This is a genomic window from Paenibacillus vandeheii, assembly GCF_030433635.1.
Taxonomy (GTDB): domain Bacteria; phylum Bacillota; class Bacilli; order Paenibacillales; family Paenibacillaceae; genus Paenibacillus; species Paenibacillus vandeheii.
Map to the genome: position 1 here is coordinate 173,015 of NZ_JAROCD010000013.1, position 48,596 is coordinate 221,610.

General features: G+C 46.8%; 53 protein-coding genes (1 of these 53 cut by a window edge). 43 read left to right on the forward strand and 10 right to left on the reverse strand.

The window, feature by feature from the left end; genetic code table 11:
• From P5G61_RS24545 to P5G61_RS24570, 6 genes are all read left to right on the forward strand, one after another.
• Positions 1-403 carry the final stretch of an ATP-binding protein gene (locus P5G61_RS24545; RefSeq protein WP_301248836.1) on the forward strand. The gene continues 2,408 nt to the left of window position 1, outside the view, so the window shows 403 of its 2,811 coding nt (coding positions 2,409-2,811); its start codon lies beyond the left edge, outside the window; its stop codon occupies positions 401-403.
• Positions 404-733: 330 nt separating this feature from the next.
• On the forward strand, positions 734-2,080 hold the full coding sequence (locus P5G61_RS24550; protein ID WP_301248837.1) for a cytochrome ubiquinol oxidase subunit I: 1,347 nt from the start codon (positions 734-736) through the stop codon (positions 2,078-2,080).
• Positions 2,077-3,111, forward strand: a complete 1,035-nt coding sequence (locus P5G61_RS24555) for a cytochrome d ubiquinol oxidase subunit II (RefSeq protein ID WP_301248838.1) — start codon at positions 2,077-2,079, stop codon at positions 3,109-3,111. Before P5G61_RS24550 ends, P5G61_RS24555 begins: the two co-directional genes overlap by 4 nt.
• Before the next feature lie 95 nt (positions 3,112-3,206).
• Positions 3,207-3,317, forward strand: a complete 111-nt coding sequence (gene cydS, locus P5G61_RS32105; RefSeq protein WP_435874288.1) for a cytochrome bd oxidase small subunit CydS family protein — start codon at positions 3,207-3,209, stop codon at positions 3,315-3,317.
• A gap of 72 nt (positions 3,318-3,389) precedes the next feature.
• Positions 3,390-4,460 (forward strand): MBL fold metallo-hydrolase, encoded by a 1,071-nt coding sequence (locus P5G61_RS24565; protein WP_301248840.1) that lies wholly within the window; start codon positions 3,390-3,392, stop codon positions 4,458-4,460.
• A 214-nt stretch (positions 4,461-4,674) separates the two neighbouring features.
• On the forward strand, positions 4,675-6,300 hold the full coding sequence (locus P5G61_RS24570; RefSeq protein WP_079350066.1) for an ABC-F family ATP-binding cassette domain-containing protein: 1,626 nt from the start codon (positions 4,675-4,677) through the stop codon (positions 6,298-6,300).
• 139 nt (positions 6,301-6,439) lie between these two features.
• On the opposite strand, the gene P5G61_RS24575 is transcribed toward P5G61_RS24570, so the two are convergent.
• On the reverse strand, positions 6,440-6,628 hold the full coding sequence (locus P5G61_RS24575; RefSeq protein ID WP_024631370.1) for a hypothetical protein: 189 nt from the start codon (positions 6,626-6,628) through the stop codon (positions 6,440-6,442).
• Positions 6,629-6,919: 291 nt separating this feature from the next.
• On the opposite strand from P5G61_RS24575, the gene P5G61_RS24580 reads away from it, so the two are divergent.
• Positions 6,920-7,810 carry a cation diffusion facilitator family transporter gene (locus P5G61_RS24580; RefSeq protein ID WP_079350065.1) on the forward strand — a complete coding sequence of 297 codons (891 nt, stop codon included), beginning with the start codon at positions 6,920-6,922 and terminating at the stop codon, positions 7,808-7,810.
• Positions 7,811-7,924: 114 nt separating this feature from the next.
• On the opposite strand, the gene P5G61_RS24585 is transcribed toward P5G61_RS24580, so the two are convergent.
• Positions 7,925-8,428: a hypothetical protein gene (locus tag P5G61_RS24585; protein ID WP_024631368.1), complete on the reverse strand. Its 504-nt coding sequence runs from the start codon at positions 8,426-8,428 to the stop codon at positions 7,925-7,927.
• Between the two features lie 400 nt (positions 8,429-8,828).
• Entirely contained in the window at positions 8,829-8,993 is a 165-nt protein-coding gene (locus tag P5G61_RS24590; RefSeq protein WP_017692264.1) for a DUF1328 domain-containing protein, read from the reverse strand.
• 219 nt (positions 8,994-9,212) lie between these two features.
• Here P5G61_RS24590 and P5G61_RS24595 point away from each other — a divergent pair, with 219 nt between their 5' ends.
• The 11 genes from P5G61_RS24595 (at position 9,213) to P5G61_RS24645 (ending at position 21,494) form a co-directional block, all read left to right on the forward strand.
• The gene (locus P5G61_RS24595) at positions 9,213-9,725 is read left to right on the forward strand and encodes a DUF948 domain-containing protein (protein ID WP_301248845.1); all 513 of its coding nucleotides are present in this window, start codon (positions 9,213-9,215) and stop codon (positions 9,723-9,725) included.
• Positions 9,726-9,790: 65 nt separating this feature from the next.
• Positions 9,791-10,324, forward strand: coding sequence for a hypothetical protein (locus P5G61_RS24600; protein ID WP_301248847.1), 534 nt, complete (start codon positions 9,791-9,793; stop codon positions 10,322-10,324).
• Positions 10,325-10,417: 93 nt separating this feature from the next.
• The gene (locus P5G61_RS24605) at positions 10,418-10,762 is read left to right on the forward strand and encodes a YflT domain-containing protein (RefSeq protein WP_301248848.1); all 345 of its coding nucleotides are present in this window, start codon (positions 10,418-10,420) and stop codon (positions 10,760-10,762) included.
• A gap of 389 nt (positions 10,763-11,151) precedes the next feature.
• Entirely contained in the window at positions 11,152-12,321 is a 1,170-nt protein-coding gene (locus tag P5G61_RS24610) for a PP2C family protein-serine/threonine phosphatase (RefSeq protein WP_024631364.1), read from the forward strand.
• Entirely contained in the window at positions 12,318-16,037 is a 3,720-nt protein-coding gene (locus tag P5G61_RS24615; protein ID WP_301248850.1) for a response regulator, read from the forward strand. The genes P5G61_RS24610 and P5G61_RS24615 overlap by 4 nt, the downstream gene beginning before the upstream one ends.
• 71 nt (positions 16,038-16,108) lie before the next feature.
• Entirely contained in the window at positions 16,109-16,981 is an 873-nt protein-coding gene (locus tag P5G61_RS24620) for a CheR family methyltransferase (protein WP_301248852.1), read from the forward strand.
• A 16-nt stretch (positions 16,982-16,997) separates the two neighbouring features.
• On the forward strand, positions 16,998-18,671 hold the full coding sequence (locus tag P5G61_RS24625; RefSeq protein ID WP_079350059.1) for a response regulator: 1,674 nt from the start codon (positions 16,998-17,000) through the stop codon (positions 18,669-18,671).
• Between the two features lie 86 nt (positions 18,672-18,757).
• A complete protein-coding gene (locus tag P5G61_RS24630) occupies positions 18,758-19,096 on the forward strand; it encodes an STAS domain-containing protein (RefSeq protein ID WP_063566600.1) in 339 nt (112 codons plus the stop codon).
• A gap of 18 nt (positions 19,097-19,114) precedes the next feature.
• Entirely contained in the window at positions 19,115-19,567 is a 453-nt protein-coding gene (gene rsbW / locus P5G61_RS24635) for an anti-sigma B factor RsbW (protein ID WP_062325833.1), read from the forward strand.
• Positions 19,564-20,337 carry a sigma-70 family RNA polymerase sigma factor gene (locus P5G61_RS24640; RefSeq protein WP_024631358.1) on the forward strand — a complete coding sequence of 258 codons (774 nt, stop codon included), beginning with the start codon at positions 19,564-19,566 and terminating at the stop codon, positions 20,335-20,337. The genes rsbW and P5G61_RS24640 overlap by 4 nt, the downstream gene beginning before the upstream one ends.
• Positions 20,338-20,465: 128 nt before the next feature.
• The gene (locus tag P5G61_RS24645) at positions 20,466-21,494 is read left to right on the forward strand and encodes a magnesium transporter CorA family protein (protein ID WP_301248854.1); all 1,029 of its coding nucleotides are present in this window, start codon (positions 20,466-20,468) and stop codon (positions 21,492-21,494) included.
• Between the two features lie 24 nt (positions 21,495-21,518).
• Here the strand turns inward: P5G61_RS24645 and P5G61_RS24650 are convergent, their stop codons facing one another.
• The 4 genes from P5G61_RS24650 to P5G61_RS24665 form a co-directional block, all read right to left on the reverse strand.
• Positions 21,519-21,884, reverse strand: a complete 366-nt coding sequence (locus P5G61_RS24650; protein ID WP_024631356.1) for a DUF5665 domain-containing protein — start codon at positions 21,882-21,884, stop codon at positions 21,519-21,521.
• An 83-nt stretch (positions 21,885-21,967) separates the two neighbouring features.
• Complete coding sequence (locus P5G61_RS24655) at positions 21,968-22,375, reverse strand: YtxH domain-containing protein (protein WP_024631355.1); 408 nt, start codon at positions 22,373-22,375, stop codon at positions 21,968-21,970.
• A gap of 64 nt (positions 22,376-22,439) precedes the next feature.
• A complete protein-coding gene (locus P5G61_RS24660) occupies positions 22,440-22,697 on the reverse strand; it encodes a GlsB/YeaQ/YmgE family stress response membrane protein (RefSeq protein WP_024631354.1) in 258 nt (85 codons plus the stop codon).
• Between the two features lie 134 nt (positions 22,698-22,831).
• Positions 22,832-23,527, reverse strand: a complete 696-nt coding sequence (locus P5G61_RS24665; protein ID WP_301248855.1) for a phosphatase PAP2 family protein — start codon at positions 23,525-23,527, stop codon at positions 22,832-22,834.
• A 179-nt stretch (positions 23,528-23,706) separates the two neighbouring features.
• On the opposite strand from P5G61_RS24665, the gene P5G61_RS24670 reads away from it, so the two are divergent.
• Together P5G61_RS24670 and P5G61_RS24675 are read left to right on the forward strand one after the other, a co-directional pair.
• Positions 23,707-24,726, forward strand: a complete 1,020-nt coding sequence (locus tag P5G61_RS24670; protein WP_079350057.1) for an asparaginase — start codon at positions 23,707-23,709, stop codon at positions 24,724-24,726.
• 143 nt (positions 24,727-24,869) lie between these two features.
• Positions 24,870-25,595: a pirin family protein gene (locus tag P5G61_RS24675; RefSeq protein WP_301248856.1), complete on the forward strand. Its 726-nt coding sequence runs from the start codon at positions 24,870-24,872 to the stop codon at positions 25,593-25,595.
• A gap of 201 nt (positions 25,596-25,796) precedes the next feature.
• Here the strand turns inward: P5G61_RS24675 and P5G61_RS24680 are convergent, their stop codons facing one another.
• A complete protein-coding gene (locus tag P5G61_RS24680; RefSeq protein WP_024631350.1) occupies positions 25,797-26,021 on the reverse strand; it encodes a DUF1128 domain-containing protein in 225 nt (74 codons plus the stop codon).
• 167 nt (positions 26,022-26,188) lie between these two features.
• Here P5G61_RS24680 and yyaC point away from each other — a divergent pair, with 167 nt between their 5' ends.
• From yyaC to P5G61_RS24705, 5 genes are all read left to right on the forward strand, one after another.
• Positions 26,189-26,740 (forward strand): spore protease YyaC, encoded by a 552-nt coding sequence (yyaC, locus tag P5G61_RS24685; RefSeq protein WP_363325766.1) that lies wholly within the window; start codon positions 26,189-26,191, stop codon positions 26,738-26,740.
• Positions 26,741-26,802: 62 nt separating this feature from the next.
• A complete protein-coding gene (locus P5G61_RS24690; protein WP_301248858.1) occupies positions 26,803-27,594 on the forward strand; it encodes an alpha/beta fold hydrolase in 792 nt (263 codons plus the stop codon).
• 237 nt (positions 27,595-27,831) lie between these two features.
• Entirely contained in the window at positions 27,832-28,521 is a 690-nt protein-coding gene (locus P5G61_RS24695; RefSeq protein ID WP_024631347.1) for a DUF6483 family protein, read from the forward strand.
• Positions 28,522-28,613: 92 nt separating this feature from the next.
• Positions 28,614-29,891 (forward strand): class I SAM-dependent methyltransferase, encoded by a 1,278-nt coding sequence (locus tag P5G61_RS24700; protein WP_301248859.1) that lies wholly within the window; start codon positions 28,614-28,616, stop codon positions 29,889-29,891.
• A 185-nt stretch (positions 29,892-30,076) separates the two neighbouring features.
• Positions 30,077-32,329 carry an O-antigen ligase family protein gene (locus P5G61_RS24705; RefSeq protein ID WP_301248860.1) on the forward strand — a complete coding sequence of 751 codons (2,253 nt, stop codon included), beginning with the start codon at positions 30,077-30,079 and terminating at the stop codon, positions 32,327-32,329.
• A gap of 208 nt (positions 32,330-32,537) precedes the next feature.
• Here P5G61_RS24705 and P5G61_RS24710 read toward each other — a convergent pair whose 3' ends face one another.
• Positions 32,538-32,885, reverse strand: a complete 348-nt coding sequence (locus P5G61_RS24710; RefSeq protein WP_301248862.1) for a dehydrogenase — start codon at positions 32,883-32,885, stop codon at positions 32,538-32,540.
• Positions 32,886-33,044: 159 nt separating this feature from the next.
• On the opposite strand from P5G61_RS24710, the gene uptA reads away from it, so the two are divergent.
• The 17 genes from uptA to P5G61_RS24795 all read left to right on the forward strand — a co-directional run bounded on the left by uptA (position 33,045) and on the right by P5G61_RS24795 (position 46,692).
• Entirely contained in the window at positions 33,045-33,659 is a 615-nt protein-coding gene (uptA, locus tag P5G61_RS24715) for an undecaprenyl phosphate transporter UptA (protein WP_301248863.1), read from the forward strand.
• Positions 33,660-33,661: 2 nt separating this feature from the next.
• Positions 33,662-34,231 carry a thioredoxin family protein gene (locus P5G61_RS24720; protein ID WP_301248864.1) on the forward strand — a complete coding sequence of 190 codons (570 nt, stop codon included), beginning with the start codon at positions 33,662-33,664 and terminating at the stop codon, positions 34,229-34,231.
• Positions 34,232-34,237: 6 nt separating this feature from the next.
• Complete coding sequence (locus P5G61_RS24725) at positions 34,238-34,870, forward strand: MBL fold metallo-hydrolase (RefSeq protein WP_301248865.1); 633 nt, start codon at positions 34,238-34,240, stop codon at positions 34,868-34,870.
• A gap of 346 nt (positions 34,871-35,216) precedes the next feature.
• Complete coding sequence (locus tag P5G61_RS24730) at positions 35,217-35,468, forward strand: hypothetical protein (RefSeq protein WP_301248866.1); 252 nt, start codon at positions 35,217-35,219, stop codon at positions 35,466-35,468.
• Between the two features lie 109 nt (positions 35,469-35,577).
• Entirely contained in the window at positions 35,578-36,105 is a 528-nt protein-coding gene (gene sigY, locus P5G61_RS24735; RefSeq protein ID WP_024631339.1) for an RNA polymerase sigma factor SigY, read from the forward strand.
• Between the two features lie 2 nt (positions 36,106-36,107).
• Positions 36,108-36,446, forward strand: coding sequence for a YxlC family protein (locus P5G61_RS24740; RefSeq protein ID WP_301248867.1), 339 nt, complete (start codon positions 36,108-36,110; stop codon positions 36,444-36,446).
• Positions 36,439-36,675, forward strand: a complete 237-nt coding sequence (locus P5G61_RS24745; protein ID WP_301248868.1) for a sigmaY antisigma factor component — start codon at positions 36,439-36,441, stop codon at positions 36,673-36,675. Before P5G61_RS24740 ends, P5G61_RS24745 begins: the two co-directional genes overlap by 8 nt.
• Positions 36,676-36,802: 127 nt before the next feature.
• Positions 36,803-37,186 carry an ATPase gene (locus tag P5G61_RS24750; RefSeq protein WP_301248869.1) on the forward strand — a complete coding sequence of 128 codons (384 nt, stop codon included), beginning with the start codon at positions 36,803-36,805 and terminating at the stop codon, positions 37,184-37,186.
• 305 nt (positions 37,187-37,491) lie between these two features.
• Positions 37,492-37,779: an Asp-tRNA(Asn)/Glu-tRNA(Gln) amidotransferase subunit GatC gene (gene gatC / locus P5G61_RS24755; protein WP_053778962.1), complete on the forward strand. Its 288-nt coding sequence runs from the start codon at positions 37,492-37,494 to the stop codon at positions 37,777-37,779.
• A 27-nt stretch (positions 37,780-37,806) separates the two neighbouring features.
• Positions 37,807-39,264 (forward strand): Asp-tRNA(Asn)/Glu-tRNA(Gln) amidotransferase subunit GatA, encoded by a 1,458-nt coding sequence (gatA, locus tag P5G61_RS24760; protein ID WP_301248870.1) that lies wholly within the window; start codon positions 37,807-37,809, stop codon positions 39,262-39,264.
• Positions 39,265-39,290: 26 nt separating this feature from the next.
• Positions 39,291-40,730 carry an Asp-tRNA(Asn)/Glu-tRNA(Gln) amidotransferase subunit GatB gene (gene gatB / locus P5G61_RS24765; protein ID WP_094939147.1) on the forward strand — a complete coding sequence of 480 codons (1,440 nt, stop codon included), beginning with the start codon at positions 39,291-39,293 and terminating at the stop codon, positions 40,728-40,730.
• 121 nt (positions 40,731-40,851) lie between these two features.
• Positions 40,852-41,316, forward strand: coding sequence for a GNAT family N-acetyltransferase (locus tag P5G61_RS24770; RefSeq protein ID WP_301248871.1), 465 nt, complete (start codon positions 40,852-40,854; stop codon positions 41,314-41,316).
• 33 nt (positions 41,317-41,349) lie between these two features.
• The gene (locus P5G61_RS24775; RefSeq protein WP_024631331.1) at positions 41,350-42,060 is read left to right on the forward strand and encodes an MgtC/SapB family protein; all 711 of its coding nucleotides are present in this window, start codon (positions 41,350-41,352) and stop codon (positions 42,058-42,060) included.
• A 145-nt stretch (positions 42,061-42,205) separates the two neighbouring features.
• Positions 42,206-42,799: a hypothetical protein gene (locus P5G61_RS24780; protein ID WP_301248872.1), complete on the forward strand. Its 594-nt coding sequence runs from the start codon at positions 42,206-42,208 to the stop codon at positions 42,797-42,799.
• Between the two features lie 26 nt (positions 42,800-42,825).
• The gene (locus P5G61_RS24785) at positions 42,826-44,223 is read left to right on the forward strand and encodes a DUF4097 family beta strand repeat-containing protein (RefSeq protein WP_301248873.1); all 1,398 of its coding nucleotides are present in this window, start codon (positions 42,826-42,828) and stop codon (positions 44,221-44,223) included.
• 174 nt (positions 44,224-44,397) lie between these two features.
• Positions 44,398-44,820, forward strand: coding sequence for a peroxide-responsive transcriptional repressor PerR (gene perR, locus P5G61_RS24790; protein ID WP_024631328.1), 423 nt, complete (start codon positions 44,398-44,400; stop codon positions 44,818-44,820).
• A 141-nt stretch (positions 44,821-44,961) separates the two neighbouring features.
• The gene (locus tag P5G61_RS24795; RefSeq protein ID WP_301248875.1) at positions 44,962-46,692 is read left to right on the forward strand and encodes a glycosyl hydrolase family 18 protein; all 1,731 of its coding nucleotides are present in this window, start codon (positions 44,962-44,964) and stop codon (positions 46,690-46,692) included.
• 120 nt (positions 46,693-46,812) lie between these two features.
• On the opposite strand, the gene P5G61_RS24800 is transcribed toward P5G61_RS24795, so the two are convergent.
• The gene (locus tag P5G61_RS24800) at positions 46,813-47,217 is read right to left on the reverse strand and encodes a YgzB family protein (RefSeq protein ID WP_301248876.1); all 405 of its coding nucleotides are present in this window, start codon (positions 47,215-47,217) and stop codon (positions 46,813-46,815) included.
• 122 nt (positions 47,218-47,339) lie between these two features.
• On the opposite strand from P5G61_RS24800, the gene P5G61_RS24805 reads away from it, so the two are divergent.
• Positions 47,340-48,221 (forward strand): nucleotidyltransferase-like protein, encoded by an 882-nt coding sequence (locus P5G61_RS24805; RefSeq protein ID WP_301248878.1) that lies wholly within the window; start codon positions 47,340-47,342, stop codon positions 48,219-48,221.
• The last annotated feature ends 375 nt before the right edge of the window (positions 48,222-48,596 follow it).

Genomic DNA, 48,596 nt, shown 5'->3' on the forward strand with positions numbered 1-48,596 from the left:
ATCCATTCAGCGCATCTATGTGCATGCATTTAATGGAGATTTTTTTGCTTATGCCGACCAGAACCGTATGGTTCAGGTGCTCCATAATTTGATTGGTAACGCGGTCAAGTACTCGCCTGGAGCAGACCGAATTGATATTACGCTGTGGGAAGAAAAAGAATGGTTATGCATCGATGTACGTGATTATGGCATAGGTATTCCAGAGAACGTGCAGGACCTACTGTTTACGAAGTTTTATCGTGTGGACAATTCGGATCATCGCCAGATTGGCGGGACGGGACTGGGGCTTTACATTTCGCGCAAATTTGTAGAGGATCACCAGGGTACGCTAACCTTTATATCCGCGCCGCTCAAAGGAAGTACGTTCAAGGTTCGATTGCCCAAGCAAGACGAACTCGTGTAAGGCAAGAGAAAGTCTTTATCGGAAAGGATGCCTTCATCCTGAAATCGATAAGGGCTTTTTTGTTTTTCAAAATTTCCCGGATAAAAAAACAACTTCTTTTGCAAACTGTCTATAGAGCCAATAATTTGCATTCCATGCAAAAGGAGGACGGCAGGTCTATGTTCCGTAAACAAGAGAAAACCCTTATTATCGTCTGCTTGGTCGCAGCTGTGATTGTGCTATATGCCGTTGTCAAAAGTATTATCCGGATCATGAGTTATTGAGGCATATCGTCATCCAGACGGTATGAAGTCGTACATAATGATTATGTGAAAGAGGAGTGTAACCCCCATGTCATCCCTGGACCCTGTTCTGCTCAGCCGGATGCTTACCGGTCTTACCCTGTTTGTGCACATCATTTTTGCCTCCATCGGTGTAGGTGTTCCACTCATGATTGCCTTGGCTGAATGGCGCGGATTGCGCACCAATGATATCCATTACACCTTGCTGGCGCGCAGATGGGCGCGTGGTTTTGTCATTACCGTTGCCGTGGGTGTGGTTACAGGCACCTCCATCGGTTTGCAGCTCAGCCTGCTGTGGCCGATGTTTATGCGAGTAGCGGGGCAGGCGATTGCCTTGCCACTGTTTATGGAGACGTTCGCCTTTTTTGTGGAGGCGATCTTTCTGGGCATTTACCTTTACACATGGGACCGTTTCAAAAAGAAATATACGCATATGCTGCTGCTTATTCCGGTGGCGTTGGGTTCCTCCGCCTCTGCGATATTCATCACAACGGTAAATTCTTTTATGAACCAGCCTCAGGGGTTTACCCTGATTAATGGCATCATGAAGGATATCCATCCGATTGCCGCGATGCTGAATCCGGCTACCCCAACGAAGGTATCTCATGTGCTTGCCTCTTCGTATACCTTAAGTGCGGGGGTTCTCGCAGGTATCGCCGCGTTCAGTCTGCTGCGGGGTCGGAACCATGTCTATTATAAAAAAGCACTTAAACTCACAACGGTATGTGCGCTCGTATTTGCGGTCAGCACGGTCATGATCGGAGATTCTTCCGGTAAATTTCTGGCGAAATACCAACCGGAGAAGCTGGCCGCCGCGGAGTGGCATTTCAAAACAATGACGAAGGCGCCGCTGGTCTACGGGGGCATTCTTGACGAGAACAATGAAGTGAAATACGCCATTGAGATTCCCTATGCACTCAGCATATTGGCGGGAAACAGACCCGACACGGAAGTGAAAGGGCTGGAAGAATTCCCGGCCGATCTCAGGCCGCCGTTGTCCATTCACTATATGTTTGACCTGAAAGTGACGACCGGCGTGATCATTCTGCTGATCCCGGTGCTCTATGTAATCCGTCGCTGGCTGCCGGGGCGCAAGCCTTATCCCAAATGGCTGCTGCTCGGCATCGTCCTGCTTGGGCCGCTGGCCATGATTGCCATTGAACTGGGCTGGATGTTTGCCGAGGTCGGCAGGCAGCCCTGGATATTGCGCGGTTACATGAAGGTGTCGGAAGCCGCAACAACGTCAACCTCCGTGGGGTTGATGCTGATTCTGTTTATTCTGCTGTACCTGATCCTTTGCTTCTCCGCAATTCGGGTACTCAGCAAGCTGTTCCGTAACAAGGAAGCAGAGAAGGAACTGGAGTCTCTCGGCCTGGAAGGAGGGATCGTGCATTGAGTTTTGAAATTGCAGGCATCGCGATCTTGTGGACGTTTCTGTTTGGATATCTGATCGTGGCTTCAATTGATTTTGGAGCCGGATTTTTCAGCTTTTACAGCATATTAAGCGGACACGAGAACAAAATTCATAACATTATTCAGCGCTATCTCTCTCCCGTGTGGGAAGTGACGAATGTGTTTCTGATCTTTTTTGTTGTCGGTCTGGTCGGATTTTATCCGGATAGCGCCTTTTATTACGGGACAGCGCTGCTTGTTCCAGGTTCATTGGCGATTGTGCTGCTTGCCATCCGGGGCGTGTACTACGCCTATAATACCTACGGGAACCATGGGCAGAACAGCCGGATCTACATGGCATTGTACGGAGCAACGGGATTGCTGATTCCGGCGGTATTTTCCACTATTTTGGCGATTTCTGAAGGTGGAATTATTGAGCAGGTGGGTGATCAGGTATTTTTTCGCTGGCGTGAGTTTCTGACGAATCCGTATACCTGGTCTGTTGTATTGCTTGCTTTGGTAAGCGTGCTGTATATCTCTGCGATGTTTCTTTCCTACTACGCCAAGCGGGCGGAGGATGAGACTGCGTTTGAAGTCCTGCGGGAATATGCGCTCCTATGGAGTCTGCCTACGATCTTTGCCAGCTTTCTGGCATTTTTGCAGATTAACAAACAGAATCCCGCACACTTTGAGCAGATGTTGAATATCTCTTGGATGTTCATCGCATCTTTTATCTGTTTTGTGATCGCCGTCTCGCTGGTATGGAAACGTAAATATCTGGGCTGGTGCTTTATCGCCGTCATGCTGCAGTTTGCCTTTGCCTGGTACGGCTATGGGCGCTCACATCTTCCATACATTCTGTATCCGTACATTAATATTTACGACAGCTTTACGAACAAGACGATGGGTATTGCGCTTATTACGGCGTTCAGCCTTGGACTGCTGGTGCTCATTCCTTCACTCGTGCTCATTATGAAGCTGTTTCTGTTTGATGCCAATTATGTGCGCGGTAATGCTGGTAAAAAGAAAGGATGAGTCCGTTCATGCTTCCCAACATGCTGTTCATGATGCTTCCTAGGTTGCTTCTCAGCTCTGACGCGGGAGTGACGGGGATTCCCGGTATAACGGGGTTGAGTTTTTTTGAGACCTTTACGATTATGTACGCCCCACCACTGATCATTGTGGCTGCAATTGCGTTTTTGTTCATCTATTTGGCGAAATACAAAAATCCAAGGGATTGATCCGTTGGTACGTACTTTCCAATTCGGGGTAATCTTTTGTTAAGATACAGAGGAGGGGAGGAGGGCCCTTTCATGCCAAAAATCCGTTATAACAACATTGATAATGTAAGTACGGACAAAACGCTGAAGGAATTCAAGCAATGGAGGGAGCAGCGGCGCAGCAAAGTTAAGGATTATTCCTACACCGTGCCCAAGCACCCACCTGAACTGGATTATCTGCATGCCAACCAGGCTGAAACCACGATTACCTGGATTGGACATTCCACATTTTTTATTCAATATCATGGACTAAACATCGTGACAGACCCAGTCTGGGCCGAAAAAATGGGATTTCAGCGCAGACTCGGTGCTCCTGGCATTCCGATTCACGATATTCCGCCACTGGATATTATTTTGATCTCACATTCCCACTATGATCATTTGCATCTCGCATCGCTGCGGAAATTGGTCACGGCCAAGACGCTGCTCATCGTTCCTGATGGACTGAAGCGTAAAATGGTGCGCAAAGGATTCCATCGGTGTCATGAGATGAAATGGTGGGAACATATTACGCTTGGCGGAGTCAAAATAACCTTTGTACCTGCGCAGCACTGGACGCGCCGAACCTTATTTGATACCAACACGTCCCATTGGGGCGGTTATGTATTGGAACAGAATCATCCCGCAGTTGTCCCGTCTGAAGAGACTGCTGCGATGAGCCAAGACCGTGCTCATGAAAATTCCCGAGCAGTTGGAACGGATGATCCATCAGAAGCATCAGCATCAGCTGCTAATCCTCCCGGCGGCCCGCCTGTTATTTATTTTGTGGGGGATACAGGATACTTTCAGGGATTCAAAACCATTGGTGAACGCTTCGACATCGGTATCACCCTGATGCCAATCGGCGCATACGAACCAGAATGGTTCATGACATCCCAGCATGTGACGCCGGAAGAAGCGCTGCAGGGCTTTGTAGAAACAGGCTCCCAGCTTATGGTCCCCATGCATTATGGAACGTTTAAGCTGGCGGATGATACACCCAAGGAAGCAATCGATCGAATGGAAGCGGAACGAGAACGACTAGGAATCAACCCAGAGCGCATTCGGGTGCTGGGGCATGGCGAGACACTCCGCATCCGGCACGAAGAAAGTAAACAAGACTAACAAAAGTGAGCTAGATATGCTAATGTAAGGGTATACCCGCATGAACGGTACATTTACCAAATCTTTAGCGATTAAAAAGCGGCCAATTTTCGAATTTGCCGCTTTTTTGTGTTATAATATGGTGCCAGAATAGGCTACGGGATATTGAATCCATGATTGAATTAGTTGCTATTCATGCAGTATGCAGAATATTAAATAAAGGATGGTATGCTTAATGATTAGTACAAGCGGCATCACGCTCCGCTACGGAAAACGTGCACTTTTTGAAGATGTGAATATCAAGTTCACGCCAGGCAACTGTTACGGTTTGATCGGCGCCAACGGAGCCGGCAAATCAACATTCTTGAAAATTTTGTCCGGTGAAATTGAATCGAACTCGGGAGAGGTGCACATCACCCCGGGCGAACGCATGGCCGTTTTGAAGCAAAACCACTTTGAATATGATGAGTTTCCAGTGCTCGAAACGGTAATTATGGGCCACAGCCGTCTCTATTCCATCATGAAGGAGAAGGACGCATTGTATGCCAAAGCGGACTTTACAGAAGAAGATGGATTGCGCGCAGGTGAGCTTGAAGGTGAGTTTGCTGAGTTGAACGGCTGGGATGCTGAGCCGGATGCAGCGGCACTCCTGATCGGTCTGGGTATCGAACGTGACATGCATGAGAAGAAAATGGTTGATCTGAGCGGTAACGAAAAAGTTCGTGTCCTGCTGGCACAAGCATTGTTTGGTCGTCCAAACAACCTGCTGCTCGATGAGCCTACCAACCACTTGGATCTCGAATCCATTCAATGGCTGGAGAACTTCCTCATGGATTATGAAGGTACTGTTATTGTGGTATCCCATGACCGTCACTTCCTGAACAAAGTATGTACACACATTGCCGATATCGACTTTGGTAAAATTCAACTGTACGTAGGTAACTACGATTTCTGGTATGAATCCAGTCAATTGGCTCTTGCTTTGCAGCGTGATGCCAACAAGAAAAAAGAAGAGAAGATTAAAGAGCTGCAAGCCTTTATTCAACGTTTCTCTGCGAATGCTTCCAAATCGAAGCAAGCGACTTCACGGAAGAAACAGCTCGACAAAATCACGTTGGATGACCTTCGTCCATCGAACCGGAAATACCCGTTCATCAACTTCAAGCCGGAGCGTGAAGCGGGTAAACAATTGTTGACCGTTGACCGTATCAGCAAAACGATTGATGGTGTGAACATGCTGAATGATCTCAGCTTTGTCGTGAATAAAGGGGATAAAATCGCCTTTGTTGGCCCGAATGGTAATGCCAAATCGTTGTTGTTTGATATCCTTATGGGTGAAACAGAAGCGGATAGTGGCGAATACACTTGGGGGATTACGACTACCCAGGCTTATTTCCCGAAAGACAACTCCAAGTATTTTGACGGAGTAGATATGAGTCTCGTAGATTGGCTGCGTCAATATTCCAAGGATCAGGATGAAACGTACCTGCGTGGATTCTTGGGTCGTATGCTGTTCTCAGGCGAGGAATCCCTGAAGAAAGCAAGTGTACTCTCCGGGGGCGAGAAAGTCCGCTGTATGCTGGCAAAAATGATGCAAACGGGCGCCAATGCTCTGATTCTGGATGAGCCAACGAACCACTTGGATCTCGAATCCATTACGGCACTGAATAACGGTATGATTGATTTTGACGGCACCATGCTGTTTACATCGCATGACCATCAGTTCATTCAAACCATTGCTAACCGGATTATCGAAATCACGCCAAATGGCGTCATTGACCGTCAAATGAGCTATGATGAGTATCTGGAAAGTGACGAAATTAAAGAATTGCGTAACAAAATGTATCCAGTAGAAGCTTAAGATAAGCTAATCTGTTTACATTGTGTATAGTGAACTAAAAGAACCGCAAGCTCTCCAATGGAGGCTTGCGGTTCTTTTTTTGGTCATACAGGGAGATCCTGTAACCTTAGAAACATCTCATACAAGAGCTTCTTACGGTCTATGACCCGCCAGTACGGCGGCGTTGGTTGTTAGGCTTTTTGTTGTTCTGGCTCTTCATTGCTTTGGGGCCGCCTTCAAAATAGGCACTGGATTGGTTACCCGTGTTTGCCTGTTCTTTCTTCTGCGCCAGTTTTTGGCGTATGGCATCCTGCAAACTGACTTTTTTCGGTTCAGTATTATCGCTCATCGTTATTCCCTCCCGGTCTTACAGTAAGCCGTCCAAATTGGACGGGATGTACTCATTTTATACGTTTTACAAAAGCCCCACAAGGGCAACCTGATAAAATGCTGAAATCCTTCACTTTTTTGACTGGACCAACATTTTTTCTCTTCGTCTACAGCCCTGCGGTCTGGCAACTTTGTTTCGGCTCCCCTACAGCAATGCAGCTTGGCAACACTGTTTCTATAGACCCACACAGGATGCATTTGGTAACATGGAACAACCGTAATACGAAACGTTAAAGGAGTGTCGCCCGGTTTGAACGCCTATGAAGAAATACGCAAAGGAGAGCGCGGGGCTTGGGTCAGTATTGTGGCCTATCTGGTCTTGTCTGCTTTTAAGTTGATCTGCGGATATTTATTTGCTTCCAGTGCTTTGCTGGCAGATGGTTTCAATAACCTTACAGATATTGTTGCGTCTGTTGCTGTATTGATCGGACTTCGCATATCCCAGAAGCCGCCTGATTCCGATCATGCCTATGGTCACTTTAGAGCGGAAACGGTCGCTGCCCTAATTGCTTCATTTATTATGGCCATGGTTGGCCTGCAGGTATTGGTTGAAGCGGTTCGTTCCTGGTATGAAGGGAACTTTGTTGCACCGAACCTGTGGTCAGCAGCGGTTGCGGTTGCCTGTGCGCTGGTGATGCTGGGCGTATATCGTTACAATCATCGTCTTGCCAAACAAATTAACAGTCAGGCCCTGATGGCTGCAGCCAAAGATAATCGATCGGATGCTTGGGTTAGCATCGGGGCTGCAATCGGAATCATCGGTGCACAATTCGGTCTTCCTTGGTTGGACAAAGTAGCTGCAATTGCTGTAGGTCTGTTGATCTGTAAGACAGCATGGGAGATCTTCCGGGATTCAACACATCGTCTGACAGACGGATTTGATCAGAAAGACCTGACCGATCTAAGATCATCTGTGGCTCGGGTGCCTGGTGTAGAGATGATCAAGGACGTCAAGGCACGTGTGCATGGTAGTCATGTATTGGTGGATGTGGTTATTGAGGTGGATGGAGGACTGAGCCTGATCGAGGGTCATCAGATCTGTGACCGGGTCGAAGAGCGATTGAAACGTTCGCATAATATTATGCATGTACATGTACATGTGGAGCCTAAGATGAAAGAAGGAACCACGGGAAGCCCTTGAGACCGGGAGAGACAAACCCGAAATAAACGCTTTTAAAATGAAAAGAGGACAGCCGCTGCCTGAGCGCTGTCCTCTTTACTTATCTTTACTTATCGTTAGAACGATTATACGATACTATTGAATAGCAACGTGGATCCAAGCTTTGCCTTTCCACGTATATACTTGTACCCACTGACCGCCGTCGAATCCATCTACAACTTCACCTGTTGTATCGATGATTTGGGAACCCAGTGCACCGATCGGCTTGCCATTAGGTGTGTCATAGAACCATGTGCGCTCCAACAGGTTGAGCAGCATCGTAGGGACCAGAACCTCATCTCCTGCTTTCACAACAGGTTCATCAAACATTTTGTCGTCCGTTGTTGGAGTTGTAGTTTCAGTAGTGGTTGAAGTACCCTCTGTACCCGTTGTGTCCTCTGTTGTGCCAGTTACAGTCTCAGCTGTGCCTTCTACAGTGTCTACAGCAGGTTTGTTCACTTCAACCGCAGGCGTTGTTGTGGTTGCCTGTGTTCCTGTTTCTGGAGTTACCGTCCCGGTAACCGCTTCCTCAGCACCTGCGGCAGCAGCCATGGAACCCATCAAAGTCAGAGCAGCGGCAAAACTTACGATTTTTTTCATTTGTTTTTCCTCCTCGGTTAGGTATGTAGTTTGTTGTCCTGTGTTAAAAGTAACCAAGCGAGCTCACTTGTGAAACACAAATTATAACAATATTTTCTTGGTTTCTCCAGTGTCAACTGGAGCATAAGTGGGTATAAGGAGAGCCTGTATATATCATACCAGTGGGAGAAAACCGGGTTGACTACGTCATAATGGTTCTGTTTTTTTTATGATCTAATCGGGGAGACGGGGTGGAATAGACGAGAAGGGAGCGTAATACATAATAGAGATAAGTCGTAATTTGCTTTGGGCATCATTGTTGCTAAAAAGATGCTATGAACGCACAAAAGCCTACCGGCTTTTGCAAGCGCGATAGGCTTTTGTATGTATCGTGTGCTGTTCATAAGGGGGGAAGCCCCATTCATCGCATTCGGCTGCGTCCCGTAATCAGGGAGATGACGAACAGTACAACAAAGATGAAGAAGAGTACTTTGGCAATAGAAGCAGCTGCTTCAACAATACCGAAGAATCCGAAAATACCTGCAACAAGAGCAATAATTAGAAATAGTACCGACCATTTCAACATGGGTATCATCCTTTCGTTTATAGAACTTGGTAGCGAGAAGTGTTCGTCTCACTGCCGTGTGTAGTTGTTCTTTAACCGAGGCCTTTCGGGTTGAAACATTGTGATATTTTACCAGGTTGTGCTGATTTCACAGTTCATCTTCTATTTGTTTCGCCTCGGAATTGGTCGGGTAACTAAGCAATAACAAAACCGATTTATACTGGAAAGTGAGGTTCTTTTATGATCTATCAAATTAGTGTGGCTTTAATTGCAATTGCATTTGCAGTACTTGTATTCTTTTTAATTCGTACCTTGAAGTCCGCTCAGGGTTCACTCGACAATGTGTCACAGACACTTCAGGAAGTTCAAAAGACCATTGATGAGCTTAGTTATGAAGTAAAACAGACGGTAAGGCATGCCAATGATATTACAGTTGATGTGCAGCACAAAATGAAACAAATTGATCCTGTTATGGAATCTGTACAAAATTTGGGAGAAGTGCTGAACGAAGTGACGGAAGCTGCTAAGCAGGTATCATCCACGCTGATGGCCAAGTTTCAGACGAAACGCAGCAGCAGTGAACAGAGCAAACGATCAGAAGTAGCGAATGTAGTACAGACGCCGCCTGCTACACCAACAGATCGGACAATTCAATCCTATGAAGCTACATATCGTGATGATGCCAAGGGCGCAAAAAGCTGGCTGAAATATGTGGATGTAGCCGCTAATGTATGGCAACGTATGCGGAAATAGCATGACCGTTTTGTAATCAAAGAAGTCTTTAGAGCGGTGATGAACCTGAAGAAAGGGTGAGAATCATGATGAAACTACTGCTTGTTATGTTTAGCGTAATTTCTCCCTTTTCCGTTCAACCGGCAGCGGTACCCGCTGCTCATGATATGCAATGGACGGTAGCGAAAGAGGAGACACCAGAGATAGTTCTGGCTGCTGATCGTTCCGGACCTGTCCAGCATTTTCGGACTCTGAATGACATTTCTCTGGATGACAGCATCGATGATATTTTAGCCAGTAAAGGTCAACCGGTTCATAAGGAACATGATCCCTATCTGGGTTGTCCGGAGTATGAATTCAAAGATGTAACTGTTGGACTCTGCGAAGATACAGGAGTGGTCAATTATGTGCATATTGATGCTTCCGAGAAACGTCTGAAGCTTAATCAAGAGTGGATTGATATGGATATTGAGGACATTCGGGATGCTTTGGGCAAGCCGTATTATGTAGCAGAGGATGGAGAAGTATTCCTTCGTGGAAGCCAGGCGTTGAAAGTGTATATGAAGCCAGGCTCCAATCAGATTGAAGGAATAGATCTCTTTGATGAATCAGCTTCCTAGGATTAGTTAATCCAGAAACGTTTCAGCCCGATATCATATGGTTATATATTAAGTAGCTCGATAAAGAAGATCAATCAGAGGAGAGTGGAAACGATGAATTCAACCAATGCGCAAGCTTATGCAAAAGTGGTAGAAAACGGAGTCCAAGCGGTAGAAGCGGTGAAAGAATTGCAGATTACCGGATACCTTGCTGATCATATCTTCGTTCTGGCCCATGAAAAGGATCGTACAGATCGGATTGCCGATACGGCCGACGCCAATGAGATTGGTATTAAGGAAGAAGGCGTATTTGATTCCATGGCGAATCTGTTCCGCTCCCGTGGCGATGAACTCCGGGCCAAAATTGTTTCGATGGGCTTCACCGAAGCTGAGGCAGATTTTTATGAGAGTGAACTCGATAAAGGCAAAGTGCTTGTGATTGCCAAAAAGAAAGAATAGCATAGCCGATACAAACGTAAGCTGGAGCCTTCTGACAAGGGACAAGCTTCAGAATCGAGTATTTTGCTTGAATCAAAGGAGCTTTTCATTTGATGATGCAAAATGCTTAACCAAAAACATAGATAAGGAATGGGGATATCCCCATTCCTTATCTATGTTTTTGCAAGTTTGGAAGCGGGATCAGAACGCAGCAAAAACAGGGTGACAAGCGGGGGAATTCTCCTACGATGGTGCCATTTACTGATAGAAGTTTTTTGATAATACGATTATAGTTAGACTAGGAATTATTATGTCTACCGCTGTCTTGAACGCGAAATTTGTATAATTAAGGTTGTTAGCGGACCTGATAAGAATCGACAAACCCGGACGCCACAGATAAGGAGATAGAAATGAGAATACTTATTGTTGACGACAATCCGACGAATGTCATTATCATTCGAGAAATTCTGAAAAAAGAAAACTATCGTGACATTGTAACGGCAAGTTCTGCCATGGAGATGTTTGAAGTTCTAGGGATTGGGGAGGAAAACAATGAACTTCGTCCCAAACCGTCGGATATTGACCTGATTTTGCTAGATATGATGATGCCGGAGATGGATGGAATCGAAGCCTGCAGCATTGTGCAGAAATTTGAGAATCTCAAGGATATACCTATTATTATGGTTACTGCGATCGGAGATTCTAAGAAATTGGCCGAGGCGCTGGATGCAGGGGCCTCCGATTACGTGACCAAACCAATCAATAAAGTGGAACTGATGGCCAGAATCCGTCTTGCGCTTCGTCTGAAGCAAGAGAAGGACTGGCATAAAGAGCGGGATCAGCGAATTCAAGATGAGCTGAAACTTGCGGCGATGGTACAGAATGCCGTGTTAAGCCCTGCTATTGAAGATCCGCTATTTCACGTTAATGCCATTTATAAACCTTCGTTTGAACTCGCGGGTGATTTGTATTCTTGGTATCCGCTTGGTGAAGGCAGATATGGAGTTCTGCTGCTGGATATGATGGGGCATGGGATATCTTCATCACTATTTACGATGTTTATTGCTTCCGTGCTGAAAGACACCGTTACAACGTATGTAGACCCGGAGAAGGTCATTCAGGAGCTGAATCGTCGCTTTAATCAGCTGCATCTGGAAAAACAGCTGGTGCAGTACTATTTTACAGCGATCTATCTGGTCGTAGATACCCGAATGAAGCGGATTGACTACGTGAATGCAGGCCATCCACCAGCACTCTTTTTCCGTCATGATGGAAGTGTGACCACGTTTGACAGCGTCTGCTGTCCTGTCGGTTTGTTCGACAAGATGGACATTGAACCACAGACGATTCACTATGAAGGTGACGGGCACATTGCGCTGTATACGGATGGATTAACCGAAGCCGTTCAGGGCGACCAGGAAATGCAGCAAGCATTTCTGAAGGAACAACTGGCGGGCTCCCACCAATGGGATGAAGCGGCCATGCAGGCATTATTCTTCGATGATGAAATTCCGCAAGAGCGGGATGATGATAAATGTTTGGTCTGGATTACCTTAAATAAAGGGGGCGAAGCTGAATGAAAATCAGAAATAAACTGCTGATCGGCTTTACCGCTCTGATGGCCATCTTGATCGTGCTTACGTTTGTGAGCTACGAACGGCTGAACAGCAGCAATAAACAGGTTGACCAAATGTACCAGGAGCGATATTTAAAGGTCAGATACACCTCATCCGTACGTGGAGAGGTTAATGATATCGCGAAAGTGCTGGCTAACTTGTTGCTTAACCCGAATAACTCAACCGGCACTGCAGAAAATGAGCTTAAGGAAATGCAGGAACGGGGAGAAGGTTACCTTAAGGAAGTTCGTGAACGGGCTGACAGTGCGTCGGAGCATCAACTGGTTGACCGTGTGAATGTGGCTTGGAATTCTTATAATTCTTATGCTGACAGACAGGTCAGCTTGATGTCTCAAGGACGTGCGGAAGATGGTAACAACTACAGGAATTCAACGGGTCTTGCTGTGCAAAAGGAAGCTGTGGACAGTCTAAATGCACTTTCCCGTTTCCAGGATCAGGAGATTGATAGCGAAATTAAGGCTGCTAACGCAGCATATACACGGGCAGTTCAGATTACAGTAGGCATCATGATTGCGGGGCTACTGCTTGCTCTCGGGGTTATTATGTGGGTACTGCCTAGTATTACGCGTGGTCTGAATACGGTGTCGATGATGATTACCAGTTTTGGTAAAGGTCGCTATCGAACCATTCGTCGTATACAGGTGAAGTCCACCGACGAGATTGGGCAGATTGCCAGTGTGTTCAAGGATGTCTCCAATGATTTGGAGGAGAAATTGGAAGTAGAGAAAGCTTATTTACAAGCACAGCAAGATCAGAACTGGATGAGTTCCAACATAGCCAGAGTTCCGGAATTGCTGCGAGGTATTGGCTCCATTCGCCAGATCTCACAGATGTTTATCAGTGAATTTACGCCTGTACTTGGAGCTCAACTGGGCGTTGTATATCTGATCGATGAAGAGAAGCATCCGGACGAACTGAGACGTTATGGTGCTTATGCGTTTGAAGAGAATGAAGATGTTGGCAAAGAGGTTTACCGGATCGGAGAGGGATTAATTGGACAAGCCGCATTGGATATGACTCCAATAATCATGGAAAAAACTCCGGAGGATTATGTGAACATTGGATCAGCAACGGGATCATCGCGTGCTTCGGGAGTGATGATTTATCCTGTCGTATTTGAAGATGAACTGATTGGTGTGGTCGAACTAGCTTCGTTTGAAGGGTTCACGAACCTGCATACACAGCTGTTCTCGCAGCTGATTATGAATCTGGGCGTCATTCTTAACAACGTTCGCCGCCGTTTGCGGGTGGAGGAACTGCTGCGCGAATCCCAGGCGCTTACGGAGGAATTACAGGTTCAATCTGAAGAACTTCAGACCCAGCAAGAAGAACTGCGCCGTTCCAATGAAAATCTGGAAGAGCAGACGGGGGCCCTCAAACGTTCGGAAGAGCTTCTTCAACGTCAACAGGAAGAATTGGAGCACTTCAATACCGAACTGATTGCCAAGACACGAGCATTGGAAGAACAAGTTCGTGAAGTGGAAGAGAAGAACGACGAGATTGAGAAAACGAAAACACAGCTTGAACAGCAAGCCATGCAATTGTCGATGACGAGCAAGTATAAATCCGAATTTTTGGCAAATATGTCGCATGAACTTCGTACGCCACTTAACAGTCTTTTGATTCTGTCCCAATTGTTATCGGAGAACAAGGATGGAAATCTGAGTGTTAAACAGCAGGAATATGCCCAAACGATCTATATGTCGGGTGCAGATCTGCTGAAAATGATTGATGAAATTTTGGATCTGTCCAAGGTGGATGCGGGCAAAATGGACATCAACTATGAGACGGTTCGCATGGATGAACTGACCAGCTTTGTTCAACAGAATTTCGGCCCAATGGCGAACAAAAAAGAACTCAGCCTGAACATTGAGTTCGACAGCAATTTGCCGGAATGGGTATATACCGACAGCCATCGCGTGAAGCAGATTTTGCGGAATCTGTTGTCGAATGCGTTCAAATTTACCAACCGGGGATCGGTAAGCCTGATTGGACGGAAGATGAAAATGGAAGAGCTTCCTGGATACCTGAATACGAATCAGGAATATGTAGGCTTTACCGTGAAGGATACCGGAATCGGAATTCCTTCGGACAAAACCGATTTGATCTTTGAAGCATTCCAGCAGGTGGATGGTACAACGAGCCGCAAATATGGCGGAACGGGCCTTGGACTGTCCATCAGTCGCGAACTTGCTCGCCTGCTTGGTGGTGCCATTCAGGTCGAATCATCCGAAGGTGTGGGCAGCAGCTTTACTCTGTACCTGCCGGATAATCACGAAGAAGAGATTCAGGTGGACGAAGCTATGACAGAAGCTGCTGCTTCTTCTGAGATCGAACAGTCTGCAAGAGAGACGTGGACGATGCGTTCAGGCAGACAGATGGTCCATACATCGGATCCGGATAGTAATTCGTTTATGAAAATGCCTCAACCCGACTCACCTGTACTTGCCCAACTGGAAGATGATCAGAAGAACCTGATGGAAGGCGACAAGATTCTCCTTATCATTGAGGATGATGTGAATTTTGCGCATATTTTGATGGATATGGCGAGAGGCAGAGGATTTAAGGCTATTGTGGCGCTTCAGGGAGACAAAGGACTCGAAATGGCCCGTCAATATTTGCCGGATGCGATAATCCTTGATATTCAGTTGCCTGTCATGGATGGCTGGGCAATTCTGGGCGAACTGAAAAGCAGCTCCGCGACACGCCATATCCCGGTCCATGTGATTTCGGTAATCGATGATATGAAACAAGGTTTGATGATGGGAGCCATAGCTTATCTGAAAAAACCTTCCAGTAAAGATTCGCTGGATAAAGCTTTCTCGCATATCGAATCCTATACAGAGAATCAATTGAAACGTCTATTGATTGTGGAAGATGATGAAATTCAGCGGAAAGCAATCATTGAACTGATCGGTCACGATGATGTTGCAATCACGGCAGTGTCCACCGGCAGTGAGGCCTTGAATGAATTGCACAGTCAACGCTATGACTGTATGGTGCTGGACTTGATGCTGACAGATATGACCGGATTTGAATTGCTTGATCAGATTCGGGATGATCAATATTTGAATGATCTGCCGATCATTATTTATACAGGTAAAGAGCTGGACAGTAAAGAAGAGATGAAGCTTCGCAAATATGCGGAGTCCATTATCATCAAGGACGTGAAATCACCTGAACGTCTGCTCGATGAGACGACCTTGTTCCTGCACCGGGTAGAAGCCAACCTGCCGGAAGACAAACGTCGAATTCTGCAGAAACTGCATAACAAGGAAACCTTGTTTGAAGGTAAGAAAATATTGCTTGTGGATGATGACATCCGTAATGTATTTGCCCTTTCAAGTGTGCTCGAAGGTTATCGGATGGATGTGACATTTGCAGAGAACGGCCGTGAAGCTCTGGAGATTCTGGATAAGAACCCGGAAATCGATCTGGTGCTAATGGACATGATGATGCCGGAAATGGATGGTTATGAGGCCATGACGCGGATCAGACAAATACCGAGATTCGAAAAATTGCCAATTATCGCCTTAACCGCAAAAGCGATGAAAGATGATCGTGGCAAGTGTATTGAGGCTGGAGCATCCGATTATGTGAAAAAACCGATCCAAACGGATCAATTGTTATCCTTAATGCGGGTATGGCTGTATTCGTAACCCAATAGTTTGGGTAATGAAAGACAATACATCTAATACGCAAGTAACAAATGAAGAAGTGGAGAGAAAATATGACACCGTGGAAACCTACCGAGGCGGAGGCAGAATCGATCCGCATACCGCAAGATGAAGAGCGTGAGCTGATCGAGATCGAGTTGCTGTTGGAAGGTATGCACCGTTTATATGGATATGATTTTAGAAACTATGCGTTGCCTTCATTAAAGCGCAGAATCTGGCATTATGCACATGCCGAAGGCGTTAAGACCATTTCCGGGTTACAAGAACGGGTGCTGCATGACCGTTCTGCGTTTGATCGTTTTGTACAGAACTTGTCCATTCCCGTGACGGAAATGTTTCGTGATCCTACGCTTTTCCGAATGTTTCGCGAACAGATTATTCCGATCTTAAGAACATATCCGTATATCCGAATATGGCATGCCGGCTGTTCCACAGGAGAAGAAGTCTATTCCATGGCGATTATGCTGCACGAGGAAGGACTGTACGACAAGGCAAGAATATATGCGACAGATATGAATGATCGCTCTTTGCAGCAGGCCAAGGAAGGCGTATATGGCATCGAGAAAATGAAACTATATACTACAAATTACCTTGAAGCCGGGGGCACCCGTGCATTTTCAGAGTATTACACGGCCAAATATAATTCTGTTATTTTTCATCCTTATTTACGCAAAAATATTATTTTTGCCGAGCATAATTTGGCAACAGACCGTTCATTTAACGAGTTTAATGTAATCTTTTGCCGCAATGTCATGATTTATTTCAATGATGAACTGCGGAACCATGTGCACGGACTTTTTCATGAAAGTTTGAGCCACTTTGGCATCCTTGTTCTGGGTTCTAAAGAATCAATACATTTTACGGAATTCAGCGATGCCTACGAGCCGTTAGACCGGACGGAAAAAATATACCGGAAGATTAAATAGGGGGTTAGGCTTAGTCATGGGGCTCAATGAACCAATCCACATATTATTGGTAGATGACCGCCCCGAGAACCTGCTCGCTCTCGAAGCGGTTCTGGAATCGGAACAGTACAAGCTCGTCAAGGCAACCTCCGGGGAAGAGGCACTCCGCTGTTTGCTGAAAGACGAATTTGCGGTCATTGTGCTTGATGTGCAGATGCCTGGGATGGACGGAATTGAGACAGCAAAATTAATCAAGGCGCGTGACAAGTCCAAGGACGTGCCGATCATTTTCATTTCTGCCAATAGCAGAGAGGCAGAGCACTTATTTGCAGGTTATTCCGCGGGGGCCATTGATTATATGGTCAAACCGTTTATTCCTCAGATTTTGAAGTCCAAGATCGAGGGCTTTGTGGAAATGTTTATCACGAATAAACGTTTGAAAACACAGACCATGCTTCTGCACCAGAAGACGCAGGAACTGGAGAAGATGAATCAGCAGCTCATTCAGGCCAAAGAGGAAGCGGAAATCGCTGCAAACGCGAAGACCGAGTTCCTTGCCATGATGAGTCATGAGATTCGCACACCCATGAATGGCGTTATCGGTATGGTTGATCTGTTGATGGAAACGGAGCTGAAGGAAGATCAGAAGGAATACGTGGATATTGTACGTCGTAGTGCGGATGCACTTGTTACGGTGATTAACGATATTCTTGATTTTACCAAGATGGAATCCGGAAAAATGGAACTGGAAGAGCATCCGTTTGAACTTGTTTCCTGTATTCGTGAAGTACTGAAACTGTTTGCGGCAGAAGCCGGCAAAAAGAATATTGAGCTGGAATATTTCCTGGAAGATTCGGTACCTCAATTGATCTATGGAGATATGGCAAGGCTGCGTCAGGTTTTGTTGAATTTGATTGCGAATGCCATCAAGTTCACGGACCATGGCGGTGTGTATCTGATCGTATCCGTTAATGAAGAAAAGGACGGGCGAATGACGCTGGAGTTTGCTGTAAAAGATACCGGAATAGGTATAGCTCTAGACAAAGTCGACCGCCTGTTCCAGCCGTTTTCCCAACTGGATACATCCATGACGCGCAAGTATGGAGGAACCGGTCTGGGGTTGGCTATATGCAAAACGCTTGTTGAAATGATGGGTGGACAGATATATCTGGATACGACGGAGATGCGTGGAGCAACGTTTGTATTTACCATTCAGGCGCAGCGTTATGTCGAAACTGAGCTCACGAATGGTATGGGGGAAGATCAGCATACGGATATTAAAAATTATGAAATGCATCCAAGCGTATTAATCGTCGATGATCACCCCATTAATCAGAAACTAATGTCCATCATGCTGAGCAAGCTTGGACTCATTGCAGATATCGCCGAGGATGGCAAGAAGGCACTGGATATGGTGTTGGCGAATCGCAACTATGATTATATATTTATGGATTTACAAATGCCTGTGATGGATGGATTGGAGTGTACTCGCCGAATTCGTGAGAGCCTGCCTCAAGACCAGCAGCCGGTTATTGTAGCGATGACCGCTAATGTCATGGATGGTATTCAGCAGCGATGTTCCACTGTAGGTATGGACGATTACATCAGCAAACCTGTGAAAATGGGCAATGTGAAACAGAAGTTGTCCCGATTTCAGGAAGAAAGGCGATTGTTCAAATCCAAAACATCGGCCATAAATCAGGCCAATTGAAATATTTGCTAATTCGATTACTGTTTCATATGTGCTGTAGATGGGTTATTAGGTAAAGAAACCATTGATCAGGAGAGAGATGTCTAATGAATACAAACAAAAATGAAAAATTCAATGCAAGAACAGAAACACTTGATGGTGTGTGCACGGTGTATCTGACTGGCGAACTGGATTTGTCAGTTGCTCCTGAATTCCGTTTGGTGATGGAGCCACTCGTGGACAATAAGGAACAAGATTTGATTATTAACATGCAGGATCTGAAGTACATCGATAGTACAGGGATTGGTATCCTGTTATCTGTTCTGAAAGCACGGCATGGAATGGAAGCTCGCTTTGAAGTACAGGAAGTTCCTGCGCAAATTCAGAAACTTTTTGATATGACGGGTATTGCCAAATTCTTTGTCTCACAGAAGAATTCCCAATAGGAAAGGATCGAAAAAGGAATGAATGCAGAAGTTCAAAGAGTCACCCTTAATTTACCGGCGACAGCTGATTACGTTGATATTGTAAGACTCAATCTATATGGTGTTGCGTCCAAAATGGGATTTTCTTATGAGGACATTGAGGATATGAAGGTTGCTGTATCCGAGGCCTGTAATAACTCAGTATTGTATGCTTACTCACACGAAGGCGGCATGGTAGAGGTTGTGTTCGAAGTGGATAGTGACACGCTAGCCATTACCGTCAAAGATGAAGGTGCCAGCTTCGAGAACATTAACCCGGCGGTATCCCGCGCAGGCCTTCATGACAAAGAACTGTCTGATGCCCAAATCGGTGGACTTGGATTTTACCTGATGCAAGCTCTGATGGATGATGTCAGTGTGGAAAGTGAGACGGGCAAAGGTACGAAAGTAGTACTCGTAAAACGTCTTGCAAGAAGTGAGGAGAAAGTATGAATGAAAAAGTGACTCCCCCAGAGTCCATGTCTGAAGCTATAGGTTTGATCTGGGAATACCAGCAGACCCAGGATAACGAAATTGCAACAGTTCTTATCCGCAAATATGAACCGATGGTGAAAATGGCAGCAGGTAAAATTGCGCGGAACCGACCCGATCTATATGAAGATTTGTATCAGACCGGGCAGATGGCTCTAATTCGTTTGCTTAAGCAATACGATATCAATCTGGGTATTCCGTTTGAACCTTATGCCATGAAGAGCATGATCGGTCATATGAAAAATTATTTAAGGGACAAGTCCTGGTATATTCAGGTGCCCCGCAGAATTAAGGAAAAGGGAGCACTTGTCCAGCATGCGATTGATGAATTGACAGTGAAGCTGGAGCGTTCACCAGGTGTGAACGAGATTGCAGAATACCTGGATTTAACCCCTGAGGAAACCATCGAAGTCTTGGCTGGTCGGGAATGTTACCACTATGTGTCACTGGATTCTCCGCTTTCACAGGATGAGAGTGCAGCCACATTGGGCGAACTGATCAGTTCAGATGTAAATGACTTCGATTCGGTCGAGAAGCGGATGGACTTGCAGCAGGCATTGGGACAGTTGAAGGAACAGGAACAAAAGGTGCTTATTTTGGCATTTCAGGATGGTCAGTCGCAGCGGGCAATTGCTCAGAAACTGGGAGTATCCCAAATGAGTGTATCCCGTATCCAGAAGCGAGCCACTGAGAAATTAAAACAGATTATGTCGAACGCCTCTTTATTATGAGATGCAGATCGGTGATGATATTGAGCACGGCATAAAGAAGGACACGTGATTCCAATGGAATGCATACGTGTCCTTTTTTGGGATCAATGATTTCTTAATGAACAGTATGAATGCAGGAGTGGATGTTAGTGATTGTGGATAAAGTCAAACTGGAAGCGCGTCGGGACAAGGCTACCTATTCAGACCATTGGGAATGGTGGGACTGGGTGGCACCGGATGAGGAAAGTATGGCAGAAGCCTTGGAGGAACTAACGAGCGAATTTCCAGAAATGCAGTACTGGCTTCGCAAAATACCGGAGGTAGAGTCCAATTACCTCTCTGTCCGCTTCATGAACGGCACGGAGCCCGTCATATTCGGGTCATTATTATATGCGGTCAAGAATGAAAGAGAGGATCAACGTAAAGATAATCAGATGTTTTTCTATGTGGATCAAGAAAGACTGGTTACCTTGAATGTAGATGACAATACCAGAGGGATTATGAATACAGGTGAACGTGCAGCCATGTTGCAACAATGCAATGAAGCCCGGGACGGCATGTTTGTGCTGTTTCGAGCCATCTTGCATTATTACCATGTGGGCATGGATCAATTTGAGATGAACCTGCGTGATTTGGAGCGGACGATGGAATCCCGCAATGCACGAACGCTGATGGATCAGATTCTTGCTGCCCGATTTGAGTTGCTATATTGGAGTAACCTGTTCATTCCGTATTCCGAATTGATGGCTGCCGCCAGGGAGGCATATCTGGACGAGCTGAAGGAGAACCGATTTTTTCAGCAGCTCCAGCACCGGATCGAACGCATGGAGCGTTTGTTCAAACATTATGAGAAAGAGATCGATACGCTGATTTCCATTGATAATGCGATTTCAGGGGTGCGTGGCAATGAGATTATGAAGACATTGACCCTCGTTACCTCGGTATTCACGCCCGCAACGGCTGCTGGAGCCATATGGGGAATGAACTTTGAGAATCTGCCTTGGATCGATAAAACCTGGGGGGTTGTACTTGTCCTTGTACTTATCATCATTAGCATGGTCGGCATGTATGTATGGATGATGATGAAAGGCTGGACAGGGGATCTGCTCAAAGTAAAGTCCTCCCAGCCGTCAGTTAAGGAAACAGAGAAACGTGGCATTGGTAAACGAAGGCAATGACTTGGGAAGCATCACATGCTTCCTTTATTTTTTATAATCTTCAATGTATCCCAATAAGTCAGCAATGTATTGTCCTACAATCGGCATATTCACGAATTGACTAAGAATAAAGGCGAGCAGACCAAGAACAACAAAGGTCCCTACGGTCAAACCCAAACCACGTGCCATACCGGCTGTAAAATTGGTAATGATGCGTTTTTTGGGACTGCTGTAATTTTCGATAATATCCTTGATTTGAGATTTTTCCAGACTGTCAGCAATTTGATCCAGCCTTGTGTTCAGACGTTTTACCTCATGACGCAATTCAAAAGGGTGCTCACTGGTATCATACTGTTGTGCGGGTTTTCCTCCGGTAATGGGCGTATTGCCGTTCATTGTGACTTTACTCATGTTCTTCCTCCTTTAATCTCGCGGTGTGGATAAAAAATAGCCAGCTGGAATACAGCTGGCTATTGGTCACTCGATCACAAGCCTTACAGGCTGGTCGAGTTTATTTCTTTACGTGTATCTTCCTTGGCTTCTACAGAAGCAGCAGCCACTTCTTCTGTCGCCTTGGTTGCTTCATTCGCTACATCAGCGGAAGCTTTTCTCACGGAATCCATGACGTCATTACGTCCTTGGTTTACTGTTTTTGCAATATCAGAAGTTTTGGAAGAGACCGTTTTAGCCAGTTCGGAAGCTTTATCACCTACAACTGCTGCAACTTCTTTCGTGCGATCCGTAACGATGCCCACTTTCTCGGAAAGGTCACCACGCAATTCGCGTCCTGGTTTAGGGGCAAAGAGCAGCGCAGCTGCAGCACCCAGCAAACCTCCGATGAAAATGCCTTTGGCGAAATTGGAACCGCTTTGTACAGGATATTGCTCTTCTGCTTTATTCATGTCAAATCACTCCTTCTTCAAATTTAAAAAACGGATACGAAACAACGAACACCTTGTTGACCGATCAGGCAGCCTGTCTGAACAGTCTGGACGCAAGCCCCAGCAAGAAGACAAAGAGCGCTGTTCCAATGATGGCAGGAATGACGGCGAAGTTACCGATGACCGGTCCCCAGTTACCAAGCAAAAGTGCTCCTAGCCAGGCGCCGACAAATCCGGCAATCATTGCACCGATGATTCCTCCAGGCATGTTGTGACCGGCAAGTGCATCACCGATTACACCAATAATGACTGCCATCACAATGCTGATAATGATACCCCACATAACAACCGCCTCCTTTATACTTGATGTAGGATGTTGTCTGTTCGCGTTTGCTTACTTCGTATATAAACGCCGTGCTTCCAGGTGAAACAATCAACGTGTGGAGAAATGATATGGAAAATGTAGGATAATGCAATTCAGAAGGAGCGTTTAATCCCCTGAATCATACAGCAGATCCAAGCCAGCCCGGCAGCAAATCCGGTGAAAACATCGGTTGGATAATGAACGCCAAGCATGATCCGGCTAATACCGATCAGGAATATAAATGCCATTCCGCAAAGGACAGGCAGGGCAACTCCAGACAACCGTTGCTGTCTTTCAATCGCCCAGATGACAAATAACATGCCGTAAAACCCCATTGAGATCATCGCATGACCGCTTGGAAAACTATATCCATGAACGATCAACAGATGTTCCAGTTCAGGTCTGCTGCGTCTGAATATTTCCTTCAATAAGGTGTTCAGAATCCACATCATGGCAAAACTGCTGAGTAACGCATATCCATATATGAGGAAACGGGGACGGCGCTGCAGCAAGAAAAGGATTGAAAAACCGACAGCTGCCATGGCAGAAAGGTTAAAAGAACCGAGCGCAGTAATGAAAGAAATGAAAGGCAGCAGATAAATACGTGATTCCGAGTTCAGATAGACCAGCTGCTGGATACGGTCATCCAATGAAAGGATAGCATCGTTACCAAGCAACGCTCCCAGAGCCGCCAGCAAGAAGACGACCGAAACGCTGGCTATCATTCCAACACCAGCCCACTTGAGCAGTGGACGTAATGAATTTTTGCGATTTAACCCGGATGAGGATGAATGCGTTTTGCGCTGCATAAATGAGTGTCTCCTTCAGTGATGGTAGTAGGTAGATAAAGATTGATAAAGGATTACCCGAAATGTCTGTCGAAAAAACTGTAAAAACGTCGCTTTTGTACTATACTATTTAAGATATCCCATGCGGCGTCGTGACGCAAAGCAGAGATGAATTTGGGAGTATAAAGGAGAGAACTCGCATGGAGAGTGCCCTGTTAATTAAAGAATACCGTGCAGGCGTTATGGAATGCGCCCATTACGGACACATAAGTATTACAGATGAGAACGGCAAGATTGTATATTCAGCTGGCGACCCTCATTTTAGAGCGTTTACCCGTTCATCTGCCAAACCTTTTCAGGCCATTCCGGGGATTCGGGCCGGTATTGCCGGGCATTATGGTCTGACAGCTCAGGAGATTGCCATCATGTCTTCCTCGCACCGATCGGAACCGATTCATATTCAGGTGCTGGAGCAGTTGGAAAGCAAAATAGGATTGGGAGAAGAATGCCTCATATGTGCACCAAGTTATCCCCTGAATGAAGAAAGCCGGAATCAATGGCTGCGTGCTCAAGGAGAAAAGCGTCGTATCCTCCACAACTGTTCCGGTAAACATCTGGGCATTCTCGCATACACTCAGATGAAACAGGCTGACTTGGGTAGTTATGCAGAGCCAGAACATCCAGTACAGCGTGAAATTCTGGAGACCATGGCCTACATGGCGGGTATTGAAGAGAAAGAGATTAAACTTGGGACGGATGGCTGCGGCTTTCCGGTATTTTCATTGCCGTTATCGGCATTGTCGAACGCATACTTGAAGCTGGCTTGCCCGGATCTGATTGAAGATCCATCTACACGCTCTGCGGTAGAGAGCATCACTGGAGCCATGAACGAATATCCGCTAATGGTAGGAGGAACCGGACGCGTGGACTCCGTGCTGCTTGAAGACAGCAACATTGTAGCTAAGGGCGGCTTCAAGGGTGTGTTTGGTTTTGCTCTGAAAAAGGAACGCCTTGGAATCACGTTCAAAGTGCTTGACGGTTCGGAAGAAGAATGGGCCTGGATTGCACAATCCATCCTGGAGCAGATTGGATATAGCAATCGAAAAACCATCGAACGACTGGCAGAGGTATATCCACCTGATATTCGGAACGATGCGGGTAAAGTCGTAGGGCGTGCAGACAGCGAATTCAAGCTTCACTCACCTGAAGAAAGCGTATAACCTGAAGCAAGGGGCGTGATTAGAATTTCCGGGCCACGGGTAAAGATGACATACCAACTGGTATTGATCTATAGAATTCTAAATATACACGCATGAACTGCTGCGAAGATGTGGCAGCTCTAAACCTTTGGAGGTGGATGAATATGATTAAAGTAGTGACATCGGAAGAAAGGCACACGTCGGATCGAGGTTGGATACACAGTGAATTCAGCTTTTCCTTTGCGGACTATGATGATCCAAGCAATGCCCACTTTGGTTGTCTTCTGGCTCATAATGACAACACACTGATGCCGCAGGAAGGCTTTAAGAGACATCCACATCATGACCTGGAGATTGTTAGTTATGTGATATCAGGTACGTTGAAACATACGGACAGTATGGGAACGGAGCAATTGCTGGAACCGGGAACAGTTCAGGTCATGAGTGCGGGGACCGGGGTCGAGCATTCGGAGACTAACCCCTCTGAGGATGAACCTGTACGCTTTTTACAAATGTGGTTTTTGCCATCCCAGCGTATGCTGAAACCCTCGTATACCAATCGTCGACTGGAGGCTCAGGAGCAACTGAACCGTCTTTGTCCGATTGTATCGGGACAAGGGGGAGAGGCAGCCAAGGGAGCATTACCTATTTCACAGGATGTAACTTGCTATCTATCCCACCTGGAATCCGGCAAAAAATTAATGTACCCTCAACATGAAGACAGGCGTACACATCTCTTCCTGATCAGTGGTCATATCGAGATTGTATGTTCAGATGGTAACTTCAATCTCAAGCCGGGTGATGCTGCACGCATCCGTAAGAGCTGTGATCTGCAAATTACAGGTACAGGCAGCGAGACTGCTGAATTTGTACTGGTGGACTTACCTTGAGGAAAAGGGTGTAACTTAAACCGATGGAATAGGGTTTAAAACATGAAGCAGACTGTCCGGCAAGGACAGTCTTGGAATATAACAACTGCAAGAGGACCTGATTCCACTGTGACGTGGAAGGCAGGTCCTCTTTGTACGGGTTGATGATTTACCTTCATAGCTCATAAAAAGAGCCGCTCAAAGTTCCATGAACGATGTCGCCTAGGATTTACGAAGGTTACCCAGTTCGGAAGCAACAGCTTCCACTTCAGAAATACTCAGATGTTCCTTGCCCAGGACCATCTCATACAGGTCAAACAGATCTTCATACTTGTCGAGTGGGAAAGCCGAAGCCTGCATGGCAGCTCCACTGGCCATCCGCAGCTTCGTTTTGATCGCTTCAATCATATATTCCATGTTGGCTGCGCTTGCTTGCGTTAAATCCATCGTTATGTCCATCCCTTCCATATCGGAAACTGTTGTCATTGTATCATGTTTGGACAGGCACAGGCCAATGCTTTTGCGGCGTAACGAAGCATCGGGTAAAATGAGGAATACAACAATAGAGCTTCAGGTAGGGAGTACATGTGAAAAGGAGGTAAAAGAGATTGACAGTGTACAAGCGGGAAATGGTTCGCCATCAAAGCAGGGAAGCCCGCAAAAAGGTGCAGGGAGAAGATTTGGTATTATTTTTCAAGCACATCTACCAACTTCATTCACCCGATGAAATTACCTTTGTCTGTATCGGGACGGACCGTTCTACCGGGGATGCACTGGGTCCGCTGACAGGGAGCCTGCTGCAGGAGTACGGAGTGAACCACGTGATCGGGACACTGGCTTCACCCTGCGATGCCGATACGCTGGAGAAGAGGCTGGCGCTTGTCCCGTCCCATCATGCCATCATCGCCATTGATGCTTGTCTGGGTCCAAAACAGGCAGCAGGTACATACTATCTCGCGGAACATGCACTTATTCCGGGCCGATCGGTTGGCGGCAAGCTGCCGCCGGTTGGTCATTACAGCGTGGCTGCTGTGGTGAATGAGAATGGACCGAGACCTTATTCCATTCTTCAGATGACCTCGCTGCATTTCGTTATGGGGATGTCCCGAACGATTGCTGAGGCGGTATCCGAAGCAATGAAATACAGACAAACGTTTCATATATGAGTTGCAGGCTTAATAATATACAACTTGAATGAATTTAATTTGCGCAGAGAGAGGGATTTAATATGGAAAAAGTGATGTGTGACGGAACGACGATTTGTTATGCCGAACAGGGTAAGGGAGAAGCACTCATTTTGCTCCATGGATACTGCGGAAGTTCATCCTATTGGGATGAAGTTGTGCCTGAGCTTGCACGCAGCTATCGTTGCATCGTACCCGATCTGCGTGGACATGGCAAAACGGACGCGCCTGTAGGTAGCTATACCATCGATCAGATGGGCAATGACGTATTGCAATTAATGGACGAGCTCAAGGTGGATAAGGCTGTCTTGCTCGGTCACTCTATGGGTGGATATATCGCACTCTCCATCGCACAGCGCCACCCGGAACGATTGAATGCCTTCGGCTTGATTCATTCCACAGCGTATCCGGATAGTGATGAGGGCAAGGAAAAACGCCTTCGTGCAGTATCCACCATTCAGACGGAAGGCATGGTTCACTTTGTGGATGGGCTTGTTCCCGGATTGTTTGCACCAGAACATGTGGATTCGCTATCAGCGCAAGTGACACGTGTGAAAGAAATCGGTTACCAGACGGCGCCGCAAGGGGCAGCTGGAGCTGCATTGGCTATGCGGGAACGGCCGGACCGCCGTGATGTATTGTCCGCTACACCACTTCCTGTTCTACTGGTTGCCGGCGAGAAGGATGCCGTCATTCCGCCGGAACGTACATTTACAAGTGACAAGCCACATATTACGCAAGCTGTGATTCCTGGAGCAGGTCATATGAGCATGTATGAAGCTCCGGAAGAATTAATTCAGGTCATTAAACAATTTTTGACGGGATTATCGAAGTAATTTATTGGAACATGAATAGTACCAGATGATTTCGCCTTCTTTGCGAAGTGTCTGGGCCTTGCTAAACCCCTGCAATGTTCGCTCAAGAACGGCAGGGGTTTTATTTGTTCAGGTCAGAGCATGGGGGGGCATTCACCATGTTTTGGCTTTTTGTCATGGCATGAATTAAAATGATGAGAATGGATCATGTAAGTGAAACTGGAATGTACACGATCGAACGATGAGGGGGCATATAGCATGTTCAGGAAAGATTATCTGCTCCGTATGATGGAGGAAATGACAGAAGCGATCGGCAAGGTATTTACACTCAAACAACAGCGAAAACACACGGAGGCTCTGTCCGAGTTGGACGAGCTGCTGCGCAGGCAGTTTGGCCTGAATTTATCGTTGCTGAACTCACTGCCTGCCGAGGATGTTATTGAGATGTTCCGTTTTCGCGGCGTCATTGAAGTGGACAATCTACAGCAAGCCGCCAGGCTGATCGAAGAAGAGGCGTACATTTATAATGAAAAGTCCAAAGTAGAGGGCATAGATGATCATGAAAAAATGGAGTCAGAGGATGAAGCACTTATTCGTCTGATGAGATCACTTCATTTTTACCTGTATGCACTGAATCATGGGGCTAATCCGAAGCTGCTGGATGCACCAGAGCGTGTAGAGGGAATATTGGAGCAAACGAAAGCATACGAACTTCCGGCACGAACGGAAAAGCAGCTTGCCTTGTATCGTGAACAACAGGGGCGTTATGATCAGGCAGAGAATAGCTGGTACAGACTGTTGCAGGTAGACGACAGTCATCCCATTCATTATCGGGGTGAGGTGCAGGCTTTCTATGAAAGGTTAAGACAACTGGAAGATGAGCAACTGCAGCAAGGGGGCTTGCCTCGCGAGGAAGTGGAAGAGGGGCTTGCCGAGCTAAATCGTTAAACCCCCTGAATACGCACCTTAACTTGGAGAGGGAACGGAATTGTGGTATGGTAACGGTTGACCAAACCAAACCGAAAGTGAGATGTACCCCCGTGGATTCATTGCGAAAGCTTATACAAGACATCTTTGAACAGAATTCGCTGATTACAGCGACCTGGAGCCAGCTGCGCAGACGGGACAATGTCTCGTATACCAAAGTGCAAGTCAAGCCGGTAACGCTCAAGAATCAGTTGCATTATCAATTCGCATTTCATTATACCAACAAAGTGCTGCACGAGAATTTGACTCCGGCTGAAGCGGCAGAACGCATGACTTTGCTATGCGAGGAGACGTTTCGTCAAGGACTGCTCTGTACAGCAGACGCGGACTATCAAATTTTGATCAGCAAAAAATATAAAGTGTCCATCTTGACCAAGTCAGCTTCCAAGACTGCGGTGGACCTCTCGCATAATCGTAAAAAGCAATATGTGCTGGAAGATGGAGTTCCCGTTTCTTTCCTGGTCGAGCTGGGAATTATGAGCGAGGAAGGCCGAGTTTTGGCCCGCAAGTACGATAAGTTTAGACAGATCAACCGTTTCCTCGAGATGGTACAGGATGTCATCCCGCATTTGCCAGAGGGCCGTCCACTTACGATTGTTGATTTTGGGTGTGGGAAGTCGTATCTGACCTTTGCCTTATATCACTATTTGTCTGTACAGCAGCGCAGATCGCTCAAGATTATTGGTTTGGACTTAAAAGCCGATGTTATTGAACACTGCAATGATCTGGCAAACAAATTGCATTACGGTGACCTGAAGTTCCTTGTGGGAGACATCGCTGACTATGACGAGCTGAATGAAGTGGATATGGTCGTGACGCTGCATGCCTGCGATACTGCAACCGATGCTGCTTTGGAGAAAGCCGTTCGTTGGGGGGCTTCCGTCATTCTGTCTGTACCGTGCTGTCAGCACGAGCTGTTTGACCAGATTGAATCCAGCGTGATGAATCCGTTGTTGTCACACGGTATTTTGAAGGAACGTTTCTCCGCATTGGCAACGGACGCCATCCGGGCGAAGCTGTTGGATCTGATGGGATACAAAACGCAGCTGCTGGAATTTATCGATATGGAGCATACGCCAAAAAACATATTAATCCGTGCAGTGCGCGGTCAGGCCGGGCAGACAACGGACATGTGGAATGAATACACTGCATTCCGTGACTTCATTCAGGCAGATCCTTATTTGGAGCGGGCTTGTGCGGACTTGCTTCCAGGTGGGGGCAAGTTGAAAGAAGCTATTCCGAACGATGGAGCAGATTTAAGCCAAGAGAATTCAATTGGGGAATCCATTAAAGATGTCACCCAAGATCCTAGCCGCTGTGATCACTGTTGAATCGTTGGTGCAGATCGTCTGCCATCGTCCTTGACGGGACATACTGGTAAGAGGGTCCCGTGAAAACAACATAAGGTGCCAGAGGCATGTAATTAGGCAGAAGACCCTAACGGGAGCTTCTGCCTTTTTTTGTTTTTTAGTTGGAATTTGGATGAATACGATGACGTGTGAAAGGAGGTAGACGCATGGAGGAAGTAAAATCGGATAAAAAGGTTAATTGGAGTAAGTCAGATAATTGGGGCAGCTTGGACAAGGTGGAAAAGTTGGACCGAGCAAATCAGGGAATGATGTTTTCCCGATTATTAGAGCCAGCACTAACGATAGTGCTTGGTTTAATCCTGGTGGTTTTACTGTTGGCAGGATGTCTACGCAGGGGATTGTTTTATTTTACGGACGTATACCCGATGGTGCTGATGGCGTCAGGCAGTGCACTTATTTGGTTGATCCTGTTCATGATGTGCTTCAACGCACCGATGACAAATGGGAAACCAGGGATTTCTCAGTGGTTGAATAACCTCAAACGATTGTATGTGGCCCCTATGCAGTACGCTCATCTCCGCTGGATGTTTTGGCCCTTGGCTCTGGCAATTTGGTTTGGCCTGCATGCTTGGATAGGCTCTGTCAGCGTACAGGGAAGCTTGGATGAGATGCTGCGTTGGAGCTTGCTGGCGATATTTGCCCTGCTAACAGCGATGCTGGCCTCGCGCGCGAACGGAGCGCGATGGTTTGCCTGCGGCTGGCAAATGGCAGGCGGCCTGCTTGTGTTAAGCGGCGTGCTTGCCGCGTGCGGTGTGCTGCCGCTGCCTTATGGGGTCATGCGAACCGCTGACCCCGAGATCAGCTCCGCCGGAGCCCGGCTCGGCGGATTGCTGCAGTACCCCAATGCGTACGGCGCCGTTGCCGGCATGTACGCATTGGAGCGGCTGGCTGCCGCCGCGCGAGCTGTAGCCCGGCCGCTGTCGGCCGGGCGGCTAATCGCGGCAGTGCTGCCGCTCATGCCCGCGCAAGCCGCGCTCCTGCTGAGCGAGTCGCGCGGCGCCTGGCTGGCGACCGGCTGCGCCGCGGTCGCCGCCCTCGCTTTGCAGCGGCGCGGTGCCCGCCTGCCGCTGCTGCTGGCCACGGCCGCGCCCCTGGCGTGCGCGGCCTGGCTCTACCGCCAGCTGGCTGCTGCCCAGCTGGCGCCTGCACCAGTGCCCGGCCTGCTGGCACTGGCCGGGGCGTGGGCAGCTGCGCTGCTCGGCACGCTGCTGCTGTGCCGTTTGTGGCACAGCGGCGCTCGTGCGCGCACCGCTGCCCTCACGGCCACGGGGCTGGCGGGGATCACCGCCGCAGCCCTGGCCGTGGCCTCCACCGCCGACCGCATGGCGGCTGGTGTCGGCACAGGGCTGTCCCGCCTTCAGATGTGGCGGGACGCCCTGAAGCTCTGGACCGAGGCCCCATGGATGGGCCACGGGGGAGAGACATGGCGCAGCATGTTTCGCGCCATCCAATCCTCGCCTTATGTCGGAGGCGAGGTCCACAACGGCATCCTTGATCTTGCCCTCGATGCAGGCATAATTGGGCTGTTGATCATCGCCGGATGGTTCTTTTTCACCCTGCGAATCATGTGGAGGCATACACCTCAGCTGCTGCCTTCGGTTATTGTTTTTGGCCTCCATGGTGCAATGGACTTTGACTGGAGCTTCACCTTCCTCTGGATGATGTTCATTTGGCTGGGGGGCTGGGCCCTTTCGTCGCAAACTGTACAGGAGGCCGCCGCTTACAAAAAACCGCCCCGCTTTTTCCGTCAGTTGACTCCGTGGCCTCAATTGATATTAACAGGATTGTTCTTCATATTTTGGCTTGGCGGGACAGCCTGGTTTGCTGGACATCATGTGGCGGCAGATCAACAATACCGTCTAGCAATGTCAAAAGATGCAGGAAGTGCTGAACGAAAGGCGCTGCTTACGGCGGCATACAAGTTCAACCCCTACAGGCCGGATATTGCCATCTCCTTGTCTCGTACACTTTCTGCAAAGAAGGCTGAATTGATGTTGGTGCAGAGCCTGTCCTATTCTCCTGTTTACCCCCAACTCTACGGAGAGCTGGGGCAGTTGGCCGCTCGGTCGGGTAGAGGAGAGTCGGCCGGGAACTATTTTGAACAAGCCATAGCCCTCAATCGTTTTGACGCCTCCAGCCAGTCCCTGGCTTTATATTGGATGGAACAGGCATCACGGAGGGAACTGGCGGCAGGGTATGCTGAACGAGGAAGGCAGACCGCTTCTACTGGAGTAAGGTTATACGAACGGTATAGACAGCTGGCTGAAGAAGTGGCAGCAGGGGAGGGGAGAAATGATCGGCGCTTTGGGCTTAATGAAGTAGCATTACGTTATGGGGATAATTTGCGTATCCTTGCTTTTAATCCACTTGCTTCAGAAGTGAGCGGAAAGTATCCCTGAATATCTGGCCTCACGCAACGTCGATGTTGAACTAAATCCATGAAAACGAATGATTCAACATGTAATGGGATAAACAATTCATATTTCCGCCGAAAGTAGTGGTTTTTTACGGCTTGATTTAGGTTCAATCCAGGTTCTATTCAAATTCAACATCAAGCCCCATGTTGCTGCACATAAACTGTTTGGTTACCTGTCCATTACTCCGAATCTACAGGCGATATCCGCCAAACGCTTCCTTGAAGGCACCTTGCAGCGGTTCTACCTCCACACCCCATAGAGACGCAATCTCTGCGCTGACATCCGCGTTCCACCATTCGCATAACTTTTTGCGATTATCCCGATTTTCTCCGATCCAGAGCAGGTTGGCGATGACTTTCCCATAATACAATTCTTCCGCCTGCTTCATCCGTTCGGGGGAGATGTATACCTTTAGCTTTTTGGCTGTTCGATACAGCTCTTTGCTGCATGCTCTTCGGATCCCTCGGGCAGAAGGCAGGTTTTGGCCTGGGGTGTTATGCTTTACCGGGGGAGTACCGGGTGCTGATTTGGGTGACATCTTTTCACGCTCCTCTCCCGATACCATATGCAAACGGCTGCCCGCGGGACACTATCCCAACCGGGTGAAGTAGCAACAGCTACAGGCCTGTGATAAAATAGGGACGAACATCCATGGTGCGAAGGGCACTGCCAATCAGGATGAAGAAAGAGGGTCGAGATGGACGTTATTCATAACATTGTCAATCAATTATTCGATTGGATTCAGAGCCTTGGATACTTTGGAATTATGCTTGGATTAATGCTTGAAGTTATTCCGAGTGAAATTGTACTGGCATATGGAGGTTTTCTCGTTTCACAAGGCCAGATTAATTTTTTCGGTGCAATGATTTTTGGTACCGTGGGCGGTGTGATAGCCCAGCTATTTATTTACTGGATTGGCCGTTATGGCGGAAGACCTGTACTTGAGCGTTACGGAAAATACATACTGATCCAGAAAAAGCACATCGACCATTCCGAAGAGTGGTTCCGCAAGTATGGGACAGGTGTCATTTTCACGGCGCGTTTTGTTCCGGTCGTAAGACATGCCATTTCGATTCCTGCCGGTATATCCAAAATGCATACGGGTCGATTTATTTTGCTGACAACACTCGCTGTTATACCTTGGTCTGCATTGTTTATATATTTAGGGATGATACTTGGAGATCAATGGCAACATATCAACGAAAAGGCGGCACCTTATATTATGCCGATTCTGCTCGTTGCTCTGGCACTTATGATTATTTATGTACTTATTAAATGGATGAATGTTCGTAAAAAGAAGGGAAGTGTCTAGTTATGGGAAAACCAAACTTGTCTCACAAATTCGGTAAAGGACTGCCGCCGAAAGAATTCATTGAGAGCATGACCAAGAACCAAAGTGAGTTTCAGGCAAACTATGACAGCTTTGCTTGGCCGAACGAGGATGATCGTGAATTTTTCGAAAGCCTGAATCACCGCGATGATTTGCGTGTGTTAATTTTGGCTGCTGACTGGTGTGGCGATGTGGTACGCAATATTCCGGTCGTGTTCCAGGCGCTGGAAATCTCAGGCATTCCAACAGAAGTTCTTATTATGGAAAATCATCCTGAAGTGATGGATGAATTCCTTACCATGGGCGGACGCTCTGTCCCGGTTGTTATTTTTGCAGATACGGGCGGACATGTGCTGGGTCAATGGGGGCCTCGTCCACAACATGTGCAAGAGGTTATGATTGAATTCAAACGTCTCAACCCGGACCGTGAAGCGGCAGATTATCAGGATAATTTGGCTGTTGCTCGTCAAGAGATAGGTAAACGTTATGGGGAAGGAACGGAGTCAAATGCAGCCATTATTCGTGAGCTGCGTGAACTGATTTCGGGTTACTGAGCCGATATGCTTAACATTCGTACATTTTCTTTGGGACCGCTCCAGACCAATGCGTATCTGTTGCAGGGTGACGATCCTGATAAAGCTGTAATTATTGACCCCGGAATGAATCCGGGACCGTTGCTCAAAGCCATTCAGGGCCTGGAGATTGAAGCGATCCTGCTGACTCACGCGCATTTTGATCATATGGGCGGCGTCGATGAAATTCGTAAATTGAAAGGCTGTCCTGTTTATTTGCATGACTTGGAGAGTGACTGGCTCACAACTCCGAAGTTGAATGGTTCTTTGAACTGGCCGCAGGCTACCCCACCGCTTTCGACAGAATCAGCTGAATATGCTATGGACGAAGGGCAGACTCTGAATTTTATAGGTCACACGTTCAAAGTGTATCATACACCGGGACATTCACCAGGCAGTGTAAGTCTGTTATGTGGTGATGACCTGTTTGCAGGTGATGTTCTGTTCCGTATGGGTGTAGGCAGAACGGATCTGACTGGAGGCCGTGAGCGGGATTTGATTGATTCAATCCAAAACAAGTTGTACACCTTCGCGGATGAGGTCAAAGTATATCCAGGTCATGGTCCCAAAACGACGATCGGTTATGAAAAGAAGAACAATCCATACGTCTCTGCCAGATGATCCGACAATTTATGTGAAGAATGTCTGGACAAGTGACAACTTTTTCATTAGAATAGCAATTAGTTGTTACAAGCGATAAAGCACCAACTAACTGAGGCAATAAAAAGAAACACCCTAACTTGCGAAGCACGCAGACTGTGGTCTATACCCGGTTTGCGTTCTTTTTTTGTTTTCAGCCTCTTTTACATCCAAGATACATCCCGTTTACCCCTACATACAGATCAGCGACAAGCTTCTACAGAAGATCGTTCTTTTCCATTTAGCAAGTCGAATCATAATAAGCTTGAGCTCTAATAATAGTCAGAAGAATCATGAAATAATAGCTAAGGAGAGCGAGGAAATAGAAGTGGAGAAAAAGCGAGTTATCCAGTTGGGACAACGTGCCGAGCATCTGATCATCGAAGAAAACCTTCGAGCAATGGAGAATGGCAAAATAGAATCAATTCCCCAGCATATTCAACTACATAGCTACAGCAGTAATGAGATGAATCAAATCAAGGATCAACAGCAAAATATATGGAGAAGTCGTTTATTAAGCAGCGGTGCCCACAACCAACCGTGGTTCGACAAACTGCAAGATTACCGAAATGAAGTCTGATTGCCCGGGAAATTGTCGGCTTCAGATTTTTTTTTTGGATTGAATTGAACGTTTCTGCAGAGCCTGTCGTAATAACATAAGACTTAGCGGAGAGCAGGTGACAATCCAAATGGAGGCAGCCGAACTGGAGGAAGTACAGAGGGCGATACAGGGAGATGACAGTGCGCTGGCTGAACTGCTACAGCGTCACTACGCTTTTGTGTATAAGTATCTTGTCAAAGTAACGATGGACCCCAACGTTGCGGAAGAGACGGTACAGGATACCATGATTCGATGTATGGAAAATATTCAAAGGTACGATGGTTCGTCTGCCTTTTCGTCATGGATGATTACGATTGCGACCCGTATATATATCGACAAGACGAGACGCAGGCGAAGAGAGCAGATCTGGCTGGAGGCCGTTCGCAACCAAGCTGTAAGAAAGTTGCGATGGCAATTCGAGAGTCGGAATGAAGAATGGACGGATGTCATGGATGCCATGACAAGGTTAACGCCTGAGCATCGCATAGCCGTTCTTTTGAAGCATTATTATGGCTATGGATATGATGAAATTGGTGAAATGTTGGGTATTCCATCCGGAACGGCGAAGTCGCGTACAGCCTATGGTCTTCGCCAATTGAGAAAGGAGCTGGGATGAGCATGAGCAGATCTGAAGAACAGGATGAACAAGAAATTCTGGCACGGATGCAACAACAGATGAAAGTGCTTGATGATGCTTATGAGCCTGTAAACATCCCTTCATTAGCCTCACTTGAAGCCCAAGTTAAGGAACGAAGGCAGCTAAGAAGGCGAGCCAATCGGATCGAATTGATTTTGTTCTGGATTGTGGGACTGTTCATTGTCGCCTTTGGTGCATTATTGTTACATTCGGCTCCGGCGCTATATTTGGGTATTCAGGTTACTAGCTTGGTCGCAGCGATTGCCGTGGCAGCCATCTGGTCAGGGCGACGCCGGAAGGAGACGACTCATCATGAATGATCAGCATTATTCTTTAAATGAAATTCCTCTCATATTGCTTATTCTGATTGCGAGTGTGCTGCTTGTTCAGGGAACATGGATCTTTCGGGATGCACGACGACGTGACCGCTTTCCCTGGTTATGGGGATTGTGGGGCTTCATCAATTTCCCATTGCCTTTGATCGTATACTGGTTTGCCGTTGTTCGGGTAGATCGCAGGCCCCCTAAGCAAACATCGGGTAAACAATAGAATTTACGGAATGAAAAAAAAGATTTTGCACAAATGTTTTGTTTAATTCTATTAATCGTAGACAGCGCTATTCTTTTCTAGTAGACTATACAAATAATAAAAAGATAGACTACCAGGAGGTTAGACGATGCTGCGATTAGGAGAGAAGGTTGTCATCGTCGCGGATGCGTTTGAGCAGAATCTTCCTGTGGGGGAATATGGTTTCATCATCGCTTATGACCGGAATCCGGACAATGCGTTCGATTACGTGCTTCGAGTGCCGCAGGTGAATCGGAACTTTTTTGTTCCATCCGGCGACGTCGATCTGGAAGAGGTTCTGCTGAAGCAGGAAGCTGAGCGGGTCGAGCGGGAAGCGTTGATAGATTACGCCCTTGCGACACACAATGAGAATCTGTTTCATTATCTGATGAACGGAGACTTTCAAGCTGTGGAAGAGGAAGAGGAAACCGCGAACGATGTTATGTCACAGGCGGATTTTATAAAGCAGGTTAATCTGCGTGCATGGATTTAGAATTTGAAGAGTCGGCTGATGCCGGCTCTTTTTTGATTAGATTTAGAACGGTTGAACTTTAAAGCGTGTATAAACTGGATATTTCATGTAGAAATTTTGCTAAATGGGTTTTGAAATATGCATTACAGGATGACTCCACCGTTGTGGGGTTATTTTTCATAATTGGCAACTCGGGTCCTATGCATTGAATTGTCGAACTATCTCACCTATAATGAAAAAAGTTATCTTGGGACTTTAGCCCGTTAAACGGACGATTCGTTTTCGGCGGTTCCAGGAATTAGAACGAATGAAGGAGGCATCCGGAAATGAGTATTTCGAATAATGACGTTCAGCATGTGGCCAAGCTGGCCCGGCTTAATTTGACTGCTGAAGAAGAGCAGACCCTGACAGGGCAGCTGAACGCGATTTTAAAATATGCTGAGAAGCTGAATGAACTGGATACAGAGAACATTGAGCCAACGACTCACGTGCTGCACGTCAGCAATGTGATGCGTGATGATGAGACGAAGGAAAGTTTGTCGATTGAACAGGTGATGCGCAATGCACCGGAAGAAGAAGACGGGCAGTTCAAAGTGCCTGCAGTAATGGAATAACGGATAACCGGAAGGAGGACGAAAACCGTGAGTTTATTTGAACAATCGTTGCCGGAGATACATAACAAGCTGCACGCCAAGGAGCTGTCGGTAAGCGATCTGGTGGATCAGGCATATCAGAACATTGGTGCACGAGAAGAGAAGGTTAAGGCTTATCTGGCACTGGATGAAGAACAAGCACGTGCTCGTGCACGTCAACTGGATGATCGACTCGTCAGTGGCGAGGAGAAAGGTTTGCTTTTCGGTCTGCCCGTCGGCATTAAGGATAACATCGTAACAAACGGACTTCGCACTACATGCGGCAGCCAGTTTTTGCGCAACTTCGACCCAGTATATGATGCAACGGTTGTCGAGAAGCTGAGAGCGGCGGATACCGTAACGATCGGTAAACTGAACATGGACGAATTTGCGATGGGTGGCTCCAATGAAAATTCAAGCTTTTACCCTGTGCGTAACCCATGGGCACTCGATCGTGTTCCAGGGGGTTCCAGCGGTGGATCGGCTGCTGCTGTAGCTGCTGGAGAAGCTTATTTCACATTGGGATCAGATACAGGGGGCTCCATCAGACAGCCCGCTTCCTATTGCGGCGTTGTCGGTTTGAAGCCTACCTACGGACTCGTTTCACGCTTTGGTTTGGTTGCATTCGCATCCTCACTGGATCAGATTGGACCTTTGACGAAAAATGTCGAGGATTCTGCCTATGTGCTGCAAGCCATTGCTGGTTATGACGCTAAAGATTCGACATCGGCCAAAGTGGATATCCCGGATTACTTGAGCGGACTGACAGGGGACGTCAAAGGGCTTCGCATCGCTGTTCCGAAGGAATACATTGGTGAAGGCGTTGATCCGCAAGTAAAAGAGACCGTTCTCTCTGCCTTGAAAGTCCTCGAAGGACTCGGCGCAACATGGGAAGAAGTATCCCTTCCGCATACCGAATATGCGGTGGCTACGTATTACCTTCTCGCTTCTTCGGAAGCTTCTTCGAACCTGGCTCGATTCGACGGCGTGCGTTATGGTGTTCGTGCAGAAAATCCGGAAAATTTACTGGATCTGTATCACCAGTCCCGTAGTCAAGGGTTTGGTCCCGAAGTAAAACGACGCATTATGCTTGGAACTTATGCGCTAAGCTCGGGTTACTACGATGCGTATTATTTGAAAGCTCAGAAAGTCCGTACGTTGATCAAACAGGATTTCGACAACGTATTTGCCAAATATGATGTTATTATCGGGCCAACTGCGCCAACAACGGCATTCAAATTGGGTTCCCAGGTGGATGATCCACTGACGATGTATCTCAACGATATTCTGACCATTCCGGTTAACCTAGCTGGTGTACCTGCTGTTAGCATTCCGTGTGGATTCTCGGATGGACTGCCTGTCGGCCTACAAATTATTGGTAAAGCCTTTGATGAAACGACCGTACTGCGCGTAGCGCATGCGTTTGAACAAAATACGGAATTCCACAAGCAGCGTCCGCAGCTGTAGACTGCCCGGAACGGAGGAATATAGAAATGTCCGCATCTAAATATGAAACGGTCGTTGGACTAGAGGTCCATGTCGAGTTGCATACAAACTCCAAAATCTTTTGCGGCTGCTCCACTGCCTTTGGAGCTCCGCCCAATACACATACTTGTCCGGTCTGTCTCGGACATCCAGGCGTATTGCCTGTATTGAATCGCCAAGCTGTAGATTACGCGATGAAAGCAGCCATGGCTCTTAACTGCACCATTGCTGATGTCAGCAAGTTTGACCGCAAAAACTACTTCTACCCCGATTCTCCAAAAGCTTATCAGATCTCACAATTCGATCAACCAATTGGTGAGAACGGCTGGATCGATATTGAAGTCAACGGTGAAACGAAGCGAATCGGCATTACGCGTCTACATCTGGAAGAAGATGCAGGGAAGCTTACACATGTTGATGGCGGCTATGCTTCATTGGTCGATTTCAACCGTGTCGGTACCCCTCTGGTGGAGATTGTCTCCGAACCTGAGATTTCTTCCCCGGAAGAAGCGCGTGCATATCTTGAAAAATTACGTGCCATCATGCAGTACTGTGATGTGTCTGATGTGAAGATGGAAGAAGGCTCCCTGCGTTGTGATGCCAACATCAGTTTGCGTCCGCACGGACAGGAGAAGCTGGGGACGAGAGCTGAGCTGAAAAACATGAACTCCTTCCGCGGCGTTCAGCGTGGTCTGGAATATGAACAGTATCGCCAAGCGGAGATTTTGGACGACGGCGGTGAAGTGGTTCAGGAAACTCGTCGCTGGGATGAGGCTCAAGGGAAAACACTGTCGATGCGTGGGAAAGAGCAAGCGCATGACTATCGTTATTTCCCGGACCCTGATTTGGTGAAACTGCATATCGATGCAGCCTGGAAAGAACGGATTAGAGCTTCCATACCGGAGCTTCCGGACGAGCGTAAAGCCCGTTACACCGCTGATTACGGACTGCCTAATTATGATGCAGAGGTTATTACCTCATCCAAAGCGGTCGCTGATCTTTTTGAAGACAGTCTGAAATATACCAAAGATGCCAAAGCGGTATCCAACTGGATTATGGGCGATTTGCTCGGTTATTTGAATACAAGCAACCTTGAATTGACTCAGGTGCCACTGACTGGCCAAGGTCTGGGTGAGATGATTGGATTGCTTGAAAAAGGTACAATCAACAGTAAGATCGCCAAAACGGTATTCAAGGAAATGCTGGAGAGCGGCAAGCTTCCACAGCAAATCGTTGAAGAAAAAGGTCTGGTCCAGATTAGTGACTCAGGTGCCATTCTCGCCATTGTAGAGCAGGTTGTTGCGAATAACCCGCAATCCGTGGAAGATTATAAGGCTGGCAAGCAGAAGGCCATTGGTTTCCTCGTTGGTCAAGTCATGAAAGAAAGCAAAGGCAAAGCCAATCCGGGACTGGCCAATCAACTGCTTACAGATGTACTGAACCGCTAATCCATCCGGTGAGGCCGGACAGAAAGAGGCTCGTCCCTGTGACAGCCTCTTTTTGTGTTAGGGGTACAGGTTTGATTTCGTTGTCCTGGATTCAGTGATGTACGAAGGAGATGAGGAAGGTATGAAGATTCAATCGTTGTCGTTGAACGATGTGGAGATGGTAGGTCAGTTGTGGCGGTTACAGCATGTGGCTTATCGGCTTGAAGCGGAAATCATCGGGTTTCAGGAAATTCCGCCTTTAATGGATACGATGGAGACGCTGCAGAACTGTGGAGAGACCTTTTATGGCTATCTGGACACGGATGGCGAATTGCTTGGTGCGGTCGCAGTGGATGAGGAAGAGATCAATACATTGACGATTACACGAATGATGGTGCACCCTGAACATTTTCGTAAAGGAATTGCTGCTGCTTTGATGACGTATGTGTTTGAACAGCATTCGGATCTTCCGCGTTATATCGTTTCTACAGGAACGTTGAATCAACCAGCCGTCCAATTGTATACCAAATTCGGTTTCAAACCCGTGGAAGTTGTACAGATTGCACCGGGAGTGGAATTAACGACATTTCATAAGAATAAAGATTAATGATGTAAACAACGTGGAGGAGGAATACCGGTTTTGGGCAATCCCTGGTTGATAGATGAGTGGCACATTTTATTGCGATTATTACTGGCTATGCTGCTTGGGGGGCTAGTAGGCCTGGAGCGGGAACGTTCCAATCATGCTGCCGGTTTGCGTACCCACATTCTGGTATGTCTTGGATCTGCACTCATTATGATGTTATCTGTTTATGGTTTTAAAGATTTTGCAAATGAATTAAATGTTAGGATAGATCCGGCCCGTTTGGCGACAGCCGTTATTACTGGCGTTGGGTTTCTCGGAGCGGGCACAATTCTTTTTACCGGAAAGTCGATTACTGGACTGACAACGGCAGCTTCCATTTGGGTGGTAGCAGCCATCGGACTGGCAACAGGTGCGGGATTCTTTTTTGCTTCCATCGTGTCAACAGTCTTGGTATTACTTAACCTCTGGGTTTTCAATAAGTTGGAGCTTAGGTATATACGGGGAAACAAACTGCATGTCGTTACCCTTCATACCTTGTCTGAGCCCGGCTTTCTGGAACAGGTATCTTCATTTCTGGAGCAGGAGAAGATCAAAATCCGTAAAATAACGGTTAATGAGCAGGATTTGGCTTATGCAGAAATGATATCGGTTGAACGGAAAATTGAAATTGTGCTGCATGTTTACATGCCACATGAGTTCAGTGCAGTGCAGCTCGTTTCCAAGTTAAGACAGTGGGAACATGTAACGAAAGTGTCGGTCGAATAAATGAATTAAACCCTCTAAGGCCTTTAGTGCCGGAGGGTTTTTGCACATAACCATATTTCTTCCAGTTACTCTCCCGGCTCTTTAGGGTACTATCTAACCAAATGCATGAAGAGCGGGAACATCAGCTTGGAGGAAGGAGTCGTTTATGAAACGGAAACGTCAGTCGAACAATAATTCCAGCGGAACCCGAGGAAAACCGGTCCGAAATCGGACTCACAAGTTTATTGCCGGGTTGCTAAGTGCGGTTATTCCGGGTCTGGGCCATATTTATCTCCGCTTATATATGAGGGGTCTGACTTTCATGATGCTTGTGCTTCTGGACCTTTCAGCACTCTTGTACTTCTCATCTATCGGAATACAGATCAATGTACCCTTGCTTATCCTGCTGGCATTGTTTATCCCGGTGATTTACTTTTACAATGTATTCGACGTATTGCAATCTGCGGACTGGGTGATGATGCGCAGGAGAAGAGCGATTACCCACAATAGCTCGGACAAGCCAATTCCTAATGAACGTTCTGCAGGAGAAGCCATGATGGTGTGGGAAAGAGGCATTTCGTTTGGGCTGCTTCTTATTGTGGGAGGATCGCTGTTGGTATTGTTCTTTCGCAAACCGCGTTGGTTTAAAGAGCTAATCGCTATGTATGGCGGATACACTTTTGCTGTTCTGATGATCGCAGGAGGACTTATCCTTTTTGGACGAGAAATCTGGGTCATGCTTCGCAAGAAGAAAATCTAGTGTGAACTATTCAAGGAGGGATAGCCATGAACCGTAAAGTCCGGGTCGGCCGCTATACGGCTGCCGCTTTAATCATAGCTGTCGGTGTGCTGTTGATTTTGGATAAACGGTGGGGAACAGACTATGTATATGAGATGGTCGACTGGTGGCCCCTCTTGCTCGTAGTATTGGGTGTGGAATACATACTGTTGTTCTTAGTAACACGCAGAAGAGGGAATGTAGCCTCAGATCAAGGTGACAAAATTAAAATGCGCTTCAGACCCGATGCGAAAGGCATCCTGACTTCCCTTCTCCTGACAGCCTCTGTATTTATCGTTACAGAGCAGGATCATTACATGCATTTGTGGAACAGGGTAAGTCTTAATCTAGGGGCGGCATCTATGGATTATAGCCAGGCAGCAGGGTACATGGAAGATAAGGGTACGATTCGGGTGCCTGTAGGTATGGATACTTCGGACATTATTGTTGAGGGAGTGAACGGGGATATCTCGGTACAGCGAGGGGACACGGAAGAGATTGAAGTACGCACGGTAGTTTGGGTAGATCAGACAACCGAAGTACAGGCCAAAGCTGTAGCAGACGCTTCCTTTGTTGAGACGGACGGGACAAAAGTAATTCATATCAAGACGACAGGCAAAACGTACGGAGAAAACGAGAAAACACAACCACGAATGAATATTACCATAACGATCCCGGATGATCGTCGTTTCAATCTCGATATTCGAACGTCTAATGGAGCCATATTGCTGAATCGTCCGGAAGCCATTAGTACCATTTTGGCTGAGACAGGGAATGGACGTATACGAATTACGAATGCCGTAGGTGATATTTCGGGTAAAACACTGAATGGTGATGTCATTGTGGCAAATGCGATCGGAAATGTGGACTTGAACAGTAATCGAGGAGATATGAAGGCCCGTGGAATTTCTGGAAATGTGAATCTGACTACACAAGTCGGAAGTATTAGCATCACCGACTCCGTTGGAGAGATCACAGCGGATACCAGAAATGGAAGTATTAATGTAGACGGCGCAAGTTTGGCGGTCAAAGCTCAGTCCCTCAATGGAAGCATAAGCATTGTATCCGCCAAAGTAGGCGGTGACTGGGACATTTATAGCGCTGTAGGCGCGATTAACATTCTGCTTCCGGAGCGTGGGGATTATAGCCTTAGTGGTTCCAGCAGTTATGGAGATTTGCAAACGGATCTGCCGTTTACCGTGAAGAATAAAACGATTGAGGGCCAGCTTGGTGAAGGAGAGTATACGGTTAAAGTTGAGGGGAACAGCGACCTCACTATTGATCGTAATCCTGCAGTGCCTCCTGTTGGGACGAATTCACTGGATTCGGAAAATACGGATAGTAACTTGGAACAAATGACCGAAGACGGGCAGAATTCCCAAGACGAAACGTCCGAAGTTCCCTGACTGGCGCGTTGACAATAAACTTGCAATCGCCGTACAATAAATATAAACTGGCAAGGTTACACGGCAGGGGAAATGTAATGTCGTTGTTCCAGCCGAGGATCAACTCTGAAAGAAGAGACTACATGATAATGCTTTTGTCTCGACAGAGTAATGAAAGGTAAGGCGGTGGGTTTTATGGCAACACGTGTCCAACATGCGTTGGAGCATCTGAAAACGACCGGTGTCCGTATTACACCCCAGCGTCATGCCATATTGAATTATCTGATGGAATCCATGGGGCATCCGACAGCCGATGAAATTTACCGTGCGCTTGAACCCCAGTTTCCCAGTATGAGCGTGGCGACTGTATATAACAATTTGAAGATGTTTCTTGAAGCGGGCATGGTCCGGGAGTTGACATACGGAGATAACTCAAGTCGCTTTGATGCCAATGTGACGGATCATTACCATGTTATCTGTGATAAATGCGGCAAAATTGAAGACTTTAGTTATCCTTCGCTAAAAAGCGTGGAGCTTCAGGCGGAGTCAAGTACAGGATTTGAAGTACATGGTCACCGATTGGAAGTATATGGTGTTTGTAAAAGTTGCAGGGATTAAGAGAGTTGAATTACAATATTAACGTGCAGAATTCAGTTTGGATTCTTCACGTTTTTTGTTTTTAGGACGATAGAATGTATATAGCTCTCAGCAGGTTAGATATTTTATGATTCAGCATGATTGATTAACGGAGGTAGACGTTTGAGTAGAAAAAGCAGATATACACGTCAGAAGCGCCGCTCGTTCTGGCCTGGATTTTTGGCTGCCTGTGTTATTGCAGGCGGTGCTTATTGGCTAATAACGAATGTTTGGCTTAGTCAGAGTCACGAAGACCCCGACTGGATTAGCATGAATCAACCTATTTTTGTGGACGGACAATTGATGGATGGTGAGGCTGCAGGAACGGGAGATCAGCTTAAGTTGCCTGTATCGGTGCTGAAAGAGGCGATTGATTCCGGAATACGTTACGAAGCTGACACAGGAGATATCATTATTGCAACACCGCAGCGAGTGCTTCATATGAAGGAAGGTAGTACGAAGGCAGAACTTAATCATCGAGATTATCCTATGACGGTTAAACCGGAGGTTGTTGGGGGAGAAGCTTATATTCCGCTCAAGCCACTTAAAGAAGTATACGGATTAGCTATACAGGAAGATGCTACAACGGGTGCAGTGATACTGATGCGTGGAGGCGACACCATTCAGTATGCAGAGATTGATACCTTGTCTTCCAAGGCAGACAAAACGGTTCCGTTGTATAAGCGTGGGGGAGAATCTTCTCCCATCATTGCCGATATGGAGCAGGACGCACGAGTAAGAGTTTGGCAAACGGGTGATGACCAGAGCTTTGTGCAGTTGGATAATGGTTATGCCGGTTATGTAGCTAATAAATATGTCACCCTTACGGAGAAAAAGGAGCTGGACAAGCCCTCATTCACACTGACCGCAGCGGAGAAAAAGTGGCAGAATAAACCGGTAAACCTGGTTTGGGAAGCCGTATACAATCGACAGCCTGATGTGGCTTCGATCGGCAAAATGCCTGGAGTCAACGTGGTCAGCCCCACGTGGTTCCATATTACAGATGGACAAGGCAACGTAAAAAGCAAAGGGGATAAAGCCTATGTCAACTGGGCTCACCGTTCCGGTATGGAAGTCTGGGCCCTGATGGATAATAGCTTTGACCCGGATATTACGAAAGAAGCCGTGGCCTCATATGAGACACGTACGCATATTATTGAGCAGATGCTGGAATATGCACAGACTTATCATTTGGACGGCATTAACATTGATTTTGAAAACGTCTATACAGACGATGGGCCGAATATCACTCAATTTGTCCGCGAAATCAAGGCGATGGCGCGTATACATGGCTTGATGCTCTCGGTTGATGTCACGCCGAAATCGAACAGTGAGATGTGGTCCGCTTTTCTGGATCGTCGCTCGTTAGGCTCTTTTGCCGATTATATTGTCGTTATGGCATATGATGAGCACTGGGCCGCAAGTCCAAAGGCCGGTTCGGTTGCCTCGCTTCCTTGGACCGAATCTTCTATGAGACGGATCCTGGAGGAGGATGAAGTACCCTCGAACAAATTGATTATGGCTGTACCGCTATATACTCGAATCTGGACGGAAGAGACCAATGATCAAGGGGAAGTGAAAGTGTCTTCTAAAGCGGTAGGCATGAGTACCATTGCAGATCTGATCAAGGAAAAGAAACTCAAACCTGTCTTGGATAAACAAAGCGGACAGAATTATGTGGAATATTCCGAGGATGGGGCCACCAAGAAAATATGGATAGAAGATGCCGTCTCGCTTCAGGCACGCGTTGATTTGGTTGCTTCGCTAAAATTGGGAGGCGTAGCTGCATGGAATCGAAGCTTTGCCGATGCATCCGCATGGGAGACGCTCAAACAGGCAGGGTATTCGAAATAGACATGAAATAGCTGTATTGAACTTATATCAATTATTTTAAAAGTCTTTCTGAATTCAAAAAAAGGTCCGGTGAAGATACCGGGCCTTTTTTCTGTCTTTGGGCTTTGATGAAAAGAACATCTAGCTGTTGGAACTCACGCCATGATCTGTGTCGGAAGGGGATGGAGGTGTGGAATGCGCTTTCAGTTGTGAACTTGTTGTATTGGCCTGATTAGGGTCAAGGGTAAGGATGGTGTGACAGAACATACAACGATCCGTCTTGCCGAGCATTTTGGTTAACTTGCCACATTCCGGACAGTCCACTTGTACAGCGCTTGTGGAAAGCATACCAGCCCAGAAATAAATGGCCAGACTAGCCATCATGGCAATCAGCCCGATCACAAGTCCCACAGCGGCAAATACTTTACCTGCGTGTCCCCAGAACACAATTCCGGCAGTACCCAGTACCATTAGGCCCATGCCTAGCATGGTAAGTAGTAGTCCCCAAGTGCGAAAAGCATTAATTTTTGCTGATTTAAAAATCATGAAAAATGCTCCTATCGTATGAGTAGTATCGGACCTGGATAAGAAGGAAACTTTAGTCAGCATGTAGAATTACATTATAACTGACTTGGCGCTTATCTGCCATGAATTGTATGGAGGGAATCGTGGAACTAAAGAACCTTGCTTTTTTGTCCGAACAGTCGGAAGAGACAGGGGCAGTTGGGGCTATCGCTTATTCCCACCCGGGAGAGCGATTCCACGGCTCCCTAATCCAGGATTTTGAATTGCTCGTACTTGTTGTTCATAATACCGACCAGATGATATCCAAGGTAGGACACTACAAATATGGTGATGTTCGTTATCAAATGATCTATGTCAGTCGTCATGAATTGCAGAGCATTGTAATTACGGGGGATAACAATAACATCATGCAGTGTCTGATTGAAGGCGAGATCATCTGGGAAGCGGATAACGCCTTGAGCGATTTGCGAGAGGAACTATCCGCTTTTGGAACCGAATTGCGAGAGCAAAAGCTGCTTCATGAATTCGCCAGTTTTTTGAAAATGTATGTGGAAGCCAAACGTTACATTCAAGAGGGTCATGTTGTAGATGCCTACTACAATGTCCTTGAAGCACTGGGGAACTGGGCTCGAATTGTACTCATTGAGCAGGGGATTTACCCGGATCATGCTGTCTGGACACATGTGCAGAGTTTGGATCGTGCTTTGTGGAAGCTATATCAGGAGCTTACAGTAAGTTCGGAGACGCTGGAACAGAGAGTCGAGCTTGTACTGCTTGCTTGTGAATTTTCAGTGATGTCCAAAATGAGCGATTGCTCCGGATTGCTTCTGCGTGTGCTGGGAAGTCGAAGGGAACCGTGGAGTATGGATGAACTTGTCCATCATCCGCAGTTGAGATTTGTACGGGAGGATCTGCCGCTCATTCTTCGTAAGCTGGTATTTCGTTCTATAGTAAAAGAATCGGCAGGTTGGCCATCCTTTATAGGTGGAGATGGACGGGAAATCCGTTATTGGTTTGAGGGGTAATTACTCGTGAAGCCGACCGCAATATGGTATATAACGTAGGAGGGGAAACCTTCCTTTTTTGTTTGTTTAATAATTTATAAAAAGAAGTTGACTCTTATTCAGGAAATATGATACATTATATTTCGTTCCTCAAACGAGCTTATCGTCAACAAATGATAAATTCTGCACAGGAAATCGCGAAGAGCTAAAGCTTCAAAAAAGAAATTAAAAAAAGTTCTTGACGAAAACAAACGAAATGTGTTACATTATTTAAGTCGCCGCCGAAAACACGGTTGAGACGAAAAAGAGTAACGCAAATCAAGTTTGATCTTTGAAAACTGAACAACGAGTGAGTAACGATCTTGCTTGCAAGATCGACGCTGAGAAATTGGTACA

What these genes read in the sequence shown, in the direction of transcription:
- P5G61_RS24665 (WP_301248855.1), bottom strand. Translation starts at nt 23,527, where the DNA reads ATGCAGCGCAAAACGCATTCATCCTCATCCGGGTTAAATCGCAAAAAT.
- P5G61_RS24780 (WP_301248872.1), top strand. Translation starts at nt 42,206, where the DNA reads ATGAAACGGAAACGTCAGTCGAACAATAATTCCAGCGGAACCCGAGGA.
- P5G61_RS24750 (WP_301248869.1), top strand. Translation starts at nt 36,803, where the DNA reads ATGCTGCGATTAGGAGAGAAGGTTGTCATCGTCGCGGATGCGTTTGAG.
- gatB (WP_094939147.1), top strand. Translation starts at nt 39,291, where the DNA reads ATGTCCGCATCTAAATATGAAACGGTCGTTGGACTAGAGGTCCATGTC.
- P5G61_RS24680 (WP_024631350.1), bottom strand. Translation starts at nt 26,021, where the DNA reads ATGGATTTAACGCAAGCAAGCGCAGCCAACATGGAATATATGATTGAA.
- P5G61_RS24565 (WP_301248840.1), top strand. Translation starts at nt 3,390, where the DNA reads ATGCCAAAAATCCGTTATAACAACATTGATAATGTAAGTACGGACAAA.
- P5G61_RS24675 (WP_301248856.1), top strand. Translation starts at nt 24,870, where the DNA reads ATGATTAAAGTAGTGACATCGGAAGAAAGGCACACGTCGGATCGAGGT.
- uptA (WP_301248863.1), top strand. Translation starts at nt 33,045, where the DNA reads ATGGACGTTATTCATAACATTGTCAATCAATTATTCGATTGGATTCAG.
- P5G61_RS24690 (WP_301248858.1), top strand. Translation starts at nt 26,803, where the DNA reads ATGGAAAAAGTGATGTGTGACGGAACGACGATTTGTTATGCCGAACAG.
- gatC (WP_053778962.1), top strand. Translation starts at nt 37,492, where the DNA reads ATGAGTATTTCGAATAATGACGTTCAGCATGTGGCCAAGCTGGCCCGG.
- P5G61_RS24640 (WP_024631358.1), top strand. Translation starts at nt 19,564, where the DNA reads ATGAATGAAAAAGTGACTCCCCCAGAGTCCATGTCTGAAGCTATAGGT.
- P5G61_RS24710 (WP_301248862.1), bottom strand. Translation starts at nt 32,885, where the DNA reads ATGTCACCCAAATCAGCACCCGGTACTCCCCCGGTAAAGCATAACACC.
- P5G61_RS24770 (WP_301248871.1), top strand. Translation starts at nt 40,852, where the DNA reads ATGAAGATTCAATCGTTGTCGTTGAACGATGTGGAGATGGTAGGTCAG.
- P5G61_RS24605 (WP_301248848.1), top strand. Translation starts at nt 10,418, where the DNA reads ATGAATTCAACCAATGCGCAAGCTTATGCAAAAGTGGTAGAAAACGGA.
- P5G61_RS24695 (WP_024631347.1), top strand. Translation starts at nt 27,832, where the DNA reads ATGTTCAGGAAAGATTATCTGCTCCGTATGATGGAGGAAATGACAGAA.
- P5G61_RS24720 (WP_301248864.1), top strand. Translation starts at nt 33,662, where the DNA reads ATGGGAAAACCAAACTTGTCTCACAAATTCGGTAAAGGACTGCCGCCG.
- P5G61_RS24745 (WP_301248868.1), top strand. Translation starts at nt 36,439, where the DNA reads ATGAATGATCAGCATTATTCTTTAAATGAAATTCCTCTCATATTGCTT.
- P5G61_RS24625 (WP_079350059.1), top strand. Translation starts at nt 16,998, where the DNA reads ATGGGGCTCAATGAACCAATCCACATATTATTGGTAGATGACCGCCCC.
- P5G61_RS24620 (WP_301248852.1), top strand. Translation starts at nt 16,109, where the DNA reads ATGACACCGTGGAAACCTACCGAGGCGGAGGCAGAATCGATCCGCATA.
- P5G61_RS24670 (WP_079350057.1), top strand. Translation starts at nt 23,707, where the DNA reads ATGGAGAGTGCCCTGTTAATTAAAGAATACCGTGCAGGCGTTATGGAA.
- P5G61_RS24550 (WP_301248837.1), top strand. Translation starts at nt 734, where the DNA reads ATGTCATCCCTGGACCCTGTTCTGCTCAGCCGGATGCTTACCGGTCTT.
- P5G61_RS24590 (WP_017692264.1), bottom strand. Translation starts at nt 8,993, where the DNA reads ATGTTGAAATGGTCGGTACTATTTCTAATTATTGCTCTTGTTGCAGGT.
- P5G61_RS24585 (WP_024631368.1), bottom strand. Translation starts at nt 8,428, where the DNA reads ATGAAAAAAATCGTAAGTTTTGCCGCTGCTCTGACTTTGATGGGTTCC.
- P5G61_RS24650 (WP_024631356.1), bottom strand. Translation starts at nt 21,884, where the DNA reads ATGAGTAAAGTCACAATGAACGGCAATACGCCCATTACCGGAGGAAAA.
- P5G61_RS24800 (WP_301248876.1), bottom strand. Translation starts at nt 47,217, where the DNA reads ATGATTTTTAAATCAGCAAAAATTAATGCTTTTCGCACTTGGGGACTA.
- P5G61_RS24630 (WP_063566600.1), top strand. Translation starts at nt 18,758, where the DNA reads ATGAATACAAACAAAAATGAAAAATTCAATGCAAGAACAGAAACACTT.
- P5G61_RS24595 (WP_301248845.1), top strand. Translation starts at nt 9,213, where the DNA reads ATGATCTATCAAATTAGTGTGGCTTTAATTGCAATTGCATTTGCAGTA.
- perR (WP_024631328.1), top strand. Translation starts at nt 44,398, where the DNA reads ATGGCAACACGTGTCCAACATGCGTTGGAGCATCTGAAAACGACCGGT.
- P5G61_RS24785 (WP_301248873.1), top strand. Translation starts at nt 42,826, where the DNA reads ATGAACCGTAAAGTCCGGGTCGGCCGCTATACGGCTGCCGCTTTAATC.
- sigY (WP_024631339.1), top strand. Translation starts at nt 35,578, where the DNA reads ATGGAGGCAGCCGAACTGGAGGAAGTACAGAGGGCGATACAGGGAGAT.
- P5G61_RS24725 (WP_301248865.1), top strand. Translation starts at nt 34,238, where the DNA reads ATGCTTAACATTCGTACATTTTCTTTGGGACCGCTCCAGACCAATGCG.
- P5G61_RS24600 (WP_301248847.1), top strand. Translation starts at nt 9,791, where the DNA reads ATGATGAAACTACTGCTTGTTATGTTTAGCGTAATTTCTCCCTTTTCC.
- P5G61_RS24610 (WP_024631364.1), top strand. Translation starts at nt 11,152, where the DNA reads ATGAGAATACTTATTGTTGACGACAATCCGACGAATGTCATTATCATT.
- P5G61_RS24740 (WP_301248867.1), top strand. Translation starts at nt 36,108, where the DNA reads ATGAGCAGATCTGAAGAACAGGATGAACAAGAAATTCTGGCACGGATG.
- rsbW (WP_062325833.1), top strand. Translation starts at nt 19,115, where the DNA reads ATGAATGCAGAAGTTCAAAGAGTCACCCTTAATTTACCGGCGACAGCT.
- P5G61_RS24570 (WP_079350066.1), top strand. Translation starts at nt 4,675, where the DNA reads ATGATTAGTACAAGCGGCATCACGCTCCGCTACGGAAAACGTGCACTT.
- P5G61_RS24615 (WP_301248850.1), top strand. Translation starts at nt 12,318, where the DNA reads ATGAAAATCAGAAATAAACTGCTGATCGGCTTTACCGCTCTGATGGCC.
- P5G61_RS24705 (WP_301248860.1), top strand. Translation starts at nt 30,077, where the DNA reads ATGGAGGAAGTAAAATCGGATAAAAAGGTTAATTGGAGTAAGTCAGAT.
- P5G61_RS24655 (WP_024631355.1), bottom strand. Translation starts at nt 22,375, where the DNA reads ATGAATAAAGCAGAAGAGCAATATCCTGTACAAAGCGGTTCCAATTTC.
- P5G61_RS24575 (WP_024631370.1), bottom strand. Translation starts at nt 6,628, where the DNA reads ATGAGCGATAATACTGAACCGAAAAAAGTCAGTTTGCAGGATGCCATA.
- P5G61_RS24660 (WP_024631354.1), bottom strand. Translation starts at nt 22,697, where the DNA reads ATGTGGGGTATCATTATCAGCATTGTGATGGCAGTCATTATTGGTGTA.